A 57,250-nucleotide genomic window follows, 5' to 3' on the forward strand; every position below is an offset into this window, starting at 1 on the left:
AGGAGGCCGTGAACCGCCTGTCCGCGGACACCGGCGTCCTGTTCGTCGTCTCCGCGGGGAATGACGGGCCCCGGCCGGGCACGCTCGGTTCCCCCGGGACCGCCGACGCGGCGCTCACCGTCGGCTCGGTCGACGAGGACGACGCGCTGGCCACCTCCTCCTCCATCGGCCCGCGCCTGGGGGACTCGGCCGTGAAGCCCGATCTGACCGCCCCCGGCGTCGACATCGCCGCGGCGGCGGCCGAGGGCAGCTACCTCGCGGACGGGCAGGAGCCGGTCGCCGAGGGCTACATGAATCTGTCGGGCACCTCGATGGCGGCGCCGCATGTGGCGGGGGCCGCGGCGCTGCTGGCGCAGCAGCATCCGGACTGGTCGGGCGACCGGCTGAAGGCGGCGCTGGTGGCGTCGGCCGATCCCGTCGCGGGCTACGGCGCGTTCCAGCAGGGGGCCGGGCGCACCGACGTCTCCCGCGCCGTCGGGCAGACGGTCGTGGCCGAGCCGGTCTCCGTCGGTTTCGGCGAGCAGGAGTGGCCGCACGCGGACAACGAGCCGGTCACCAGGGAGCTGACCTACCGCAATCTCGGTACCGAGGACGTCACCCTCGACCTGTCCGTCGAGGCCGTCGGGCCGGACGGTTCGCCCGCGCCCGCGGACATGTTCCGCCTGGGCGCCGATACGGTGACCGTTCCCGCGGGCGGCACCGCCGCGGTCGAGGCCACGGCCCGCACCGCCCTGGACGAGACCGCCCCCATCGGCGGCTACAGCATGTACGTGACCGCGACCGGTGGCGGCCAGAGCGTGGGCGTCGCCGGCGGCATCGACCTGCTCCGGGAGTTCCACGAGGTGACGCTCGAAGGCATCGGGCTCGACGGCGGGATGCCGGAGAGCTGGTGGCTGAACGTGTACGACCTCACCACGGGCGAAATCCTGGAGGTCCCCGGCGATCCGGCCGACGGCACCTGGCGCCTCCGGCTGCCCGCCGACCACGACTATCTGCTGATCTCCACCATGGGCGGGGACGGTTACAGCAACCGGCAGACCGTGTCGCTGCCCGGGCTCGCCGAGGACACCGCGGTCCCCCTCGACGCCCGCGCGGCCGAGCCGATCGACCTCACGGTCCCCGACCCCGATGCCGAGCGGTTCTACACCTTCGCCAACATCGCCCTGCCGTCCTTCGGGACGAACCTGGGCTGGGAGGACTACGGCCCCGACACCTTGATACTCACCCAGCACATCGGGCCCGCGCTGCCACAGGACGAGCTGATCGCCGGTTTCCAGGCGTCGTGGACCGGTGGCGAGGACGCCGAGTACCACGCGGTGATCGAGCGGGCCGGCTCCCAGTTCACCGGCCACGAGCAGCACTTCACCCACGAGGACCTCGCCGAGCTGCGGCTCGTGCAGGGCGCGCCGACCGAGGGCGCCACGGGGCGGCTGGAGGTGTCGGGCAGCCGCCGCGGCGCTTTGGGGCCCAGCCGCGACCTGCCCGCCGACACGACGCTGTACCTGACCGGTGGCACCTGGTCCTACACCCTGACCCTGTCCGGTCCGGGCGAAGCGGGCTCGTTGAGCGTGTACGCACGGGAGGTCACGGCGGGCGAGACCTACGCGGACGTGCTGGGGGTCGGGGTCTTCGCGCCGGTCGTGCCGCCCGGTGGCGGGATTCGGCGCGCAGGCGACCGGCTCGACGTCGGCCTCACCACCGTGACGGACGGCGCGGGGCACCAGGCTTACCTGTCCGGCGGCCACGGCACCGCCACGCTCTCCTACGACGGCGAGGTGATCCACACACAGGACGACTTCATCCGCGGCTGGGCCGGCTTCGACGTGCCGTCCGCGGAGGGCCGTTACGAGCTGACCACGACGGCCGAGCGGCCTGATGCCGGGGTGAGCACGCGGATCTCCGCGACGTTCGGCTTCACCTCCGCCTCCGTGCCGGACGGCGAGGAGCAGGTGCTCCCGGTCTCGCTGGTACGCTTCGCACCGGCGCTGGCGCCGGACAGTTCCGCGCCGGCCGGGCAGGAGATGCGGGTGCCGGTGTCCGTCGAGGGCGCGGCGGCCGGGGACGGGCTCGCGTCGCTCACCGTCGAGGTGTCCTACGACGGCGGCGGCACATGGCAGGAGACGCCCGTCACCGACGGCGGCATATCCGTGACCAACCCCGCGGCGGGCGGTTCGGTGTCGTTCCGCGCCGAGGTGGCAGACCGTTCCGGCGGCACGACCGAGCTGACCCTCATCGACGCCTACCGGACCGTGTGAGCGCGCTTCGCGGGCGCGGGCTCCTCACGGCTGTCCGCGCCCGCGAAGCACCCCGTTCGCCCGGGGGAACAGGCGACCGGACCAGGCGATCGGGACGGCCGCGGAAAAGCCGTGCCCACAGCACGCGGGCCATATGCGCCGGGTGCCGCGAGCCCGTCACGACTGTGTATCCGAACCGGCCCCCGACTGGTCGCGCACTCGGCCGGTCCATAAGGATGGGCCTATGCCAAGTGACGGGATTCATGCCGACGACACCACCAGCTACTCCCTGCCGGCGCCGACGCAGCCGATGGACCGGAGCGGTGGGCGCGCGGCCGACGATGACCGGTTGCTGGGTGGGCGCTACCGGTTGATGAATCGGCTCGGCCACGGTGGCATGGGGACGGTATGGCGCGCGCACGACGAGTTGATGGACCGGGAGGTCGCGGTGAAGGAGCCGCGAATCCCGGACACCGTCCCCGAGCGGCAACGCGCGACGCTGCACGAGCGGATGCAACGTGAGGCACGGGCCGCGGCCCGCATCAGTCACGCCTCGGTCATCACCCTCCACGACGTGGTGGTCGTGGAGAACCAGCCGTGGCTGGTGATGGAGCTGGTGCGCGGCGAGTCCCTCGCCGACGTGCTGGAGACCGGGACGGTCGACGTGCGCGAGGCGGCCCGCATCGGGCTCGCGGTGCTCGACGGCCTGACGGCCGCGCACGACGTGGGCGTGACGCACCGGGACGTGAAGCCGGCGAACGTGCTGCTCAGCAAGGACGGCCGGGTGGTGCTGACGGATTTCGGCATCGCGCAGATGGAGGGCGAGCAGGGGCTGACCGACACCGGTTCGCTGATCGGCTCCCCCGAGTTCATGGCCCCGGAGCAGGCGCTGGGCCAGCGCCCCGGGCCGAAGTCCGACCTGTGGGCGCTCGGGGTACTGCTGTACGTCGCGGTCGAGGGGGTGTCGCCGTTCCGGCGGAACAACACCGCCGCCACGTTCCAGGCGGTGATGTCCGCGGAGCCGCAGCGCCCGGTGCGGGCCGCGGGCCCGCTGGGCGAGCTGATCGTGCGGCTGCTCGACAAGACTCCGGCCGCCCGCCCCGACGCCCCCGAGATCCGCGGCGTCCTGCGCGCCGTCGTCACCCCGCCGCCGCTGCCGCCCACCCGCACGGCCGTCATGCCCGCCGCCACCGGCCCGTGGCACGTCGGCCGGAAGATGCTGGTGGCGCTCGTCGCCGGCGGGCTCGCCGTGGTGCTCGCGGCAACGCTCCTGGTGGTGCTGCGCCCCTCGGGGGACGACGGCGAGGAGACAGTCTGGGAAACGCGGGAGGAGTCCGCTTTCCAAATGAACATCGCCGTTCCCGAGGGCTATACACGCAGCATCGACGAGGACGACGAGGACCACATCCTCTTCACCTCGCCGGACGGCATTTACCTCATCGAGGTGTGGCTGCGGCGCGACGAGACACGGGGCTCCCTCCAGGCCGCGGGTGCGCAGCTGGGGCATTTCCAGGAGCTGTCGACGTACGACGAGGTGGACGGCGACCACTCGGAAACGGAGTTCCAGGGCCGCGAGGCCGCGGAAATGACCGTGGTGACGCAGGAATCCGATTTCGACGGGCCGCTGCCGCGCCAGCAGCGGATGGCCCTGTTCTACGGCCTGGAGGACGAGACGCTGATGTGGCGCGTCCAGGTCTTCATGCCGGGTGAGGACGGTCCCGCCAAGACGTACGGCGAGGAGCTGTACGCGGAGGTCGTGGAGCGGCTGGAGCTGGACACCGACTGAGGGGCACGGCACCAGGCCGCAGTCGCACCGAGGCGTGCCGGCGGGCGGCGGTGGCCACGTCCGGTCCCGGGTCCCGGGTCCCGGGGGTGAACGCTTCGGCATCTCACGGTCGTTCCCGGTGGTGGCCGAGCCGTCGGACGCGGGCGCACCGACGCGTACCGCCGACCGGCCGCCCGTGCCCGGCCGTTCGACCGCGGACGGGCAGCAATCGAACGCGGGGCGGCGCGGCGTTCCGGCCCGGCAGGCAGGCAGGCGGACGTCGCTGCCGGGCCCGTGCGATCCTGGGATGCTGTGAGCGATCCCACTGCCGCCGAAGGCGCCCGGCGCAATCCGGAGTTGCGCCGCGTGGCGATGCGCAGGCAGGTGGCCGAGGCGGGTTTCGTCCGGGTGGACGCGCTGGCCCGGCACTACGGCGTGAGCATCATGACCGTGCACCGCGACCTGGACGAGCTGGAGCGGCGGGGGTTCCTGCACAAGGTGCGCGGGGGTGCGACCAGCGCGCCCACCACGACGTTCCACGGCGACCTCGAACACCGGATGCAGGCCCAGGTCGAGGCGAAGCAGGCGATCGCGCGCGAAGTGCTGGCGAGCGAGGTCGAGCCGGGCCGGATCGTCGCGCTGGACGACAGCACGACGTCGCTGATGCTGGCGCGGCTGCTGCCGGAGCGCGCGCCGCTGACGGTGGTCACGCACTTCCTCCCGGTGGTGCGGGCGCTCGCGGCGCAGCCCGGTATCGAACTGGTGGGTCTCGGCGGCCGTTACGACGCGGCGTACGACTCGTTCCTCGGCCGCGCGACCGCGGACGCGGCGGCGGCGCTGAGCCCCGACGTGCTGTTCCTGTCGACCACGGCGGTCGCGGACGGGGTCTGTTACCTCCAGTCGCTGAATACGACGATCACGCGGCGGGCGCTGGTCGCCTCGGCGGCGCGCACCGTCGCGATGATCGACCACACCAAGTTCGACCGCAGGGCTCCGCACCGGCTGGTGGGGATAGCGGAGCTCGACCGGGTGGTCGTCGACGGGGGGACGCCGTCCAGGACGGTGCTCGAACTGCGCGCGCGGGGTGCCCGGATCGACGTGGTCGACGGCGTCCGAGGCTGCGACGTCATGTGAAGTTCACCTGCGGAACGCGCCCCCCGTGGCGTGTGCCTGACACTCCTAGCTGCTGTTTCCGTTCCCGGCCCCGTCGGCGCCACCAAGATCAATGTTAAATGTTGCGAAATCCCGGCAGCCTGCGTGTAATACGCCTCACTTCGGACTCGGTCGGGGAAGAGGTGCGGCAGGTGGCGGTGAACGAACCCGTTGCGGTGTGCGTGGACGCCGGCACGACGATGATCAAGGCGGTCGTGTTCGGCGACGACGGACGTGAACTCGCGGTGTTCCGGCGGGAGACGGCGGTCGGCCACCCGCGCGGGGACCGGGCCGAGCAGGACATGGCCGCGGTGTGGGACGCGGTCGTCGCCGCGGCGGGCGAGGCGATCGCCCACGCCGCCAGGCCCGTACGGCTGCTCGCGGTCACCGCCCAGGGCGACGGCGCCTGGCTCGTGGACCGGGACCACCGGCCGGTGCGGCCCGCCGTGCTGTGGAACGACGCCCGCGCGGCCGGCATCGTCCGCGCGTGGCGTTCCGACGGCGTCCTCGAACGCGCCTTCCGCGACAACGCCTCGCTGACCAACGCCGGGCTGCCGAACGCGATCCTGCGGGTGCTCGCCGCGGAGGAGCCGGACGCGCTGGCCGCCGCGCACGCCGTACTGACCTGCGGCAGCTGGCTCTTCCTGCGGCTGACCGGGGTGCTGGGCATCGACGCCTCCGAGGCGTCCGCCCCCTGGCTCGACATCCGCACCCGCGGCTACTCCGACGCCCTGCTCGCCGCCTACGGGCTCACCGCGCACCGCGGGCTGCTGCCGCCGCTGCTCACCGGGGCCGACCAGGTCGGGGCGCTGACCGCGCGGGCCGCGGACGAACTGGGCCTCGCGCCCGGCACGCCCGTGGTGCTCGCGCCGTACGACATCGTCTCCACCGCGCTCGGCACCGGTGCCACCGCGGTCGGCCAGGCGGCCTGTGTGCTGGGCACCACGCTGTGCACCGAGGTCCTGATCGACGCGCCCGCACCGGACGGCGAACCCTCGGGGCTCACCCTCGACTTCGGCGTGCCAGGACTGCTGATGCGCGCCTTCCCCACTCTCGCCGGCACCGGCGTCCTCGACTGGACGGTCGGGCTGCTCGGCCTGCGCGACCACGACCAGCTGTCCGCGCTGGCCGCCGCGGTGCCGCCGGGCGCGGCGGGGCTGCGGGTGCTGCCCTACCTGTCGCCCGCGGGCGAACGGGCGCCGTTCCTCGACGCCGCGGCCAGCGGCCTGGTCACCGGCATGCTGTTCTCCCACGGGCGCGAACACCTCGCCCGCGCCGTGTTCGAAGGGCTGGCACACGTCATCAGGGACTGCCTCGACGCGGCCCCCGGCCGCCCCGCCGAGCTGCGCCTGTGCGGCGGCGGCACGGCAAGTGCCCTGTGGTGCCAGCTGATAGCGGACGTCACCGGCGTACCCACCACCGCAACCCAGGACTCGGAGGTCGGCGCGAAGGGCGCCCTGCTCTTCGCGCTGACCGCGCTGGGCGACTACCGGGACCTGACCGCGGCGGCCTCGGCACTGGTCCGCCCCGGGCGGCGCTTCGATCCCGAGCCGGCGCTGCGCGACCTCCACGAACGCGAGCACGCGGAGTTCCTCGCCAGCAGGGAGCTCGCCGCCACCCGCTGGACCGGCTGGCGCGCCCATGTCTGAGCCCGTGTGGATGGGGGTCGACCTGGGCACGCAGAGTGTCCGCGCGCTGGCGGTCGACGGCCGGGGCCGCACCGTCGCCGCCGCGTCCCGCCCGCTGCGCGGCCGCCGGGACGGGCCCCGGCACGAACAGGACCCGGCCGCCTGGTGGGACCTGGCCGCGGACGCGCTCGGCGAGTTGACGGCCGCGCTCGGCCGCCGCCCCATCGGCGCCCTCGCGGTGTGCGCGACCTCGGGAACCGTGCTGCTGACCGGCCCCGACGGCGGCCCGCGCACCCCCGGCCTGATGTACGACGACACCCGCGCCGGGGCGCTGGCCGCCGAGGCGCAGGACGCGGGCGCCGCGCGGTGGGGGCGCCTGGGGTACCGGATGCAGCCGACGTGGGCGCTGCCGAAGCTGCTGTGGTGGCGCGACCGCGGCCTGCTCGGCGGCGGCGTCCGCCTCGTTCACCAGCCGGACGTGGTGACCTCCGCGCTGGTCGGGCATCCGGTGCCGAGCGATTCCAGCCACGCGCTGAAGACCGGGTACGACCTGCTGGGGGAACGCTGGCCCGCGGAGGTGCTGGCGCGGCTGCGCGTCGACCCCGCGGTGCTGCCCGAGGTGGTCCGCCCGGGAACGGTGCTCGGCCACGTGTGCCGGACCGCCGCGGCGCGCACCGGGCTGCCGGCGGGCACCCCGGTGATCGCGGGCATGACCGATGGCTGCGCGGCGCAGCTGGCCGCCGGCGCGGTGGGCGTCGGCGAGTGGAACGCGGTGCTGGGAACCACCCTGACCCTCAAGGGAGTCAGCACCTCGCTCCCCCACGACCCGACCGGCGCCGTCTACTCCCACCGCGCCCCGCACGGCGATCTGTGGCTGCCGGGCGGCGCGTCGAGCACCGGCGCGGGCGCGGTCCGCGCGCTGTTCCCCGGTGCGGACCTCGACGCGCTGACGGCCGCGGCGGCGCGGGTGCGCGACGTGCCGCTCTGCTATCCGCTGGCCGGGCACGGGGAGCGGTTCCCCTTCGTGGCGCCGCAGGCGCGCGGATTCCTCGGCGACGGGCCGCTGGCCCGCCCGCATGACGCGGCGGACGCGGCGACGGCGTTCGCCGCGGTCTGCACCGGGGTCGCGCACATAGAACGGCTGTCCTTCCACGTGCTGGCACGGGCGGGCTCGGAAGTCGGCGGGCCCGTCACGTTCACCGGCGGCGCGGCCCGCAACGCGTGGTGGAACCAGCTCCGCTGCGACATGCTCGGCGTGCCGGTGCGGCTGCCCGCCAACCCGGAACCCGCCCTCGGCATGGCCGTGCTCGCCGCGGGGGCCCTCACCGGCGGCGTGCCCGCCGCGGCCCGGCGCCTGGTGCGGGTCCGGCGCACGCTCGAACCCGATCCGGCGCGCACCGCCGCGCTCACGCCCGCCTACCACGCGTTCGTCCGCCTGCTGGCCGAACGCGGCTGGCTCGACCCCCGGTTCGCCACCGGCGCCGGATGACTCAGGAAGGGAACCACCGTGCCAGAACCGATCCGGGTGCTCGTCGCCGGTGACGACTTCGTGCTGAACCGGCTCATGACCGACGCGCTGCACGCGGACAGCGGCCCCGCGCCGTGGGACGTGCGCGAACTGCACCTGCCCTGGCCGCACGTGCCGTTCGGCCGGGTCGCCGAGGTCGACGAGGCGTCGGGCTCCGAGGAGCAGCTCATCGAGGCCCTGCGCGGGGCCCGGGTGTGCCTGACGCAGATGGCGCCGCTGACCCGCCGGGTCCTGACCGCCTGCCCCGAGCTCGAACTGTTCGCCGTCTCCCGCGGCGGCCCGGTGAACGCCGACCTCGACGCCGCGACCCGGCACGGCGTCGCGGTCACGTTCGCCCCCGGGCGCAACGCCGAGTCGACCGCGGAGCACACGCTCGGCCTGATGCTCGCGGCGATGCGCCGCATCCCGCAGGCACACGCCGGGATGCTCGCCGGCCGCTGGGACAGCGGCCTGTTCGCCTACGAGGCCACCGGTCTCGAAATCGCGGGCAGCACGGTCGGCCTGGTCGGGGCGGGCGCGATCGGCGGCCGGGTGGCGGCGGCGCTGGTGGCGCTCGGCGCCGAGGTCCTGGTGACGGACCCGTATGTGGAACGTTCCGCGCTGCCGGCCGGAGTGCGGGCCGTCTCCCTGGACGAACTGCTGGCCCGCGCCACGGTGGTCTCCCTCCACGCGCGCCTCACCGACGAGACCGCGGGGCTCATCGGCGCGGACCAGATCCGCGCGATGCGGCCCGGCTCCGTGCTGATCAACTGCGCGCGCGGCGGCCTGCTCGACTACACCGCGCTGGCCGCCGCGCTGCGCGCGGGGCACCTGTTCGCCGCGGGCCTGGACGTCTACGACGTGGAGCCGCTGCCGGCCGGCCACCCGCTGCGCGACGCGCCCCACGTGGTGCTCACGCCGCACCTGGCGGGCGCCAGCCGGGCCGTCGCGGAGCGCGCGGCGCGCATGGTCGCGGCCGAAGCGGGCCGCTGGCTGCGCGGCGAACCGCTGCTGCACCGCGCCAACCCGGTGGCGGCGCACCCATGACCGGCCGGCTCCTGCTCGTGCGGCATGCGGAGACCGAGTGGCACCGCGACAACCGGTACGCGGGCGCGCGCAGCGACCCCGACCTCACCGCGCACGGGCTGCGCCAGGTCGACGCGCTGGCCGAGGGCGTGCTCGCCGAGCGGGTCGAGGCGGTGGCGAGTTCGCCGCTGCGCCGCGCGCTGCGCACCGCCACGCCCGCGGCCGACGCCCTGGGCGTGCCGGTGGACGTGGTGCCCGACCTGCGCGAGGCCGACTTCGGCGCGCTGGAGGGCCGTACGCGGGCCGAGGCCGACCCCGGGCTCGTACGCCGGTTCCTCGCCGACCCGGTGGCGCATCCCTTTCCCGGCGCGGAGCCGCCGCGCGACGCCGCGGCGCGCACCGCCGCGGCGCTGCGCGGCATCTCCGCCCGGCACGCCGGGCGGACCGTGCTGGTCGTCGGGCACAGCACGGCCCTGCGACTGGCCCTGTGCGCGCTGCTCGGCCTGCCGCTGGCCGCGTACCGGCAGGTGTTCCCCCGTCTTGACAATGTCGCGGCCACCGAGATCCGGCTGCCCGCGGAACCTGGCGGACCCGTGTCCCTTCTCTCGCTGAACCGTCCCTTCCCGCCGTCGAGAAAGGAAGTTCCGTGCGACGACTCCTCGCCTTCGCCGCGACCGCGCTGCTCGCCCTCTCCTCCGTGACCGCCTGCTCCGACGAGGGCAGCGGCACGGGGAACGGCGGGGACGCGGAAAACGCCAAGATCGCCTTTCTGATGCCGGACATCGCCTCGACCCGCTACGAGCTGTACGACCACCCGCTGTTCGAGGCGAGGATGGCGGAGCTCTGCCCGGACTGCGAGGTCATCTACAACAACGCGAACGCGGACGCCTCCCGCCAGCAGCAGCAGGCGGACTCCGCACTGGCCCAGGGCGTCAGCGCCATCGTCATCGACCCGGTCGACTCGACGGCGGCGGCCTCCATCGTCAACACCGCGCGCACCCAGGGCGTTCCCATCATCGCCTACGACCGGCCGGTCCTCGAAACCCCGCCGGACTACTACATCTCCTTCGACAACGAGGCGATCGGCGAGAGCATCGGGCAGTCCCTCGTGGACCACCTGGACGAAACCGGCGCGGAGGGCGGGCTGCTCCAGGTCAACGGCTCGCCGACGGACGCCGCGGCCGGGCTGATCAAACAGGGCATCCACAACGCGATCGACGACAGCGGGTACGAACTGCTCGCCGAGTACGACACCCCGGACTGGCAGCCGGCGGATGCGCAGGAGTGGGTGAGCGGCCAGATCAGCAGGTTCGGCGACGACATCGCGGGCGTGGTCGCGGCGAACGACGGCACGGGCGGCGGCGCCATCGCCGCGTTCAAGGCGGCCGGGATGCCGGTGCCGCCGGTGACCGGCAACGACTTCGAGGTGGCCGCCGCCCAGCGGATCGCGGCCGGCGACCAGTACAACACGATTTCCAAGCCCATCAAGATCGTGGCGGAGGCGGCGGCCGAGGTGGCCTACCAGTTCGTCACCGGCGAGGAACCCACCGCGGAGACCGAACTGTTCGACACGCCCGCGCAGCTCTTCGAGCCCACCGTGGTGACCGCGGAGAACCTGCCGGACGTCCTCGCCGAATCCGACCAGGTCGACGTGGCGGACGTGTGCACCGACGGGTACGCGGCAGCCTGCGCCGAAGCCGGCGTGTCCTGACCAGGGAGGGACGACCATGACAGCTGTGTCCACGACCGGTCCTGTCCTGTCGCTGCGCGGCGTCAGCAAGAACTTCGGCGCGGTGGCCGCGCTCACCGGGGTCCACCTGGACGTGGCGCCCCGCCAGGTGGTCGCCATCGTCGGCGACAACGGCGCGGGCAAGTCCACCCTCGTGAAAATCCTCTCCGGCGTGCACCGCCCCGACACCGGCTCCATCGTCTTCGGCGGCCGCGAGGTCACCATCTCCGGTCCCGCCGACGCGCACGCGCTCGGCATCGCGACCGTCTTCCAGGACCTCGCGCTGTGCGAAAACCTCGACGTCGTCGAAAACCTCTTCCTGGGACGCGAGTTGCGCCGCGGGCGGCTGGACGAGGTCACGATGGAGCTGAGGTCGTGGGAGCTGCTGCGGCAACTGTCCGCGAAGATCCCGTCCGTACGCATCCCGGTGGCCTCGCTGTCCGGCGGTCAGCGGCAGACCGTGGCCATCGCCCGCTCCCTGCTCGGCGACCCGGCCGTCATCATCCTGGACGAGCCGACCGCGGCGCTCGGCGTCGCCCAGACCGCCGAGGTGCTGCACCTGATCGAACGGCTCCGCGACCGCGGCCTCGGCGTCATCATGATCAGCCACAGCATGGAGGAAGTGCGCGCCGTGGCCGACGAGGTCGCCGTGCTGCGCCTGGGCCGCAACAACGGCGTCTTCAAGGCCGCGGAGGTGTCCTCGCAGGACATCATCGCGGCGATCGTCGGCGCGGACGCACTGCCGCACCACCCGCACCGCCCGCACCGAGGGGAGAACCGTGGCGATGAGTGAGCGCCCGCTCGCGGAACCGGCCGCCCCGCTCGACCTGCTCGACGAACGGCTGCGCCGCGGCGCCGGCCTGCGTTCGGCACTGACCGGAATCCTGGAGCGGATTCGCTCCGGCGATCTGGGCGCGCTGCCGATCATCGTCGGCCTCCTCGTCATCTGGACGGTCTTCCAGGCGCTGAACCCGGTCTTCCTCTCCAGTACCAACCTGGTGAACCTGCTGATGGAAAGCGTGTCCGTCGGCGTCATCGCGCTGGGCGTGGTGTGCGTGCTGCTCGTGGGCCAGATCGACCTCTCGGTCGGCTCGGTCAGCGGCCTGTCGGCGGCGCTGACCGCCGTCACGTTCGTCGAGGCCGGCTGGCCGCTGCCGGCGGCCATGGCCGCGGCGATCGGGGCCGGGGCCGCCATCGGCTGGATCTACGCACAGATGGTCACGCGCCTGGGCGTCCCCAGCTTCGTGGCGACGCTGGCCGGGCTGCTCAGCTTCCTCGGGGTGCAGCTGTGGCTGCTCGGCGACACCGGCGCTGTCAACCTGCCGTACGACTCGGACCTGGTGCACTTCGCGCAACTCGCGTTCGTGCCGGCCTGGCTGTCCTACGTGCTGGTGGTGCTCGCCGCCGGCTGGCTGTTCGCCACCGGCTACACGCTGGCCAGGAAGCGCCGCGCCGCGGGCCTTTCGGCCCGGTCGACCCGGCTGCTCGTGGTGCGCAGCGCCGGCCTGCTGGCCGCCCTCGGATTCGCGGTCTGGTACCTGAACCGGGCCCGGGGCATCGGCTGGATGTTCGTCTGCTTCGTCGGCCTGGTGCTGGCCCTCAACTACGCGCTGACGCGCACCGGCTGGGGCCGTTCGGTGTTCGCGGTCGGCGGCAACGCCGAGGCGGCACGCCGCGCGGGCATCAACGTCAGGCGCATCTACACGGGCGCCTTCGTCCTGTGCTCCTCGCTGGCCGCGCTCGGCGGGATGCTCGCCGCGGCCCGGCTGGCCGCCGCCAACCAGGCGAGCGGCGCGGGGGACGTCAACCTGAACGCCATCGCCGCCGCCGTCATCGGCGGCACCAGCCTCTTCGGCGGCCGGGGCAGCGCGTTCGCCGCCCTGCTCGGCATCCTCGTGATCCAGTCCATCTCCAGCGGCCTCACGCTGCTCGACCTGGACTCGTCCTTCCGGTTCATCGTGACCGGTCTGGTCCTCGCCCTGGCCGTGGCCCTGGACTCCGCGGCCCGCAGGTCGCGGGCCTCCCACGGCCGCGCCTGACGCCGCTCCCCCGGCGGTCCGCAGCCCCGGCCCCCGTGCACCACGGCGGGCCGGGGCCGGCGGGCCGGGCCGAGCGGTACGGGTCAGGTGTGCGGGTCAGGGGTGCGGGCGTGGTCCGGTACGGGAACGTGCACGCGGACCGTCTTGCCCGCGCCCGGCCTGACCGACACCGTGACCGCGCTGCCCAGTTGGCGCACCAGCCGCCAGCCGAATCCGCCGGCCCGCCCCGGCACGTGCTCGCCGGAAACGGGGCGCAGGGAGCTGGCGTCCGACACGAGCACCGCGACCCCGCGGGGCCCCGCCTCCAAGCAGAAGCCGGTCACGCCGCCGGCGTGCCGGACGGCGTTGGTGACCAGCTCCGACACCACCAGCAGGACCGCGTCGAGGTCGACATCGCGGGCGTCGGCTGCGGGGCCAGCCAGGTAGGCGCGGGTCAGATCCCGCGCGTGCCCGCTGGTCTGCGGGACATCCCGCCACTCCACCGCGCCGGGCCGCGGCCACGCCTGGCGCCGCCGCCCGGCGCACTGCCGCCGCGGCTGCCGTTCCGCCTTCGTCACCATGGGTGCCCCCACCGTCGTTCCTCCGCTCCGGCCGCCCCGGCCGGGGCGCGAGGGTGCTGTCTCAGCCCGTGGCGAGCATGCCCTTGCGCAGGCGGGCGAGCGTACGCGCCAGGAGCCGCGAGACGTGCATCTGGGACACCCCGAGGCGTTCGCCGATCTGCGTCTGGGTCAGCTCCTCCACGAAGCGCAGGTGAATGATCTCCCGGTCGCGCTCGCCGAGCTCCGCGATGAGCGGGCCCAGCGCGTGGAAGTCCTCCACCAGTTCCATGCCCGGGTCGTTCCGGCCGATGAAGTCGGCGAGGGCGGTCTCGCCCTCCTCCTCGTTCCCGATGGCGGCGTCCAGGGAGGAGGAGTGGTAGCCGTTGGACGCCACCCGCGCCTCGATGACCTCCTCCTCGGTGAGATTCATCAGGGCGGCCAGCTCCTTGACCTTCGGGGAGCGGCCCAGGCGCGTGGACAGCTCCTCGGTGGCACGCGCCAGTTCGAGACGGGCTTCCTGAAGGCGGCGCGGCACACGCACGGCCCAGGTGGTGTCGCGGAAGAACCGCTTGATCTCGCCGACGATGTACGGCACGGCGAACGTGGTGAACTCCACCTCCCGGGTCAGCTCGAACCGGTCGATGGCCTTGATCAGCCCGATCATGCCGACCTGGACGATGTCCTCCATGTCGTCGCCCCGGCTGCGGAACCGCCCGGCCGCGTACCGCACCAGCGACATGTTCATCTCGATGAGCGTGTTGCGGGCATCCTGGTACTCCTGGGTGCCCTCCTCCAGCTCGGTCAGGCGGTCGAAGTACAGTTTCGACAGACTGCGCGCGTCCTTGGGGGTCACCTTCCGAGGGTTCTCCACCTCGGGAAGCTGCGCCTCCCGGCCGTTCACCGTCGGCGTCGCGGACGTCGTCATCACCGTCATCGTCCCTCCCGCAGTCGCGCTGTTGATCGGGCGCCTACCCGCCTCGGAGCCGCCCAATCAGCGTTGCCAAAGCCACGGGGCCGCGCGACACTGCCCGGTGGCCCGCACGCACGGCGGGTACGCGTCGCGCGGAAGGGACCGTATGAGCAGCGGAACACTGCAGCCGGTGCTGACCGACGAGCAGGTCGCCCGGTTCCACCGGGACGGATACCTGCTGGTCGAGAACGTGCTCACCCCCGAGGAGACCGACCGCTACCGCAGGGCCGTGCTCGGCCTCCTGCCCGCGGACCTGACCCTGCCCGCGCACTGGGCGGTGTACAACGGCCGCATCAAGCCGCTGCACCCCGACGGGAACGACCGCTTCGACACCCCGGAACTGATCCCGCTGATGGGCAACGAAACGCTGTACCGGGTGATGGCCCAGTTGTTCGGCACGCCCAGGCTGCGCGTCTTCGACGGCTCGGTCGGCATCACCGTCCGCAACGACGGGCTGGCCGACCAGGTGCTCAGCCAGAATCTGCACATCGACGCCTCGGTGCCCGCGGACACCGACTTCCTGTTCACGCCGCAGGAGGTACAGCTCGGCGGCTGCTTCTACCTCACCGACGTGGAGCCCCGCGGCGGCGGCATTCACGTGGTGCCGCGGGGGCACACGATCGTCCGGGAGGAGGTCGAGGCCGCGCGGGCCGCGGGCGGGGACGGGCGGGCCCTGCACGACGGGTGGCGGCGGATCACCCACCTCGACAGTGTCGAGGTGACGGGCCCGGCGGGCTCGTTCGCGCTGCTGCACCACCTGATGCCGCACGGCGCCTCCCACAACCGGCGTCCCACGACCCGCGTCGCGCAGTTCACGCGCTACGTGCAGATCCCCCACCCGCACGGCGCGGACGTGCCGCCGCCGCCCGGCCACTGGGACGCGGCCGGGCTGGCGGCCATGACGCCGCTCACGCGGCGGCTGTTCGGCCTCGACCCCTGGCCGGCCCCGGCACCGTGAACGGTGCCGGTCCCCGCGGGGACGTTCAGGCGTGCCGGGCGGCGCCGATGCCGTAACGGTCCTTGAGGTGGCGCCAGAAGTCCCTGGCCATCCACGTGTCGAACTCGGTGACGTGGCTGGCCGCACCGGCCTTCATCAGGAACCCGCCGGCCCCGGTCGGCGTCCAGTCGTAGAAGTCGTCCAGACCCAGGGTGTGTCCCATCTCGTGCAGGAGAATGGTGATGTCCTCCTGGCCCAGCGCGCCGCTGAAGTACTCCTGGCCCATCCGCTGGCCCCAGTCACCGCCCGCGCCGCCCCCGAAGCCGTCGGTCAGCCACAGCGACTGGTCGTAGTGCCGCGCCTCGCCTCCCGGGCACTGCGAGTAGTCCCCGTCCTGGTTGAAGAACCGGCCGCACTCCGGCGCGCACTGCGGCGCGCCCGCCCCGTCGAGGATGCCGATGTAGCGGTCGACGGCGTCGTCGTCCCATTGCAGGACGCCGTCGTTGGCCGCGGCCCATCCGACGACCTCGACCGGGACCTGCTGGTAGGGGAAGCCGTCGAAGCCGCGCATGCCGTCGAACCACTTGGCCCACTGCTCCTGGAGCACCGTCTCGATCCGGTCGCGGGTGGCCGCGGTGACCGGGGTGGCGGACTCCCAGCGCACGCAGTAGGTGAACGTGCCCTCGTTCGCGATCAGCTGGTCCCAGCCGTAGTTGCGGAAGCCGTACAGGTCCGGGTAGGTGCTCTCCACGTGCTGCCAGACCTCGTCCAGGCCCTGCGCGTACTGGGCGGGCGGGTTCCACGGTTCCGCGGCCCGTGCGGACGGCCCGTCCGCGGCGGCGGCCGGCGGCCCGGACACCAGCGCCGCCGCAACGGCCAGTAGCACCGCGCCGACCAGACCCGGCAGCCGAACGGCACGGCGCAGACGTGACTTCACTCTCATCGCGGCTCCTGACTGGGTGGGGGAACGTGCCGAGCAAGTCGAGCACCTCCAGGTCGCCGCGGGACCGCGAAAAGTTGCCGCGCTCAGTCCGCCGGGCCGCCGCTTCGGAAGGTGCGCAGGTAGGCGCCGAATCCTTCCGCGCCGTCCACGATGCGCGGGCCGCTGATCGCCTCGTTGTAGTCGAGGATGTGGAAGTTGTCCTCGCGGATCGCCGTGACCTCGGAGAGCGCGGGGAAGGACTTCAGGAAGGCGATCTTCTCCTCGGCCGGCTGGTCGCCGTAGTCGAGAATGACGATGACCTCGGGGTCGGCCTCGACGACGGCCTCCCAGCCGACGGACGTCCAGCGGTCGGTCAGGCCGGAGAAGATGTTCTCGCCGCCGGCCACGTCGATGATCTCGTGGGGCGGGGCCTGGTTGCCGGACGTGAACGGCTGGTCGGTGCCGGAGTCGTAGAGGAACACGCGCGGCGGCGGCCCCTCGGGCGCCTGTTCCGCGACGGCCGCGACCCGTTCACGCAGCCCGTCGATCACCTCGGCGGCCCGTTCCTCGACGCCGAAGATCGCGCCCATCCGCTCCAGGTCGGTGTAGAGCCCTTCGAACGGTGCGACCTCCATCGGGTGCCCCGGGTAGTTGTAGCAGGTCTCGCTGTGCATGAAGCTCTGGATGCCGAGGCCGTCCAGGATCTCCGGGGTAATGCCCCGTTCATCGCTGAACCCGGACTGCCAGCCCGCCACCACGAGGTCCGCGCGGGCGTCGACGACCAGTTCGCGGTTGAGGAGGTCGTCGCTGAGCATCTCCACCCGGGCGTACTCCTCGGCCCACGGCGACTCCTCGACGGGCGGGTTGGCCGGGGGCATGACGTAGCCGTGCACCGCGTCGGTCAGCCCCAGGGCGAACATCTTGTCCGCGCTGCCCGCCTCGTAGACCACGGCCCGTTCCGGCCTGCGGTACTCCACCTCCTCGCCGCACCGGCCGACGGTCACCGTGTTTGCCGCGTCGCCGTCGTCGTCCGCCACGTCCGCGCCGCAGCCGGCGAGCAGCAGCGTGACCGCCGTCGCCGGCACGAGGACGCGGCGTGCGGCTCGGCGCGCGGCGTTCGTGGTGTCAGTTCTGGTCATGAGGCGGCTCCCGGTGCCGTTGCGGTGGTGGGGAAAGGGAGTAGAGCAATTGGACGTCGCCGGTCAGCGGGTGCGGCACCACGGTGGCGGTGACGCCGAAGACCTCGCGGACCAGCTCGGCGGTGAGCACCCGGCGCGGCGGTCCCGAGGCGACCAGCGAGCCGGCGGACAGCACGCCGATGCGGTCGCAGACGGCCGCGGCCAGGTTCAGGTCGTGCAGCACCACGACGACGGTCAGCTCCGAGGCACGCAGCATCGAGAGCAGCGCGATCTGGTGCTTGATGTCGAGGTGGTTCGTCGGCTCGTCGAGCACCAGCACGGCCGGCTCCTGCACCAGCGCCCGCGCCACCAGCACGCGTTGCCGCTCGCCGCCGGAGAGCGTGAGGATGCCGCGGTCGGCCAGGTGCAGCACGTCGAGGCGGCGCATCGCCGACCGGCACAGCTCGCGCTCACCGGCGCTGAGCGCCCGGTTGCCGCGCAGATGCGGGGTGCGGCCGAGGGCGACGACTTCGCCGACGGTGAAGTCCAGCTCCGCGCCGCCCTCCTGGGTCAGCGCGGCGACGGACCTGGCGCTTTCGGCGAGCGAGAGCCCGGACAGCTCCCGGCCGCCGAGCCGCACGGCGCCGCCCGTCGGCTTCACGGCACGGTAGATGCAGCGCAGCGCCGTCGACTTGCCGCTGCCGTTGGGCCCGACGAGCCCGACGATCCGGCCCTCGGGCACGTCCAGGGACAGCCGTTCCACCAGCGCCCTGCCGCCCATCTCGACCGATACGGCGTCCAGTTCCAGGTCCATGTCACCGGCCTCCGAACAGGTAGCCGCGGCGGCGCATCAGGGTGATGAAGACCGGAACGCCCACCAGGGCCGTGATCACGCCGAGCGGCAGCTCACGCGGGGCGACCAGGGTCCGCGCCAGCAGGTCGGCCCACACCATGAAGATGCCGCCGACCAGCGGCGCGAACAGCAGGACCCGGGCGTGCCCGGCGCCCGCCACGATGCGCACCAGGTGCGGGATGATCAGCCCGACGAAGCCGATGGCGCCGCTCACGGCCACCATGGCCCCCGTCACCAGCGAGGTCAGTACGAACAGCCCCTTGCGCAGGGCGGTGGCGTCGATGCCGAGGCTGGCCGCCGTCTCGTCGCCGAGGGCCATGACGTCGAGGGCCCGGCCGAACCGGTGCAGCACCGCGAGGCCGGCGGCCACCGCGACGGCCACGGCCGGCAGGGAGCCCCAGGTGGCCGCGCCGAAGCTGCCCATCGTCCAGAACAGCACGGTGTGGGTGGCCTCCCCGTCGGGGGCCAGGTACACGAGCACGCTCATCAGCGCCTGGAAGCCGTAGGCCATCGCGATGCCGGTCAGGACCAGCCGCAGCGGCGTCAGTCCGGCCCTGCTGTAGGAGGCGGCGTAGACCAGGACGGAGGCGCACAGCGCACCCGCGAACGCCCCGGCGGAGAGCGCGTAGACGCCGAGGGAGGTGAACGCGCCCACCGCGAGCACCGATACCGCACCGGCCGAGGCCCCCGAGGAGACACCCAGCACGAACGGGTCGGCCAGCGCGTTGCGCACCAGCGCCTGGACCGCGACACCCACCGCGCTCAGCCCCGCGCCGACGACCACGGCGAGCAGCACCCGCGGCGTGCGCACCTGCCAGACGATCTGGTAGGTCGTGACCTCATCCGGCGCGATCGTGCCGCCCGTCACCGCCGCCCACAGATAACGTGCCGTGTCCGCGGGGGAGATGACGGCCGGCCCCAGGCCGACCGCCACCACCACCGACACCAGCAGGACGACGCCGAGCGCGAGGGCCGGCAGCAACCGCGCGCTGCCGTTCACGCGGTCCCCCCGCTCGCCCGGCCGTGGGCGTCGTGCATGGTGGCGGCCCCTTCGTGATGGTGCGTCGTCCGGCAGACGCGGACACCCGAGGGACAGTATCGATAATCATTTTCATTGTCACTGTGTCCTGCCCCACAGCGCAGCGGACGCGCTGCGGGGCAGCGGGATTCCGACGCGCACGGCCGCGCGTCCCCGGCTCAGGGCGTGTCGGGGCCCTGGATGAGCTGCAGGTAGGTGCCCACCGGGTCGAGGACCGTGGAGAAGTACCAGCCCTCGCCCGCGTCCTCGACGGGCCGCACCCAGGTGACCCCCAGCGTGTTCAGATGTGCCTCGGCCGCCCGGATGTCGCGCACGGTGACGTTGACCAGATGGCGCCCCGGCTCCGCGGCCTTGTCCGCCACGTCGTCCCGCCGGTCGAATCCGATGACCGCCCCCGGCCCGACGATGAGCATGTGTTCCGCCCAGCGGGCCCCCAATGGCTCGAGCGCGGCCCGGTACCACTCGACGAGCCGCTCGGGCTCCGTGCTGCCGAGAATGACACCGAGTCCGGTGATGTTGTCCTGGGACGCCATGCGTTCCCACCTCCTGCACGTACGGGTTGTTGCCGTAGTGAGGACCGTGACCGCGCCCGGAACTCATCGGCCGGTCTCAGTCCGGCATGCGGTCACCGATCAGGGCCAGGTTCTGGATGGCCGCGAGGCCGTACTGGGCGGTGTTGTTGGTGGACGCGTTGTCGCACCAGTCGGTGGGGTTGAGCGTGCTCTCCACACGTTCCGTGCCCAGTTCCGTGTCCCGCCCGTACTCCCAGTCGGTGGACGGGTGGAAGAAGCCGGTCCAGGCGCGTTCGGCCTGGGTGTCGTCGTCCAGGCGGGCCGCGGCGTAGGCCGTGAGCCGGGTGTGGGCCTGCCTCAGATTGCGGTTGGCGGGCAGGGTGCCGCCCAGCTCCTCCTCGGCCTCGGCGTCCGTTCCGTTGTACAGGCGGCAGTACTGGAGCCAGGCGGCCTCGAACTCGGGCATGTCGATCTGCTGGATCAGCTCCGCGTTCACCTCCACCAGGCCGAAAACGGCCGAGAGGTGGGACACCGAGATCCGCGGCTCCTCCTGGACGGCGTAGCGGCCGGTCTCCATGTCGTACAGGCCCGGGCTCTGGAAGAAGCCGTTGGGCTGCGCGGCGATGGTCTCCATGGTGCCGAGCAGCTTGTCGCGGCACTCCTCCCACCGCGGCCCGCGCCGCTCCCACTCGGTCAGCCAGGCCGCGGCCAGCCCGCTCCAGTCGGTACCGAAGCCGATGGACAGCGCCCGCGGGTCCGGTTCGTAGGGCTCCTCCCTGATCTTGCGGATCGGGTCCAGGACGAGGAACGTCGCCTCGCTGCGGGCGAGTTCGCGCATCAGGTCGCCGGTGCGCTCGTCGGTGGTGAGGTAGTGGTAGAAGCGGCGGTAGGTGGCGGTGCTGATGCGCTGCTGCTTGGCGCTGTCGGCCCAGTGCTGCACGCCGTGCCGGGTGCCGAGGCCGGCCCACTCGCCGGCGTGGTAGACGTCCACCTCGCCGGTGTGGCGGGTCATGGCCTCGGCGAAGCGGAAGATGTCGGCGCGCCCGGAACGCACGAAGGCGTACCAGAGCCACAGGTCGGGCGACAGTTCGGAGTTGTCCCAGGCGTAGCCGCCGATGTCGTAGCGCCACACCTTGCGGTCGCCGTCCTGGCTGTGCATGACGTCGCCGTAGTTCCAGAAGCCGTACCAGTGCCGCTGCTCGCGTGCGGTCACGTAGTAGTCGAAGAGGAAGTCCAGATTGTCCTCGATGCGGCTGCGGGCCGGGGTCGAGCGGTCCACCGGCGAGAAGAGACCGCCGAACGCACCCGTCGCGATGAGGTGCTCGGTCGGGTTGACCAGCTGCGGAGCGGCGCGCACCGCGTCCGCGATGGCGCCGAGGCGTTCCGCGTCCGGCGTGCCGTCCAGCGCCCAGAACGTGAGTTCGCTGGTGCGGGCGACGCCGTACGGGGTGCCGAACTCCGGCTCGTAGTCCTCGTAGGTGACCTCAAGACCTTCCAGCTGTTCCTCGTAGGTGTCCTGGCCCAGGCCGTCGTGGTAAAAGCGGGTGTCCATGGCCGGGGCGTCCGGCGACCACAGCCACACCGTGACCTCGGCCTTGCGGGTGTGCGCGTCGCGGATGTCGAGCTGGGTGGGGTGCAGCTGCCAGAAGTCCTTCAGCCCGAACGCGAACCCGCCGCCGGGACCGCCGAGGTAGCCGACACCCGCCGCCCGGTGGCCCTCGTCGGCCTGGACCCAGCCCTGTCCCGGCTTGGTCCGCTTGCTCACGGTGAAGCCCTCGGAGCTGAGCTGGGACAGCTTGTAGTCGCCGAAGGCCGGGATGAGGTCGATCCGTCCTGAGACGCGGGTGTCCCAGGTCGAGAGGTCCGGGGTGCGCCGGCCGGCGACCTGGGCCTGCCGGACCGCCTCGCCCGGGTCGCGGCGCAGCCCGGTGACCGGTCGGACCGCCTCGGCCAGCGCGCCGTGCCCCTCCCCCACCAGCCGCACGTGCCGGTCGTGCAGTTCGTCGTCGAGCGGGACGGTGAAGCGCACGCCGAGGCCGGCGATGAAGTCGCGCTGCCCGTCGGAGTCGAAGACGAAACTGTGGACCATGCGGAAGCTCTCCGCCCCGGCGTGGAAGTACAGCCGGACCGTGAACGGCAGCCAGGAGCGGCCCCGCCGCTTGTGCTTCCCGCTGATCTTCACCACCGCGCGGACCGGTCCCGACTGTTCGACCGTCACCTCCTCGACGGCGCTGAGGAGTTCCTCCCGGCGCACGGTGCCGATGCCGTCGTCGGGGATGCCGTCCTGCTTCAGGTTGACCAGCCTGCCCTGTTCCGCGATGACGCGGTCCCCGCGCTTGACCCGCGCCACCAGGTCGGTGCCGCCGGTCGGCATGCGGGCGGTGATCACGCCCGTGTCCACGTCCACGTGCCCGCGCCGTTCCCGGACGGTGACCGCCGAGCGCGGCGCCGCCGGGTCGCCCGCGGTCAGGGTGTAGCCGTCGGCCGCGGCACCCGCGCCGGAGATGGCGTGCCCGCTCCACTTCAGCGAGCCGTCCGGCCAGTACGCCAGCGGCCAGGACTGCACCGGCACCGCCGCCCCGTCGGCCGCCGTGAGCGCGAACGACTGGTCGCCCGGCACCGCGCCCATCGGCCAGGGCGTGCCCCAACTGGCTCCGGCCAGTTCGGCGGGGCGGTCCTCCAGCCACCGGAGTGCCACGTCCGACGGGCCGGCGGACTCCGCCGGCCGGCCGGCGGCGGAGGCGGTGCCCGCGGAGAGGAACGACGACAGGGGCGCGGCCGTGCCGACGGCCGCGGCTCCGCGCAGGAAGGACCGTCTGCCGGGGCCGGACGAGGACGTCGGGGCGGTGGCGGAGGCCGGCTTGGGGAGTGTCATGCGAAAGAACCTCACAAAGAAACGCGGATGTCGGCACGACCGGGAGTGAATCGATTCACCCCGGCTTCGGCGTGCTCCGGGGGAAGGGGCGGGGAAGCGGGCATCGGGCAAGCAGTCCGCGGGCTCCCGGTGAGGGCCGCCGGCGGGTACTGTGCGCACGTTGTCACGGATCGCTACGGCTCGATCAGTTGCCGCTCATAATTACACCGAACTGCTCCAACGGACCAGAGTCGGGTGCCAGTTTTCCCCGGACCGACGCGCGGCCCGTCCGCCCGCGCCCAGGGCGTGCCACCGGCGAACGCCGCCGAACACCCCGTCCGATCAGGCTATTTGCCCCCGTGCACCGAACCGGCGGGAGCGGCCCGCCGCGGTCGACCACCGTCGGCCGGGAACGCGGCGCCGCTCACCGGACGCCCATGCCTGCACACTTATGCACATGCAGGGTCAGTGTTGCGCGCTTCCGCAGGACTGCCGTATCACCAGGCGCGGCTGCATGGTCACGCTGCGCACGGCGCCCCCGCCGGGCTCGCCGAGGCGGTCGACGAGGAGCTGGGCGGCGCACGCGCCGAGTTGCTCCTTCGGCGGCGCGACCGCGGTGAGCGGCACCTCGGCGAGCGCCGCCAACTCGTTGTCATAGGCGATCAGGGCCATGTCCTGAGGCGTGCGCAGCCCGCGGGCGCGCAGCCGCTGGAGCAGCACGATCGCGTCCTGGTCGGAGTGGACCAGGGCCGCCCTGGTGCCGCTGGCCAGGCAGTCCTCGATGAATGCGTCGTACTGGCGCGCCGCCGCCTGTGAGCCGGGCGGGTGCCTGCGCCCCTCACGCACCGGGGCCGCGGGGTCGAGCCGCAACTGCCGGACGGCGGCGGCGTGCCCGTCCCTGATCAGCGGCGCGGTGGGGCTGGGGTACGCATAGAGACCGACGCGGGGGTGGCCGAGCCGGTGCAGGTGACGCACGGCACCGAAGGCGCCCCTGCGGTGGTCGGAGACGACGGACTCGCAGGCTTCGTGGTGATCGTCGGTCCGGCGTTCCAGCAGGACGAACGGAACGCCCGTGGCGTGGAGCCGGTCGACCAGGGCGTCGGTCACGTGCGTGCCGCCCGCGGAGGCGATGAGCAGCCCGGAGGCGCCGGACGCGAGGAGTTCGTCGACCTGCTCCAGGTCGCGGGGGTCCGCGTAGCGGGAGAGGGAGATGACCACCCGGGCGCCGTGCCGCGTGGCGACCGACCGCACCCCGTCGATCACCGAGGGGTAGTAGTAGGTGGCCGAGGGCACCAGCAGCCCGAGTGTCCGCGGGTCCAGGCCCGCGGGGGCCGCGCCGGCGCCGCGCCCCGCGGACAGCGGCCGGCCCTCCGCGTCCCGCCGGGGCAGGACGGCCCCGCCGCGCGTCTTGATGACGTGGCCCTCACGGGCGAGTTCGGTCAGGTCCCGCCTGATCGTGCCCGGCGAGACGCCGTGCCGGGTGGCCAGCTCCGCGACGTGCACGGCGCCGGTGGCCCGCAGTTCGCGAAGGAGCAGCTCCCGGCGTTGCAGGACGAGCAAGTCGGCCATCCACCTGTCCTCTCATGATGCGTAATGCACCATCGTAGGACTCACTGAAGAAGTATGAATCTGCGCGTGCACTTGTATTGACTCATGTGCACTGCTGGGCCAAGGTGCAGTAGCGCAAGCCAGAGAAGGAGCCGCCGTGGTGTCCCACCGCAGAAACCTGACCGTTCGAGGTTCCCTGGCCGCAGGCGTGGCAGCCGCTCTGCTCGCCTCGTGCGGCATATCGGGCGCGGCCGAGGGAGGGCCGACCACCATCACGTTCTGGTCGTGGACGTCCGGCTCCCAGGAGGCAGTTGACCGCTTCAACGCCACGCACGACGACATCCACGTCGTCTTCGAGCAGGTACCGGCGGGGACCGGCGGCGGTTACTCCAAGATGTACAACGCGGTGCGCGCCGGCAAGAGCCCCGACGTGGTGACCGTCGAGTACCCGCAGGTCCCCGCTTTCGTGACGCACAACGTCGTCCAGCCCATCACGGACTACGGCGCCGGGGAACTGCGCGACGTGCTCCCGGAGTGGGCGTGGAATCAAGTGGCGCTGGGCGGCGACGTCTACGCCCTCCCCTACAACATCGCACCCCAGGTGTTCCTCTACCGGGCCGACCTGTTCGAGGAGTACGGGCTGGACCTCCCCACCACGTGGGAGGAGTTCCGCGACACGGCCGAGCAACTGCGTGGCGAGCGGCCGGACACCGTGCTGGCCACCCTGGGCAACACCGACGCCGCGCTCCTGGCGGGCCTGGCCTGGCAGGCCGGTGCCAACTGGTTCGACACCGCCGGCGGCAGCTGGGAGGTGAACGCCACCGACGAGGCGAGCCTTTCCGTCGCACGCTACTGGGACGACATGGTCGCCGACGATCTGGTCAACGCCGAGCCGCTGTTCGCCGAGAAGCACATCGCGGACCTGCAACAGGGGCGCTCGCTCGGCATGATCGCGGCGCCCTGGATGCTGGGCAACCTCTCGCGCTTCGTGCCCGAGCTGGCCGGCAGCTGGGCGGCGGCACCGCTGCCCGCGTGGGACGGCACCGCCGCGGGCAACTACGGCGGCTCCGGATTCGCGGTACCGGAAGGTGCCGACCACCCGGAGGAGGCCATGGAGTTCGCCCGCTGGGTCGCCACCTCCCCCGACGCCATCGCGGCGATGGTCCCCGCCAGCACGGCGATGCCGGCCAACAGCGACCTGTTCGACATCTGGGCGACCGAAGTCGAGGCCGCCAACCCCTACGTCGCGGGCATGGGTGTGCCGGCCGTGGCCACCGCCGCCGCGGAGAGCGTGCCCCCGGCCTGGGAGTGGGGTCCCGACATGACCGACGGCTTCGCCAGGCTCATGGACGAGATGACCGGATCGATGGGCCGTCCCGGGGGCCTGGAAGATGCGCTGCACCGCTGGGAGGACGACGTCGTCGACCAGCTGAGGCTGCGCGGCTTCGACGTGACCACCTGACCCGCACACCCGGTACGCACCCAGGGAAAGCCATGGCATCCACCACCTCACCCCCGCGGTCGCGGATACGCAGACAACGACGCAACGGTGTCCTGCTGCTCCTCGGGCCGTTCTTCCTGCTCTTCGCCCTCACCTACATTCTGCCCCTCTTCTACGCCGTCGGGCTCAGCTTCTTCCGCGAGCGGTTCAGCGGGCTCGGCTGGGGCGGTCCCGAACTCGTCTTCGCCTGGTTCGACAACTACACGCGGGCCCTGACCGACCCGGACTTCCTCAGCGGCGTCGGGCGCGTGCTGCTCTACGGCCTGATCTTCGTTCCGCTGCTCGTCGTGCTGGCGATCGTGCTCGCCCTGCTGCTGGACAACGCGCTCACCTACGGGCGGCGCTTCTTCCAGACCCTGCTCTTCCTGCCGCACATCGTCCCCGGCCTGATCGCCTCCCTCATCTGGCTGTACCTCTACACCCCGGAACTCAGCCCGATCGTCGACGCCTTCTCCGCCCTGGGCTGGGACATCGACTTCCTCGGCGGCAACAACGTCATGTTCTCGCTGGTCAACATCGCCGTCTGGGGGGCGCTCGGCTTCAACGTCGTCCTGATCTTCGTCGGCCTCCAGGCCGTGCCGCGCACGACCATCGACGCGGCCAGGATCGACGGTGCCGGCGAGTTCCGCATCGCCTTCAACGTGAAGCTGCCGCAGGTCCTCCCGACGGTCCTGGTGGCGACGCTGTTCACCATCATCGGCTCGCTCCAGCTCTACACCGAGCCGATGATCCTGCGTACCTCGGGCGAAAGCCCCATCAGCAACACCTGGACCCCGAACATGCTCGCCTACTCCTCGGCGTTCAACAGCAACGACTACCACTACGCCGCGACCGTCTCCGTGCTGATCGCCGTGCTGGCCGGCGTCCTCTCCTTCGCCGTCACCAGATTCGCCAATCGGAGGGCGCTGCGATGACCGACACCCTCGAAACCGAACGTCCTTCCGCCAGGTCCGGCGGGCCGGGCGGCGCGGGACCGTCCCGCGGCGCACGGGCGCCGGGCACCCCGCTGCCGTGGTGGCTGCGGCGCTCCGCGGTCACCAGCCTGTGCGCCATCGCGGGCATCTACACTCTGCTGCCGCTGCTCTGGCTGCTGTTCGCCGTCACCAAGACCCTCCCCGAGCTGTACAGCGGGAACGGCTTCTCGCCGTCGAGCGGCTTCCACGTCCTGGAGAACGTGCAGGACCTGTTCGCCGCGGACGGGGGCCGCTTCGGCCGCTGGATGCTCAACACGGCGGTGTACGCGGTCGGCGGCGCGTTGGCCGGCACCCTGCTGTCCGTGGCGGCCGGCTACGCCTTCGACAAGTTTCCGTTCCGCGGCAAGGAGAAGTGGTACGCCCTCGTCATCGCCGGCGTGCTCATCCCGAACACCGCCATCGTCATCCCCCTCTACCTGATGATGGCGAACCTCCAGCTCACGGACACCATGTGGTCCGTCTTCATCCCGCTCATCGTCAACCCGTTCGGCGTTTACCTGGCCAGGGCCTACTCCGCGGGCGCCATACCCGACGAACTGCTCGAGGCCGCCAGGATCGACGGTGCGGGCGAGGTACGGACCTTTTTCTCGGTCGGTCTGCGCATGATGGCGCCCGGGGCCCTGACGATCTTCCTCATCCAGTTCATCGGCATCTGGAACAACTTCTTCCTGCCGATGGTGATGCTCACCGACAACGACCTTTTCACTGTCGCCCAGGGCCTGTTCACCTGGAACTCGGCGGTGAGCCAGAACCCGGACTACACGCGCCTGGTCGTCATCGGCTCGGCGGTGACCACCATTCCGCTCCTGCTCCTCTTCATACCGCTGCAACGCCGGTGGCGGGCCGGTCTTGCGGAGGGTGGCGTCAAGTGACACGACGCACCAGACGAGCAGTCCTTGCCAGGTGAGTCCGCCGACCGAAGGTGTTCCTCGCGATGCACAAACGCTCCACCGCCCCGACCGCCCTGTTCGCCCTGGACGGCAGCAACCTGCCGTTCCTGTTCCCCGCGGACGTCGCCGCCGCGCTGGCGGTCCTGGTCGACATCGACCAGGACCATGCGGTCACGGACTTCGCGGACGCCGGCGTCCGGCCCCGGCTGCCGGACGTGGAAATCCTCATCACCGGCTGGGGCTGCCCGCTCATCACCCCGTCCGTCCTTGACACCCTGCCCCGCCTGCGCGCGATCCTGCACACGGGAGGCACCGTCAAGAAGCTGCTGACGCCCGAGGTCTGGGAGCGCGGCATCGCCGTCTCCACCGCCGCCGCGGCCAACGCGCTGCCCGTCGCCGAATACACCCTCGGCATGATCCTGCTGCTGGGCAAGGACGTCTTCGCCGCCCGCGAGGACTTCCGCACCAGCAGAACGTTCGCGCCACAAGCGCCGGGCGCGGACATCGGGAACGCCGGCCGCCGCGTCGGCATCATCGGCGCGTCGAGGACCGGCCGCCGCGTGATCGAGCTGCTGCGGCCCTTCGACTTCGACGTCCTCCTGCACGACCCCTACGTCGGCGCGGCCGAGGCCGAAGCCCTCGGCGTGCGCGCGGCCAGCCTCGAAGAACTGCTCGCGGCCAGCTCCCTCGTCTCCGTCCACGCGCCGGCCACCGCCGAGACGCACCACCTGCTCGACGCCGCGCGCCTGGCGCTGCTGCCCGACGGCGCCGCGCTGATCAACACCGCCCGCGGCAGCCTGGTGGACACCGACGCGCTGGTGAAGGAGCTGGTCACCGGCCGCATCCGGGCCGTGCTCGACGTCACGGAGCCCGAGCCGCTGCCCGCCGACTCGGCCCTGTACCGCCTGCCCAACGTCTTCCTCACCCCCCACATCGCCGGCTCGATGGGCAACGAGCTGCGCCGCCTCGGGCTCACGGCCGTGCGGGAGGTCGAACGGCTGCTGGCCGGACGTCCGTTGGCGCACCGCGTCGAGCACGCCCAGCTCGCCCGCACCGCCTGAACGGATTCGATGCGCCGTCATGCACGGACATGACGCAGACGAAGGAGCAGAACCTGTGCCTCCCCTCCGAGACCACGGGGCCGGCGCGCAGGCGTCGGCCACCACGGAGATCTCCCCGATCACCGGCTTCACCCGCACGGACTGGGAACGGACGGCGGACCGGCTGCTGGCCGGGGCCCTGCGGCACGCGGGGCCGGGCCACTCCCTGCTCAACCTGCCCGGGCCGGCCAGCGGTTCCGGCCGGCACAGCGACGGCCTGGAAGGCTACGCCCGCACCTTCCTCCTGGCGGCCTACCGTTCGGCGCACGCGGGCAGGAAACTCGCCGAGGACGTGCTCGCGCCCTACGCCGAGGGCCTTGAGACCGGCACCGACCCCGAGGCGCCGGGACGCTGGCCGCTGCCCTCGGTCCTGCCGCAGGCCAGGGTCGAGGCGGCCGCCGTCGCCATCGGCCTGTACGAATCCAGGCACTGGCTGTGGGACCGGCTGCCGGACCGGGTCAGGCAGCGCACCGTGGACTGGCTCGGCGGCATCTCCCGCGTCCAGGTGCCGGCCAACAACTGGCTGTGGTTCAGAGCCGTGGTCGCCGCGTTCCTCCGCTCCGTCGGCGCGCCGTACGCATCCGACGACATCGACCGCGCCGTGGAATCCACCGAGAGCTGGTACGCCGGCGGCGGCTGGTACACGGACGGGGCCAGGGGCCCCGGCCAGTTCCGGAACTTCGACCACTACAACGGCTGGGCGATGCACCTCTTCCCGCTGTGGTACTGCCGCATCTCCGGCGCCGAGGCCGAGGCGCGGCTCCTGCCGAGGTACCGCGACCGGCTGCGCACGTTCCTCCACGACGCGGTCCACCTGGTCGGCGGCAACGGGGCGCCCCTCTTCCAGGGGCGGTCCCTCGTCTACCGCTTCGGGACCGCCGCACCGTTCTTCGTCGGCGCCCTCTTCGACGCGACGGAGCTGCGGCCGGGGCTCACCCGCCGCGCGGGCAGCGGCATCCTGCGCTACTTCCTCGACCACGGCGCCCTCTCCCCGGACGGCACGCTGTCCCTGGGCTGGCACGGCCGTTTCGAACGGCTGCGGCAGATCTACTCGGGACCCGCCTCCCCGTACTGGGCCTGCCAGGCGTTCTCCGGCCTGCTGCTCCCGCCGCAACACCCGGTGTGGACCGAGCCGGAAGAACGACTGCCCGTCGAGCGGGCCGACTTCGTCCGTCCGATCGGCCCGCCCGGGTGGGTGTCCTGCGGCACCGCGGCCGACGGCGTCGTGCGGATCGTCAACCACGGCACCGACCACACGCCACCCGACCGGCCCGCCAGGGACGACCCCGCCTACGCCCGCGTGGCCTACTCCACCCACACCGGCCCCGACCTCGGCCCGCCGCTCGACCTCGCCGACGACCCCGAGGCCAAGCCTCGCGACGGCGACGCCCGCGACGTGCAGGGCCCGGACAACCAGGTCGCCCTCGTCCGCGACGGGCAGCCGTCCCACCGCAGCCCGCTGCGCAGCATCCGGGCCGCGGGCCGCGTCGCTGTCTCCGCGCACGTGCCCCACTGGCCGGTGGCGGGCGAGCGGAAGCGGGAACGCTGGCCGGCGGGGCCCGCCGTCCTCACCGCCTCGGTGGTCAACGGGCCCTGGGAGGTTCGCCTCGTCCGGGTCGCAGGGCCCGGGTACACCGTGCGGATCGGCGGCCACGCGCTGGCCGCCGACCGGCCGCCGTGGAGCCGGGCCACGGACGACCACCTCCTCGTCGTCCGCCCCGACGGGCTCACCAGCGGCCTGTTCGTGCTCGGGGCGCCCGGCCCCCCCGCCACCCTGCGGGTGCGGCGCGCGGTGGCGATGAACGCCTTCGGCACCTTCAGCTCGACCCCCGTGTACGAGGCGGCCGGGGACCTGCACGCGACGGCGGTCTTCCTCGGCGGCACCACCGACGCCGCCCTGCCGCCCGTGCCCCGGGCCCGGCTCACCCACGCCGGGGCGAGCGTCACCTGGGCCGACGGCTCCGCCGACACCCTCACCTGGCCGGAGTGGCCGGAGTCGCCGGCGTAGCCGCAGTGGCCGAAGTGGCCGTCAGCCGCGGAGGTCGAGCGCCGGCTCCGGCCGGTGGACGCCGCGGGGCCGGTAGCCGAGGGATTCGGCGATGCCGAGCAGGTCGGCGATGTACCACAGGGTGGCGAGCCACATCTCCGTGCCCTGGAGGCCCGGCCGGTGCGCCGGCCGGGCCGGGCCGCTCAGCGGGGGAAGGCAGAAGGGGAAGCCCTCGCCGTCCACCCACTGTTCGGTGAGGGTGCCGAGCTGCGCGTCGGCCCACTGCCTGATGTCCGCCTGCCGGTGGCCGGTCTGCCGGGAGAGCAGCCACAGCGGCTGGGCGACGTCCAGCACGTTGCAGGCCGTGGTGCGCCCGGGACCGAAGTGCCGTTCGTCGGCCGCGTGCCGCAGCACCGTGTCGACGGCCTGTTCCGGGTGGGGCACGGGCAGGCCGAACTGCGCGAACGTGCCGCGCACCGCGCGGTAGTACCCGTTGACCGCCTGGAGCAGGCCGTCGGCCGGCCGGCCGCCGGTCCACATTCCGCTCTCCGGGCGGCAGTTGGTGTGCAGCCAGCCGAAGAGGGTGTGGTACTGGGTGAGGGCCGCAGCCCTGTCCTCCGGCGGGTGCTTCAGGTTCCACATCAGTGCGGTCCCCAGCGTGTCGACCCCGGCGCCCGCGGCCCAGCCCGCGTGCCGCCAGGGCTGGCCCTCCAGGGTGGCCACGATGTCGTGGGGCGTCATCCGGGCGACGGCGGTGATCGGGTGCGCGAAGCGGGAGCCGAGCAGGTCGAGGGCGTAGCCGAGGCTGAGGATGTGGTAGTGGGTGTCGCTCTGTTCGTACCCCGTGGGCGCGGCGCCGTGCCGGCCGGTGTCGTCCAGCGGCGGAACGAGACCCGTGCCGGGGTCCTGGTTCTGCCGCAGGCGCCTGACGTGTTCCGCGGCGGGGAGTTGTTCCGGTGCGGACGCGTGCAGCAGGACGGAGATCTCGACGGCGTCGGCGTGGGCGCGCAGGGTGGGCGCGGCACCGGGCGCGTCGAGGTAGCGGCCGGTGGGGGTCCCGTCCGGTGCGGGGGCGTCCGGCTCCCAGCAGCGGGCGATGAGGTCCGGCGCCTGGTCCCCGGCGCGCGCGGCCAGTTCGGCCAGGCGCCCGGCCGGCCGGCGCCCGCGGTCGCCCGGCGAGGTGGCTTTCGGGGTACGCCGGTCGCGGATGACGCGCGCGGGATTGCCGGCGACCACGGCCCAGTCCGGTACGTCCTTCGTCACGACGGAACCGGCGCCGATGACGGCGTGGGAGCCGATGGTCACGCCGTCGACGATGACGGCGTTGGACCCGATCCAGACGTCGTCGCCGATGGTGATGCCGCGTTCGGTGCCAGCCTGCCGGAAGACGGGGCGGTCGGGCGCGAAGGAGTGGTTGAAGCCGAGGATGGAGGTGTGCGCGCCGATCCGGACGCCGTTGCCGAGCGTGACGGTGCCGCGCACCACGGAGAAGGCGTTGAGGGTGCAGTCGTCACCGGTGCGCACGGTGCCGGTGACGTAGGCGTGGGCGGCTATGTAGGAGTTGGCGCCGAGCGTCAGCGCGGTCGGGCTGACCATGGCGAGCTCGGAGATGAACGTGCGGGGGCCGAGGGTGGCGCCGCACCGCCGGCCGAGCGCCTCCTGCCGCGCACGCTGCGCCTGTTGCCGGCTTTCGTCGGCCCGTTCCCAGAAAAGCCAGGCGTTGTAGTCCAGCACTTTCGCGTCGTCGTCGGGTACGTCGTCCATGGGGGTGTTCCTCGCAGGTTCTGAGGTGGCTACGCACGGAGTCGGTGGGTGGCGGGGTCCACAAGGCGGGCGAGGGGCCGGCCCGCCGCGGCGCGGGCGACCTCGTCAAGGGCATTCTCGGCCAGCCTATCCAGCTCCGTTCCCACCGAACCGGCCAGGTGCGGCGTGAGAAGGGCGTTGGGCAGCCGGAAGAGAGGATCGTCGGCGCCGCGGATGTCCGGAACATCCAGGATCGCCGTGATGCGGCCGGTGGACAGCTCCCCGATCAGGGCCTGACGGTCGACGAGCGACGCCCGCGCCGTGTTGATCAACGTGGCGCCCGGCCGCATCAGGGCCAGCCGCCGCGCGTCGAGGAGATGGCGGGTCTCCGGAAGTGCGGGGGCGTGGACGGTGACGACGTCGCTCTCGGCCATCAGCGTGTCGAGATCGGCATGGCGAGCGCCGAGGGCAGCGGCCCCGGACGGGTCGAGGGTCGGATCGTGGAGGAGCACGCGCAGGTCGAAAGGGCGGAGCAGGCTCAGGAGCCGGCGGCCGATGGCGGAGGCGCCGATCACGCCGACGGTCTGTCCGTAGTTGCCGCGGGTGGCCAGGGTCTGCCGGATGTCGGGGGCGCGCCGGTCGTGCACGAAAGAACGCGCCATGCGGAAGACGTCCTTGTTGGCCAGCAGGATCATGGCCAGCGTGTATTCGGCGACCGGGACGGCGTTCGCCTCCGCCTGCGAGCTGACTTCGATGCCGCGGGCGAAGACCTCCTCGTCGGCGATGCCCCTGACGGAGCCCGCGGTGTGGATGACGTGGGTGAGGCGTGGCGCGGCGTCCAGCACTGCGGGCGTCAGGCGAGGTGCTCCCCAGCCCGTGATGAGAACGGCGGCCTCGGCCAGCACCCGCCGGGCCCGCTCGCTGTCGTACTCCTCCAGGACCGGGCCCGGAGGAACGCGCACGTGCTCGCGCAGCCCGGCCATGCGCGCGGGCGGGAAGAAGCGCTCCGCCAGGGCGGCCGGGGAGAAGACCAGGCCGGCCGCGGGCTTTCCGGTCATCCCTTCAGCCCGCCGCTGATCATGTCAAGACGCCAGAACCGCTGGAGGAACAGCAGCAGGCAGATGAGCGGGATGACGGAGACCGCGGTGCCGACGATCGCGAGGCCGTACAGCGACGGCTCCCCCGACCCCTTGGACATCAGCGTGTAGAGGCCCAGGTTGATCGGGTACTTGCTCTCGTCGGCCAGCATGATGAACGGGAGCAGGAAGTTGTTCCAGTTGCCGACGAACTGGAGCATGAAGATGGTGATCATGCCGGGGAACATCATCGGCAGCCCGATGGAGGTGAAGATCCGGTATTCGCTCGCGCCGTCGATCCGGGCGGATTCGATGGTGGAGTCGGGCACCGAGGCGTCCGCGTAGACGCGGGCGAGGTAGATGCCGAAGGGCGAGATCAGGCCGGGGAGCAGCACGGACCAGTAACTGCCCACCATGCCTATCTCGGCCATGATGATGTACTGCGGGATCGCCAGGGTCATGCCCGGCAGGAGGACGCCGGCCAGGATGAGGTAGAAGAGGGAAGTGCGCCCCCGGAAGCGGTACTTGGCGAAGGCGTAGCCGGCGCAGGTGGAGATCAGCGTGCACAGGACGGAGCCGGCTCCGGCGTAGAGCAGGCTGTTCCCGGCCCACTTCACGAACTGCCCGTCCTCGTAGGCGAAGAGATCGCGCACGTTGTCCAGGAGGCCGGTGCCTGGCTGGAAGGTGAACGTCGAGAACAGCTCGGCGTTCGACTTCGTCGAGGCGATCACGATCCAGGCCACGGGCACCAGCGAGTAGAACGCGCCGATCAGCAGGAGGACCGTGGGCACGATCTTGGCGCGCTGGTGGGGAAGCATGGCCGGCCGGCCGGTCGTCTCGTTGCTCACTGGATTCCTCCGAAGGCGCGCCGCTGGGTGATTTTGAGCAGCAGCAGGGAGACGAGCAGGGTGCCCACGGCGAGGATCACCGATCCGGCGGCGGCCAGCGGCAGGTCGTCGCGGATGAATCCGTCGCGGTAGACCTGCATGAGCGGCACCCAGGTCTGGGAGATCTCGGTGGTCATGGGGCTGAGCATGGTGGGCTCCCCGTACACCTGGAGGGTGCCGATGAGCGCGAACAGCCCGGTGAGCACCAGCGCCGGTGCGACGAGCGGGACCTTGATGCGCCAGGCGATCCGCCACTCCGTGCAGCCGTCGATCCTGGCGGCGTCGTACAGCTCGGGCGGGATGCCCCGCAGGGACGTGAAGATAATGATCATGTTGAATCCGACGCCGCCCCAGATGGCAATGTTCGCCATGGACGGGTAGATGACGCCGGCGTCCAGGAACGGGATGGTGCCGAGGCCGAGTTTTTCGGTGAGATAGCTGAACGGGCTGGTGGAGGGCAGGTACATGAAGCCCCACATCAGCGAGGCGACGACGCCGGGGATCGCGTAGGGCAGGAAGATCGCCACCCGGGAGAACCGCTTGGAGCGCGCGGCGCCGTGGTCCAGGAGCAGGGCGAAGAGCAGGGCGAGCCCGAGGGTGAGGGGCACGGCGATGATGCCGTAGAGGCCGAGCCGCCCGAAGCCCGCCCAGAAGCCGGAGTCGGTCAGCATCTGCCGGTAGTTGGCCAGGCCGACGAATACTTCGGTGCGGATGCCGAACACGCCCTCGTCGACGATCCGCAGGCCCTGGAGGCTGAGGTAGAGGGCGTAGCCGATGGGGATGGCCATGAAGGCCAAGAAGAAGAGGAGCGCGGGCGCGATGAACACGAACGGCGCCATCGTGGTGCGGCGTTTCCCGGTGGCCTTGCCTGCGGCCTTCCCCGGGGCCTTCCCGGCGGCGCCCGCCGGCGGTGTGGTCCTGGCGGTCATACGGAGCCTGTCTGGTGAGTCGTGACGGTGCGGGGCATCAGTTGGAGATGTCGAAGCCGACTCGATCCATGTCCTCGACCACCGTGTCGTGTACCTGCTGGAGCGCGTCGGGCAAGGGAGTTCCGTTGCGGATGGCCGCGGAGATCGCGTCCTGGTAGGCGTCGCTTGCCGTGCTGACGTTCGGTCCCCAGGTGACGCCCGGGACGGTGTGCGAGGCCGCTTCCGTGGCGATGTCCCAGTAGTCCTGCTGACGCCCCGTCAGGGGTGGCGGTGGGCCCTGGGCGGCCGCCTCCTGGCCGGCGATGCAGGCGGGGTACTGGCCGTCGGCGATCTGGAGGTCGTAGGCCGTCTCGTCGGTGTTCATCCACATGGCGAACTCCGCCGCCGCCTCCGGGTGGTCGGAGTTCTTCGTGACGGTCAGGGCGGTCCCGCCCTGGAGGGCGACGTCCCTGTCGTCGCTCTCCCACTGGGGCAGGGGCGCGATCCCCCAGTCGCCCGCCTGCCCTTCGGCCACGCCGTACAGCACGCCCGGCGCCCACAGGGCGGACGGCCAGGTGAGCACGTGCCCGTTGTTGACCCGGTTGTTCCACTCCGGGGTCAGCAGCGGCTCCGGCCTGACCAGGTCGCGGTCGATCAGGTCCTGCCAGTACTCGGCGACCCGCATGGTCGCCTCGTCGTCGATGCCGACGGTCCATTCCCGGTCCTCGACCGTCCACCAGTCGGCGCCCGCCTGCTGGGCTAGCCCCGCGAAGTTGCCGAACTCCGTGGGCGCGAACGTGGCCAGGTGGGAGGACGGATCGCGCTCGCGGACATCGGCCGCGACCTCCGCGAACTCCTCCCAGGTCGCCGGCACTTCGAGGCCCAGCTCGTCGAACCGCGCCTGGTTGTACAGCAGCACCATCGGACCCACGTCCTGGGGAATGCCGTACACCTCCTCCTCGAAGCGGGTCATCTCCCACACTTCATCGGAGAAGTCGTCCTCGACCTCGGCGGTGTACTCGGAGATGTCGGCCAGCACGTCGGAGACGACCATCGCCGGGATGGTCTGGTACTCGACGCACGAGATGTCCGGCGCGTTGCCCGCGCGGCTCGCCGTCAGCAGTTTCGTGGAGGAGTCCCCGCCGCCACCGGCGTCCGTGTGCCGTACCTGGATATCGGGATGCGCGGCGTTGAACGCGTCGACCTTTTCGCTCTGGGACTGGCTCCAGCACCAGTAGTCCAGGGTGATCACGCCGTCACCGGCCTCGCCGCCCGAGCAGGCCGCCACCAGGGAAGCGACCCCGGCGAGGGCGATTCCCCGGACGAAACCTCGTTCAGCCATACCCACTGCCTTCCTCGACCCGTCTCCCCCGGCCCACGGCGGATCGCCACGCGGCCCCGGAGGCGCGGCCCGGTGGGCCGCAACAGCGCGCACCGCCACCAGGTGACGCCCGTTCACAGCAGTTGGCTTTGCGACAGAGTCAAGCTAGGTCACCGCGCCCCGGCTGTCACTACCTCGTACGACAAAAATCCACAGCGATCGACAGCTCACCTGGGAGACAGTTTCGCAGAAGAGTTAACTTACCCCGGCAGACCGGCACCCCCGGCCCGGGGGTGCGGGCGGGGCACGGGCCGCCGCGGGCGTCCTGCGCCGCGGCGGCCGGGCCTCCGCGCGCCCCGGCACTCCCGGTCCCTACCTATATGCTGCGTGCGTGAATTCGGCACGCACGCAGGCCGGTCGCCGGTCTTCGATCCAGCAGTGGGCAGCGGTTTCACGCCCCGCCCGCCCCATAGTCAGGGAATTGCTGATCAACGGCCCGCAGACGCGGACTTCCCTGGCCAAAACCCTGGGCCTTTCGACCGGCAGCCTGACGCGCCTGACGAAACCCCTGGTCCAGTCCGGCCTTCTCGTGGAACGCGACGTCGTACACGATCCGGTCAACGGCCGCCCCACACGGCCGCTGGACATTGTCGCCGAGGACTTTCATTTCCTCGGCATCAAATTGACCTCCGACCACGTGCACGCGGCGGTCACCGATTTGCGGGCCCGCGTGGTGGCGGAGGCGGGCGAGCCGATCGGCGACAGGCGGCCGGAATCGGTTCTCGTGCAGGCCAGAAACTTGATGACGCGGCTGTCCCGGGAGGGAGCGGAGCCGGTCGCGGCCGGATTCGCACTCGGCGGCAATCCGCAGGCACCAGGTGAGACCGCGGCCGCCGAGGTCTTCGACGCACCATTCCTCGACTGGTGGGGTATCCCGCTCCAGCCCCTCCTCGACGAGCGGATGGGCATTCCCTGCGTGGTCAGCAACGATGTCTCGGCGCTCGCGCACAGCCAGCACTGGTTCGGCGCCGCCCGGGGCCTGTCCGACTTCGCCCTGGTGACCGCGGGGGCCGGAATCGGATATGCCCTCTTCATTCGCGATCACATGGTGACGGCCACGGAATCCGATCTCCGGGAATTCAGCCATCACATTCTCGACCCCGGCGGGCCCATGTGCCCGGAAGGGCACCGCGGCTGCGTGGCGTCCTATCTTTCGACGCACTCGATTCTGACCTCGGCGGCCCACGGATTGCGGCGACAGGTGACCATCGAGGAGATCACGCGCATGGCGCGCGAGGGCGACGCCGTCTGCCTACAGGTCACGCGCCAGGCGGGTTGGGCTCTCGGCGCCGTCATCGCGACGGTCGTCAACATCACCATGGTGAAGACGGTGGTCGTCGCGGGCGAGAGCGTCGAGGTCGCGCGAGCGGGGAAACGGCATATCGAGCGCGGGATGGGCCACCGCAGGCACCGCGACTACCGGTCCATCGACATTCCCATGCTGTCCGCCGACTTCACGGAATGGGCCAGGGGCGGCGCCGTGGCGGCCATCAGGACCTTCGTCGCCGGGACCTCCTGAGCAGCGCGACCCGCCCGGGACAACGGCCCGCCGCCCGCTGCCCGTTGCCGCACCGGACCGCGAACGGCGGCGGCGGGCACGGGAACCGGTCCGGACGGCGCGCCGTGGTGACCGGCGAACCGGCGGCGCCGCCGGTCGGCATGGCGCGGTTCGTGGTGTCCACCCACTCCTCGGAACGGCTCGGGCAGGCCGGGGCCGTCGCCGGGCTCGTGGGCGGCCGCCATGCCCGGCGGCCCCGGCACCCGGTCGTTCACACCCGGTGGCGGACGTCCTCCAGGTAACGGAGAACGGCGGCGACGCGCCGGTCCACGTGGTCGGTGGGTGCCAGGTCGAGCTTGGCGAAGATGTTGCGGATGTGCTTGTGCACGGCGCCGTGCGTGACGCAGAGCCGTTCCGCGATGGCCGCGTTGCCGAGCCCCTCGGCCATCAGGGCGAGCACGTCGCGCTCCCGCGGGCTGAGCCGTTCCAGCCGGACGTCGTGGCGGGTACGGGTGAACAGCTGGGCCACGACCTCCGGATCGATCGCCGTGCCCCCGGCCACCACGCGGTGCAGCGCGTCCAGGAACTCCTCGACCCGCCCGACCCGCTCCTTGAGGAGGTACCCGAGATGGGTGACGCCGCCCGTGAGCAGCTCGGTGGCGAAGGTCTGCTCCACGTAGGCGGACAGCACGAGGATGGCCAGGTCGGGCCGCCGGCGCCGGGCCTCGATGGCGGCGACGATCCCCTCGTCGGTGTGGGTCGGCGGCATCCGGACGTCGAGGATGGCCACGTCCGGCCGATGGGCGTCCAGCGCCGTCAGGAACTCCGCGGGCGTGCCCGCGGTGGCCACCACGTCGAGGGACTCCGCGCGCAGCAGCAGCGCCAGGCCCTCGCGCAGCAACGGGTCGTCCTCGGCTATCACGATCCGCATGGGAGTCTCACCTCAAGGGTTGTCGGGCCGCCGGGCGGGCTGGCCAGGTGCAGGGTGCCGTCGTGCGCCGCCACGCGGCGGCGGATGCCGGAGAGTCCGGACCCGCCGCTCTCGTCCGCGCCGCCCCGGCCGTCGTCGGTGACGTGCAGGTGCAGCCACCCGCCGCGGCTGACGACCGAGACGGCCGCCTTGTCGGCGTTGCTGTGCTTGGCGATGTTGGTCAGCGTCTCGGCCACCACGAAGTAGGCGGTCGCCTCCACGGATGCGGCGCACCGTTCGGGGGCGTCGACGTCAATCCGGCACGGCACCGGGCAGGACGCGGCAAGTCCGGTGAGCGCACCGGCCAGCCCGCGGTCGGCCAGGACGGGCGGCACGATGCCCCGGGCGACGGTGCGCAGTTCGGCCAGGGCCTGTTCGGCCGCGCGCTGGGCACGTTCGAGAAGCTCCTCGGCGGCGTGCGGGCCGGCCGGGCCCGAGGCCGGGGGAAGGTCGCGGGCGACCATGCGGCGGGCGGCACCCAGCAGCACGGTGACGGTGACGAGCCGGTTCTGGGTGCCGTCGTGGAGCGCGCGTTCGATGCGGCGCAGCTCGGTGGCGTGCGCGTCGAGCGCGGCGGCCCGCGTGGCGGTGAGCTGCGCGACGCGCAGGGACAGGTCCGCTTCCGGACCGGCCGCCAGAAGCCGCCGCCCCGGCCGCGCCTGCACCCGCGCCATGGCCGGGGTGAGACCGAAGATGATGGCGACCCAGCCCAGGCCCAGCAGAGCCACGGGCACGGCATCGCCCCAGGTGTACGCGATCCCGCCGATGCCCACGGACGTCGCGGTCACGCCCTCGGGCGTCAGGCTCCACCACAGCGGGAAGGTCACGTCGCGCAGCGCGAGGAACGGCAGCGCCACGCCGCTCAGGCCGAGGAACAGCCCCCGCGACGCGTGGGCGGTCAGCCAGCGCAGCTCCCGCCGGGTCGTGGGGTCGGTGAGGGCGAGCCGCAGCCCGGTCGGCGCGGGCCCGGGGCCGATGACCTCGGGGCCCCAGCGGCTGAGCCTGCCGCGTTCGCGATCGGCCAGGCCGTGCAGCGCGCGCAGCACCGCAGGCACCATGAGCAGTCCGACCCCGGCCAGGCTCAACACGGCGGTGACCGCCAGCCACATCAGGACGACGAACGCCAGCAGGGCGGTGCCGAGCCCGCCCGCGAGCTGTTCGATCGCGGAGATGGCGGCGCCGGTGGCACGGACCACGGTGTTCCTGGTGCCGGCGTTCTCACCGCCGGACTCGCCGGACTCGCCGGACCCCCGCCGGCCCGCCGCCCGGCCGTCGGCCGCCTCGTCCCGCTGGGCCGGCATCCGTCCCTCCCTCGTCGGCGCCCCCACCTGCCCCGGGCCGCCGCCCCGTTGACCATGAGCGCAGGAACGCAGGGTACAGCCTGCTGCACCGCGGTTCCGGCGGCTGGCTGGCTCGGCCGCACGGGCCCGCGCGGCCTAGCGTTCGGACTTCCAAGCACCTTCGAAGAGGAAGCACATGGTGAAGGACACGGACCCCTACCGCCTCACCGGCGATGTCGAGGGCATGCGCGGGGCATCGCCCGGCACCGGCGGTACCGACGTTCTGCGCGGCCTGCTGTGGGTGGTGCTGGTCATCAGCATGGCCGGCAACATGGTGGCCTCGTACGCCGCCGCCGCGCTGCCGGTGCACCTCGCCTTCGGCGTGGTCACCGCCCTGTGCGTGACGGCGCTCGTCGTCCAGCGCCTGCGGAGGCGCCGATGAGCGCGGTCGCCATGGGAGCGGGCCGGACCACGCGCCACACGCCCGCCATCGCGCTGGCGAACGTCAGCAAGGCGTACGCCGGCGGGGTCCGGGCCCTCGACGGCGTGTCCCTGGTCGTGGAGCATGGCACCTTCCTCGCCGTGATGGGGCCCTCGGGGTCGGGCAAGAGCACCCTGATGCACTGCGCCGCGGGCCTCGACACCCCGACGGCCGGGAGCATCGCGATCGACGGCCACGACATCGGCGGGCTGAACGAGACCCGCAGGACCGAACTGCGCCGCGAACGCATCGGGTTCGTCTTCCAGGCGTACAACCTGGTGCCCTCGCTCAGCATCGCCGACAACATCACCCTGCCGCTGCGGCTGGCCGGGCGCGCCCCGGACAAGGAGTGGCTGCGCACCCTCGTCGACCGTGTCGGTCTTGCCGACCGGCTGACGCACCGGCCGGCCGAACTCTCCGGCGGCCAGCAGCAACGGGCCACCATCGTCCGGGCCCTGGTGGCCAAACCCGCGGTCGTGTTCGCCGACGAGCCGACCGGCGCGCTGGACCTGCGCAGCGCCCAGGAGGTGCTGCGCCTCCTGCGCGACCTCGTCGACGAGCTGCGCCAGACGGTGGTGATGGTCACCCACGATCCGGCCGCCGCCGCGCACGCGGACCGGGCGCTGGTCATGGCCGACGGCCGGGTGGTGGAGACCGTGGAGGCGCCCACCGCCCCGGCGCTGGCCGACCGCCTCGTCGCGCTGGGGAAGGGCTGAACATGCTGCATCTCGCGGTGCGCATGGCCATGCACCGGATCACCGCGCTGCTGGCCGTCGCGTGTGCGGTACTGGGCGGCGCGGCACTGATCACCGGCACCGGGGTACTGGCCGAGTCCGGGTTGCGCTCCCAGCTGCCGAGCGGTCGCCTCGGCGCGGTGGACGTCGTCGTCGCGGCGGATCAGGAGTACGACCCGGGCGCGGACCTGCCGATCGCACTCCCCGAACGCGGCGCCGTTCCGGCCGAGTTGGTCGAGCGGCTGGCCGGACTGCCCGGCGTCGCCTCGGTGGTCGGCGACATCGGCTTCCCGGCCGCCCTCGTCGACGCCGAAGGGCGGGTCGTGCCGGCCGAGGCCCCGGGGACGGCCGGGCACGGCTGGTCCTCGACCGGCCTGTCGGCGGACCCGCGGATCGACGGCGCGGAGCCGGCCGGACCCGGCGAGATCGGCGTGGACCGTTCCCTGGCCGCCGCGGCCGGGGTGGGCCCCGGCGACCGGGTCGAGGTCGTCGCGGCGGGCCGGCCCGCCGCCGAGTACCGCGTCTCCGCGGTGGTCGACGCCCCGGAGGCCGGGATCTTCTTCGCCGACGCCCACGCCGCGGACCTCTCCCCGCGGGGCCGGGCCGCGGACTTCGAGGCCGTCGACCTGATCGCGCTCACCGCCGAGCCGGGCGAGCGCGACGCGGTCGCCGACGCGGCCCGTGACGAGGTCGAGGGCACGGGCCTCGTGGTGTCCACCGGTGCCGACCGGGGCGATGTCGCCGAACCCGGCGCGGGCTCGGCACGTTCCCTCCTGATCCTGCTCACCAGCTCCCTGGCCGGGATCGTGCTGCTGATCATCGGGTTCGTCATGGCGAGCGCGCTGGCCGTCTCGTTTGCCGGGCAGCGGCGCGACCTGGCCCTGATGCGGGCCGTGGGCGCGACCCCGAAGCAGATCCGCCGCATCGCCGCGGGTCAGGCGAGCGTCATCGCGGCCGCGGCGGCGGTGCCAGGCGTGGCGCTCGGCTACCTGCTGGCCGGGCGGTTCCGGCGGCTGTTGGTGGACCGCGACGTCATCCCTGCCGAACTGCCGCTGACCATCAGCCCGTTGCCCGCCATCGCCACGCTCGCCCTCCTGGCCGCCGCCGTCCAGGTATCGGCCCGGGGCGCCGCCTGGCGGACGTCCCGCATACCCGCGACCGAGGCGGTCGCGGAATCGCGCACCGAACCCCGCACCCCGTCGGGAATCCGCACCGGCGCCGGGCTGCTGATCATCGTCGGCGCGACCGCCCTGTCGGTCGTGCCGCTGCTGGCGAGGACCCAGATCGGCGCGGCGGCCACCTCCCTCGCCGGCATCCTCGCCGCGATCGGCCTGGCCATGGCCGGCCCCGCCCTCGTCCGGAGCGTCAGCAACGCGCTGGCGCGGCGCATGCGGCCCGGCGTCTCCGCGCCGACCTGGCTGGCGATGGCCAATGTCCGCGGCTACTCCCTGCGGCTCGCTGGCGTCGTCTCCACCCTCGCCATGGCCGTGGTCTTCGTCCTGACCTACGTCTTCGCGCAGACCACCGTGATGGCCGCCACCTCGGACGACACCCGTGAGGGCACCCTCGCCCAGTACCGCGTGGGCGCTCCGGAGCTGGGCGGGCTGCCCGCGGACACGCTCGACGCCGTGCGGACCAGCCCGGGCGTTGCGGCGGCGGCCCCCGTCAGCACCACCACCGTGGTGTGGCGCTACGAGATGTTCGGCGAGGAGGAGGTGGAGTCCAGCTCCGCGCTGGTCCTCACCCCGGACGCGCCGGCCGTTCTCGACCTGGACGTGCGTTCCGGCGACCTCGCGCGCCTGACCGGCGCCACCGTCGCCGTCAGCAGCGACGTCGCCCGGTCGCGCGACGCGGAGGTGGGCGGCCGGGTGGATCTGATCCTGGGCGACGGCACCGCCGTCGAGGCCGAGGTCGTCGCCGTCTACGACCGCGGCCTCGGCTTCGGCCCGGTCGTGATCTCCCATCAGCTCGCGGAGGGCCACACCACCACGGGCCTCGACCAGGAGATCTTCGTCCGCACCGACGGCACCGCCGAGGCGGAACGCGGCCTCGCCGCGTTCACCGCGTCCCGCCCGGGCCTGGCCCTCGACGAGGCGTACGTCGAATCCGGCGGCCTGGCCGACGCGCCGCCCGAGGTGTGGATCAACCTGGCCACGATCGCGGTGCTGCTGGCCTACCTCCTCCTCAGTATCGCCAACAAGATCGTCGCCACCACCGCCCAGCGCCGCGGCGAACTCGCCACGCTCCGCATCAACGGCACGACGCCGGGCCAGGTCCGCGCGATGATGCGGCGGGAGGCGCTGGTGATCGGCGTCGCCGCGCTCGCCGCCGGGCTGGTGCTTTCCGTCGTCCCGCTGGCGCTCCTCGGGATGGGATTCCTGGACCGGCCCTGGCCCGCGGGCCCGGTCTGGCTGCTGCCCGCCACCGCACTCGTGGTCCTCGCCACGGCCTTCCTCACCGTGGAGATCCCCACCCGGCAGGCGCTGCGCACCGCCCCCGCCGACGCCCTCGCGCACCACGAGTAACACCACCGGTAGCTCCCCGGGCACCCGAGAACGGCCGGGCCCGTCGCGGGCCCGGCCGTGGGCACCACCGTCAGGCGGTCCCGTCGAGCAGGCGGCGGTGTTCCGCGGGCAGTTCGAGGCGCACCCCGGCGAGGGCCTCGGCCAGCTGGTCCTGGGTGCTCACGCCGACGATCGGGGTGACGGCCGGTTCGCCCCCGGCCAGCCACGCCAGGACGACCTGGTTGCGGCTGACCCCGAGGTCCTGCGCGACCCGGCCCAGGGCGGCGAGCCGCCGGTCGTTCCCGACGTGCTCGTACGCCTCCGGCAGGGGCCGGTCGGCGCGGGTGTAGGCGCCCTCGAGCAGCACGGTGTACGCCCACAGGCTCAGTTCCGGGTCGGCCCGCACGTAGTCGAGCGTCTCGTCGGTGACCCAGCCGAACCGGTGGTTCTGACCGGGCACGGGCGCGCCCGGCCGCGGCCGCAGGTACGAATGGCGCAGCTGGAGCGCCGTGTACGCGCTCCAGCCGTGCCCGCGGGCGATCTGACGGGCCCTCTCCACGCGCCACAGCGGGTGATTGGAGCAGCCGAGCCGGGCGGCCGTGCCCGCCTCGACCAGCTCGGCGAGGGCGCCCGCCGTCTCCTCAAGGCCGACCGTGCGGTCCTCCATATGCGCCCAGTACAGGTCGATCCGCTCGGTGCCGAGCCGCCGGAGGCTGCCCGCCACGGCCGTCTTGACGGCGCTGGCCGACAGACCCTGCCGGTTGGCGGGCCACTCACCGCTCCCGCCCGGCTCCGCACCGAGCTTTGAGCTGAGGAACACGCGGTCGCGCAGTCCTGGACGCCGGGCGAGCCACTGCCCGATCACCTCCTCGCTCCGCCCGCCGTGCCCGCTGGGGTCGGCCCAGAAGGCGTAGCAGTCGGCGGTGTCGATCAGCGTCCCCCCGGCGTCCACGAACCGGTCCAGCAGGTCGAACGAAACCGGCGCGTCGAGCTTCGTGCCGAAGTGCATGGTGCCGAGTGCGAGGTTGACGGCGCTCATGGGTGTCCCTTTCCTGGTCGGGCTCCCCGCGGCGGGCGGGGACCGGAGCATCGCAGCTGGAGCGCGCTTCAACGCAAGCTCCCCGTGAGGCACGTTCACGCGCCCTACGGGGAGATGCGGAGTCCGGCGGCTTCGGGAGGTTCCGGTTCGTCCGGGGACGGCGCCGGCCGGACCGGCTCAGGGCACCGCCGGCCCGGCCAGGTAGTCGCCGTTCTCGTCATAGGGCCAGGCGTTGGCCACGCAGCCGTCCAGACCCTTGATCTGCTGCATCATCGCGGGCGCCGGTGCCCCGGGAGCCGGGCAGCCCTCGTGCCCGTGCCCCAGGAAGTGACCCACCTCGTGGTTGATGATCAGCGCCCGGTACTCCTCGACCGGCCCGGGGAACTGCGGCGAACCGGTCTCCCAGCGCCGGAGGTTGACCATGACGGATTCGCCCACCCGGCAGTTCACCTCACCCCCGGTGTCCAGCCCGTACTCCCCGCAGATGGCGTCGACGGTGGCCGGGGTCGCGATCCGCACCAGGAAGTCGGCGGCCTCGTCCCCGCCCACGAGCCGGAAGCCGGTGCGGCCGTCCCTGGTCCAGCCGCGTTCGTGGCCGAGGACCGCGTGCACCTCGGCCGCCGTGTCGTCGGGGTCGAGGGCGATGCCGTCCTCGATCTGCACCTGGTAGCGGAAGACGGTGCCCCGGCCCACCGGCTCCCCACCGCCCGAAGCCACCCGGAAGGTTCCGGGGCCGGACTCCGGTCCCGGGTCGGGCTCGGGCTCGGGGGCCGCGGCCGGCTCCTCCGATTCCGTGGCGGCCGGCTCCTCCGGGGCCGTGGGCGGCGGCTCGGCGACGGGCGCGTCGTTCCGCCCCGGCGTGCTGTCCTGCGCGGTGAACCACGCGGCGCACGACACGAGCAGCAGAACGCCGGTGACCGCGACGAGTGGCAGCCGGACGCGCCGTATCCGTGCCGCGGACCCGGAGCGCCGACCGCGGCCGTCCCGCGGCCCGCGGGACGCGGTGTGACGGCGTCGGGAGTCCATGGTGATTCCTTCCGGTGCTGGTGTTTCTGATGGTGCTGATGGTGCTGATGGGACTGGTAGGGCTGGTGTGGTCCGGCGGACCCGCCGGACCGCGGGGATGCGGAGCACGGGAACGGCAGCCGGGGCGGGCGGTCACCCGCCGTCCGGCAGCGTGGCCAGCGGCCGGATTCTGGGATCTGCGACAACATCCAGCAGGTGGGCGGTCGTCACCGGCGCGGACGTCCGGGAGCCGGCGTCGGGCCGGACTTCCACGAGCAGCTCCTCGCCGCCGAACCGGAGGAGCGCGGCGATCCGGGACAGGCCATCGCTCTGGCCGGTGTAGACGGCGACGGGCGTGCCGTCCGCCAGCATGTGGCTCGCACAGGCACCGAGGTCGCTGTCCGCCCGCTCGCAGGGGCTCGCTTCCGGGCCGTCACCCGCCGGACGCACCGAGAAGGTGATGGGGAACACCTCGCCGCCCTGGCCCTCGCCGTCGTAGCGGAAGTCCTCCCCCTCGACGGGCGTCACGTCCGCGACGGCCGGGGCGAGCAGCTCCCGGAGGGTGACGGCGATCTGCCACCGGTGGTCCTCGTCCCACCGGGACGCGAAGTCGGCCGAATCGGGCGTGCGGGAGGCCGAGGGGACGGCGGAAGGCGCGGGCGGAGCGGCGGGCGGCGTGGCCGGGGGCCCGGCCGCGCCGCCGGGCCCTGCGGTCAGCGCGAGTGCCGCGGTCGCCGCCGCGGCCGCCACGCACAGCCCGGCGCCAAGACCCGCGGCCCGCGCCCGCTTCCGCCGGCGGCGCGCCAGCTCGATCGCACCGTGCACCAGGCCGGCCGGTGGCGCCAGACCGTCCATCGCCCGCACCATGGCCCCCCTGACCAGTGACTCGTCCCGAGGCAGTTCCCTCATGCCGCTCCCCCTCGTCCCTGTCTCCCGTGGCAAGGCGCTCAGCTCCCCTGACCCGTGAACAGCTCGGCGTCCTTCAGCCGCGTGCGCAGCCGGGCCAGAGAACGCGAGCACTGGCTCTTGACCGTGCTCTCACTGCAACGCATGAGGCTCGCCACCTCGGCCACGCTGAGGTCCTCCCAGTAGCGCAGGATGACCATGGCCCGGGCCTTGGGCGGCAGTTCGGCCAGCGCGGCGAGCAGCGTCAGCCGCAGCTCCGGATCGTCGGCGGCAGGCGCGGGGTCCTCGATCGCATGGGCCCGCCTGCTGAGCAGGCCGCGCCGCTGCTCCGCGAGGAACGTGCGGGTCAGGACGGTGCGGGCATAGGCGTCGACGCTGTCCGCCCGCGCCGCCCTTGACCAGTGCCGCAGCAGCTTGACCAGGGTCGTCTGGACGAGGTCCGGCGCGCGGTGCGGATCACCGCAGAGCAGTACGGCGGTGTGGTAGAGCCAGCGCTGACGGGCGAGCGCGTACTCCTCGAACTCTCCGTAACTGCGCATCCACTCTCCTGCCTTGCTTGCCGGCCCGTCACCAGTCTTTGAGTCGCCGACCCCGCCCGGAGGTTGAGTAACAACTCGATAACGGCCACCCACCGGCCGGGGGCGCGCACGGGTGACCACCCGTTCGATGTCGATGCTTTCTGTCGATTATCGCGCGGGAGCTGACACCTTCAGGCCTGACGCCGCGAGCCGGGCGACGGCCGCATCGCGACGAACAGGGTTGACAGGCAACGCGAGTTCGGCTCAGGTGTGAGGCGCACAGGATCGAACACGATGCCGTCATGATCGCGACAACAGCGGCGTGTCACGGCCCCCGGCGCCGGACAGCGCCCGTTCCCGCGGCAGCGGAAACCGGCGCCGGGGGCCCCGGTTATCAAAAAATCAAAAGGTAACGGAGGACCGGCCTGGCCACAGGTCGTGGCAAGCGCCTGGCCGTGGCAGCGCTCGCGGCGGGTGCGCTCGTGGTCCCCGGGGCGGCGGCCCAAGCCGCCGCCACGCAGGCCGATCAGGCACCGCGGGAGCAGGTCGCCGCGGCGAGCATTTCCTGGACGCCGGTCAGGGCGGACAACCCGACCCAGGACCAGCGGGAGGCGTACGCCCTCATCACCGACGCCATGAACGCGGCGGTGGCCCGGTACAACGGGCTGAGCGACCTGGGCAAGACCATCACCGTGCGCTACGACCCGAGCGTGCCGACCGCCGACGGCCACCTCGACGGAACGATCCGGTTCGGCGGTCGCGGTTACATGACCGAGCGCACCGCCCTGCACGAGATCTCCCACACCCTGGGCGTGGGGCAGAGCGCGGGCTGGTCGTCGCTGGCCGGCGGCGGCACGTGGCGCGGAGCCGGGGCCACGGCTCTGGTCAGGCAGTACGACGGCGCATCCGCCACCATCTCCACCGGCGGCGGCCACTTCTGGCCCTACGGCCCGAACTGCGGACACGAGTTCTCGCAGACCAGCGCGGACCGCCACGTGCATATCGTCGAGGCCATGGTCGGGGACGGCATGTGACACCCGCCGCCCGGTGGAGCACCGCGTCCGCTCCACCGGGCGCCGGGCCCCCGGGGTGCCGGTATGTGTGCGGGGCGGGGCCGGTCAGAGGCGGATCATCACGGTCTTGGTCTCGGTGTAGGCATCCAGGACCTCGGTGCCGTGCTCGCGGCCGATCCCCGACTGCTTGAAGCCGCCGAAGGGAACGGTGCCCGAGCTCATCTCGGCGTAGGTGTTGACCCACACCGTGCCGGCCCGCAGGCCCCGTGCCACGCGGTGCGCACGCTCCAGGTCGGTGGTCCACACCGAGCCGGCCAGCCCGTAGACGGTGTCGTTGCCCTGCCGGATGGCGTCGTCGGTGTCGGTGAACGTCATCAGGGCCGCGACCGGGCCGAAGATCTCCTCCCGCACCACACGGGCGTCCGCGCCGACGTTCTCGATCAGGGTCGGCGGCATGTAGAGGTCCCGCGCGTCGCCCGCGGTGACGAGGGTGCCGCCCTCTTCGCGGGCGAGGTCGAGGTAGGAGGCGACCCGCTCGAAGTGCTGCGCCGAGGCCAGCGGCCCCATCATGGTGTCGGGGTGGAAAGGATCGCCCAGGGCGTATGCCTGCATCTCCCTCAGCAGCAGCGCGCGGAACCGCTCGTGTACCGACTCCTGGACGAAGATGCGGGTGCCGGCGACGCAGCCCTCACCGCTGCCCTGGGCGAATCCGGCGACCGCCCCCTTGGCCGCGGCCTCCAGATCGGCGTCGTCGAACACGATCGTCGGGGACTTCCCGCCCAGTTCCAGGGTCACGCGCTTCAGATCGCGGCTGGAGACCTCCAGGATGCGCTTGCCCACGGCGAGCGAGCCGGTGAAGGAGATCTTGTCCACGCCCGGGTGGCGGGTAAGGGCCTCGCCGGTGGTGGCGCCGCCGGTGAGGATGTTGACCACCCCGGGCGGCAGATCGGTCGCGCTCAGCAGTTCGCCGATCCGCAACGCGGACAGCGGTGACCAGGCGGCGGGCTTGGCGACCACGGTGTTGCCGGTGGCCAGCGCCGGCCCCAGCTTCCAGGCCAGCTGCAGCACCGGGCCGTTCCACGCGGTGATCGCGGCGACGACGCCGAGGGGCTGGCGCAGGGTGAAGTGGAACGCGCCGGGGTCCGCGGGGGCGGTCCTGCCGTAGATCTTCGTCGGCCAGCCAGCGTAGTGCCGGAAGACCTCGACCGAGTGGTCGACCAGCCAGCGGGTCATCCACAGCGGGCCGCCCATGTCGAGCGAGTCCAGCACGGCCAGTTCCTCGGCGTGCTCCTCGACCACGTCGGCGATCTGGAGCAGGACGCGGCTGCGCAGGTACGGCGTGAGATCCGCCCAGGAGGGGTCCTCGAAGGCCCGCCGGGCAGCTGCCACCGCCAGGTCGACGTCCCGCTCACCGGCCGCCGCCGCCCGGGCGAGCACCTGCCCCGTCGCGGGGTCGAGCGTCTCGAACGTGCGGCCGTCGGCCGGCGGTGCCCAGTCGCCGCCGATCAGCAGCCGCTTGGCCGGACCGGCCAGGAACGCCGGAGCCGGACGCGTGCCCGGCTCGACGGTAAGGGGAGTGCTCACGACGCTTCCTTCCGTACAAACGAACTGGTTCGTTCGTCTCGGCCACAGTAGCCATCCCCGGCACCCTTGGCAAACGAACCAGTTCGTTCACGCGATCGGCGGGGAGAGGGCCGGGTTCAGTGGTCGGCGGTGAGCTGTCCCGCGAGTCTTTCGTGCATGGCGGCGCTGGGTGCGTTGAGCCCGATGATGGTGACCTTTTTGCCGCGAGTGGCGTATTTGTTCTCGATGGCGTCCAGGGCCGCGACCGTGGAGGCGTCCCAGATGTGCGCGTCGGTGAGGTCGATGACGATGTCGTCGGGGTCTTCGGCGTAGTCGAACTGGGAGACGAGGTCGTTGGACGAGGCGAAGAACAGTTCGCCGGTGACCGCGTAGACCGCCTGCCGGCGGTCGGGGTCCACGACGCCGGTCACCTCCGCGAGGTGCGCGACGCTGCGGGCGAAGATCACCATGGCGGTGATCGATCCGACGACGACCCCGATGGCCAGGTTGTGGGTGGCGACGACGCAGGCGACGGTCACGGCCATCACCAGGGTCTCGCCCACCGGCATCCGCCGCAGCGTTCCGGGCCGGACGGAGTGCCAGTCGAAGGTGGCGACGGACACCAGGACCATGACGGCGACCAGGGCGGCCATCGGAATGCCGGAGACGACGGGGCCGAAGACGATGCACAGGACCATGAGGAAGACACCCGCGAGGAAGGTGGACAGGCGGGTGCGGGCGCCGGAGGTCTTCACGTTGATCATGGTCTGGCCGATCATCGCGCAGCCGCCCATGCCGCCGAAGAAGCCGGTGACGATGTTGGCGAGGCCCTGCCCGATGGATTCGCGGGTCTTGCCGGAGTGGGTGTCGGTGATGTCGTCCACGAGCTTGGCGGTCATCAGCGACTCCATCAGGCCGACCAGCGCGAACGCGAAGGCGTAGGGGGCGATGGTCGTGAGGGTGTCGAAGGTGAAGGGGATGTCCGGCAGGCCGGGAGTCGGCAGGGCCGAGGGCAGTTCGCCCTTGTCGCCCACCGTGGGCACCGCGATCCCGGCGGCCACGGTGATCACGGTGAGGATCACGATGGACACCAGGGGCGCCGGGACCACCTTGCTGACCTTGGGGAAGAGCACCATCAGCGCCAGGCCGCCGGCGATGAGCGGATAGACGGCCCAGGGCACGTCCGTCATCTCCGGCACCTGCGCCATGAAAATCAGGATCGCCAGGGCATTGACGAAGCCGACCATCACGCTGCGCGGGACGAACCGCATCAGCTTGGCCACGCCGAGCGCGCCCAGGACGATCTGGAAGATGCCGCCCAGGATGACGGCGGCGATGAGATAGCTCAGGCCGTACTCGTGGTTCAGCGGCGCGATGACCAGGGCGATGGCGCCGGTCGCGGCGGAGATCATCGCCTTGCGTCCGCCGACGAAGGAGATCACCACGGCCATCGTGAACGAGGCGAACAGCCCGACGCTCGGGTCGACGCCGGCGATGATCGAGAACGAGATCGCCTCGGGAATCAGCGCCAGGGCGACGACGAGACCGGCCAGCACCTCGGTGCGCAGGACCTTGCCGGAGGCGAGGAAGTCGGGACGGGACGGACGGGGCAGACGGGACAGACGCGGCCTTCCGGCCGCGGACAGCGCTGGGGACATGCAACCGTTTCTGTTTCGGGCGCGCCCCGGGGGCGTGCGCCGTTGAGGCCGGGCGCCATGCGCGAGCGGGGGTGGAGCCCGGGCCCTGCCGAAGTGGTCCGGCGCCCGTGGCGGGGCGCCGTTCGGGCATCATTGCCCGGGAGTCCGCGGGGCGCCCGGGGCCGCCACGGCCCGGGAGCCCGGCCCGCGTCATGGCGCGGGCCCGGCCGCTCCGACTGTACGGCCGGAGCGGATACGCCAAGACTCTACCCTGACGTGACGGCAGGGTGCGGCGCGGTGGTGATGAAATGCTCACGTGCGGGCCGGGGCGGGGGTGCGGCGAAGGTGACGGCGAGAAGGAGCGGCGCGGCGATGACCGAGCGGCACATGCAGATCGGCGAGGTGGCCGAGCGGACCGGGCTGTCCCTGCGCACGATCCGCCACTACGAGGAGGTCGGCCTGGTCATCCCCTCGGCCCGCAGCAAGGGCGGTTTCCGCCTCTACACCGGGACCGACGTCGAGCGGCTCATGGTGATCCGCCGGATGAAGCCGCTCGGTTTCTCCCTTGAGGAGATGCGCGACCTGCTGGAGATCACCGACCGCATCGCCGCCACCGACGACCCGCCGGCCGCGGAGGAGAAGGAACGGCTCCGCGAACGTCTGGACGCCTACCGCAAGATCTCCGAGGCCCGCTGCGAAACCCTGCGCGCCCGCCTGGAGATGGCAGAGGACTTCGCCGCCACCCTGCGCAGGCGACTGCACGCAACGGACTGAGCCGGGCCTCTCCGGGACGGCCCACGCGGCGCCACGGCTCAGGCAGGCGGACAGGCAGGTGCCCCGGGTATGCAGCCGTTCACAATCTACCTTCACGTTAAGGTAGATTCCCGCGAGGTCCTTACGGCAGCGGGAACGACGTCATCGGGCCGGCCGGAGCCTGGCTGGTGCGGGGCGCGTCGATCATCCTCGGCGCGGTCGTCGCCGTGCGCTTCGTCCATGTGGTCCCGCGCCGCCGGATACCCGTGATCACCTATCTCGGCGCGGGCGGCATGTACATCTGTCTCCTCCACATCTCCTTCGTCCGCGCCGCCCGCCACCACGGACTGCACGAGCACGTCGACCAGTGGCACGACCAGCTGGCGGTCATCACCGGCGCCGTGCTCCTCGCCGCGTTCCTGGCCTCCCCGCCGGTGCGCGCACTCACCCGGCCCCTGGTAAAGCCCCGCATCGCGCGCTTCACCGGCGGCAGGTGACAGGAGCGGAACTCCCCGGCCGCGCGGGCGGCGCGCCACCCGGAGTCCGGGCGCCTGCCCACCGGGCGTACGGCAAGGGCCGCACTCGAACGGACGGCTCCCGGGGGGCGTTCACGGTATCCGGCGCGGCGCCGCCTCGGCACGGGCGCCCGTTCCGGCGGTGGGGTGGCCGTGCGGGTCGCGGGCGTGCCAGGCGGCGATGGCGAACGCGGCGAACGCGGAGCCGAGCAGGGCGCCGGCCAGGGTGTCGGTGAGCCAGTGCACGCCGAGGAACACCCGCGTGAAACAGGCGGCGGCAACGGCGAGAACGGCCACCGCCACACCGGCACGCACCAGGCCGGCGGGTGCGCCGGCCCGTCGCGCGAGCCACAGCAGCAGCACGCAGGTGGCGGCCGCGGTCATGGCATGGCCGGAGGGCAGCGAGGCGAACTGGGCGGAGTCGACGGGGCGTTCCCACTCGGGACGTTCGCGTCCGATGATCCCGCGCAGCACCCCGCGGACGCCCCATTCCGCCGCGGACGTGCAGGCCGTCCAGAGGGCGACGAGCCGCTGCCGCGTGTACCACAGCCACACCACCGCTCCGACGATCAGCAGGCGCATGGTCCACGGGTCGACGATCCAGTCGGTGACGATCCGGCTGGCGTGGGTGAGGTCCGGGCTCTCCAGGGCCGCCGTGTGCAGATGGTCCGCCACGGCCCGGTCCGCGCGGAGGACGGGCCGCGCCTCGACGACGGCCAGGGCGATGACCAGGGCCGCGGCCGCGATGAGCAGCAGGGCGGCTTTCCCTGCCGGGTCGGCGAGAAAGGCGGCCACCTGTTTCCTGACCGGCCGTGGGTGTATACCGGGTTCGCCGCGGGGCATCTCGGGCGCCTCCTTCGGGGGACGGGGATGTGTGGTCGCGGGGCGGGGTGCCGTGGCCGGGCCGGGCAGAAGGGCGGGACCGAAGCGTAAACTCGGTACCCGATATCGGTTGCGTCACTGCCCGGTGGGCGGGGAGGTGGGTCGGCGTGCGGGAGTTCCAGCGGGGCGCGGTGCGGCTGCACATCCTGCACCACGCGGCCGAGGAGGAGATCCACGGCGCCTGGATGACCGAGGAACTGGCCCGGCACGGTTACCGGATCAGTCCCGGCACTCTCTACCCGACGCTGCACCGGCTGGAGACCGACGGGCTGCTGATCTCCGAGCAGCGGGTGGTCGAGGGACGCACCCGCCGGGTGTACCGGGCCACCGCGGCCGGGAAGCGGGCCCTCGCGGAGGACCGCAGGGCCCTGGCGGAGCTGGCCCGCGAGGTCCTCGGCGGCGACGGGGCCACCTGAGGGGCCCGGGGGGCCGGACGCCGTCACCGGCGCGACGCCGCCCAGGCGCGCCGCGCCCCGTAGGCGGCGACGCCGGCGGCCAGCACCACCGCGCCGGAAAGCACCGAGGAGATCGGCAGCGCGAAAGCCAGGACGACGCAGCCCGCCAGGCCCACGACGGGAACCAGCCGAGGCGGGCGCCCTTCGGCCGGGGTGAGCGTCCACGCGGCGGCGTTGGCGATGGCGTAGTAGGCCAGCACCCCGAAGGAGGAAAAGCCGATCGCTCCGCGAACGTCCGCCGTCGCCGCAACCACCGCCACCACGGCGCCGACCGCGAGCTCGGCCCGGTGGGGGACCCCGAACCGCGGGTGCACCGCGGCCAGGACGTGCGGCAGGTGCCGGTCCCTGGCCATCGCCAGGGTGGTGCGCGAAACGCCGAGGATCAGCGCGAGCAGCGAGCCGAGCGCGGCCACCGCGGCGCCGACGCGTACCACGGGCGCCAGGCCGGGCAGCCCGGCGGCCCGGACCGCGTCCGCCAGCGGGGCGTCCGCCTCGCCCAGACCGCCGCTGCCGAGCACGGCCAGTACCGAGACCGCGACTGCCGCGTACACCACCAGCGTGATGCCCAGCGCCATGGGGACGGCCCGGGGGATCGTCCGGGCCGGATCGCGCACCTCCTCCCCCAGCGTGGCGATGCGCGCGTACCCGGCGAAGGCGAAGAACAGCAGGCCCGCGGCTTCGAGCACCCCGCCGAACGTGGCATCCGCACCGAGGTCCAGCCGTCCGGCCCGCGCGTGTCCTGAGGTCAGGGTGGCGGCCACCACGGCGGCCAGCACCGCCAGGACGACGGCGACGATCACGCGGGTGAGCCAGGCGGCCTTCCGCACCCCGGCGTAGTCGACGGCGGTCAGCGCCACCACTGCCCCGACCGCGACCGCGTGGGACTGGCCGGGCCACACGTAGGAACCGACCGTGAGGGCCATGGCCGCGCAGGACGCGGTCTTGCCGACGATGAACGCCCAGCCCGCCAGGTAGCCCCAGAAGTCGCCCAGCCGCTCCCGGCCGTACACGTAGGTACCGCCGGAGGCCGGGTACCGCGCGGCCAGCCGGGCGGAGGAGGTCGCGTTGCAGTAGGCGACCACGGCGGCCAGGGCGAGGCCCAGCAGCAGTCCGGAGCCGGCCGCGTGCGCGGCCGGTGCGAGGGCGGCGAAGATCCCCGCGCCGATCATCGATCCCAGACCGATCACCACCGCGTCGAACGTGCCGAGCCGCCGGCGCAGCGCCTCGGGAGGGCCGGGCGCGGACGATGACTTGGGCATGAGGTCACTCCTCGGCGGTACGGCGGCTCATCTTACGGCTTCCGATATCGGCAGACGATATCCCGGGCCGGGTCCCGTCGTTCCGGCCGGGTGGCGGGGCTGCGCCCGTGAGTCGTCCCGCCGGCTGATGAGCCCGGCCGCGGGCCCCGGGATGTGCGGCGGCGTCCGTCCCTTCACGGCGTTCCCAGGGCCTGAACCTCCGCGTAGGAAAGGCTCGCGAGGTCCGCCGGCCGGCCGTCGCGGACGGCGGCCGCGGTGGTCACGGCCGCCGCCAGGGCCCTGCGGTAGAGCAGCGAGCCGAGGCTGACCCGGCGCACGCCCAGCGCGGCCAGCTCGGCGAGGGTGGGGCCGGTCGGCGTGTACAGGACGTTCAGCGGCACGACGAGGCTTGCCGCCAGGGCGGCGATCCCGTCCGGCTCCGCCAGGCCGGGCACGAACACCCCGTCCGCGCCTGCCTGTTCGTAGACCGCGAGGCGGGCCGCGGTCTCCTCCCGCCGGCATCCGAGCCAGTGGGTGTCCGTGCGGGCGTTCACGAACAGTCCGGGCACCGCGGTCCTGACGGCGGCGATCTTCGCGGCGTGCAGCTCCACGGCGGCCAGGGTGCCGTCCGGGCGGCCGTCTTCGAGGTTGATCCCCGCGGCGCCCGCGTCATGCAGCCTACGGGCCAGCTCGGCCACTTCCTCCGGGTCGTCGCTGAAGCCGCCTTCGGCGTCGACGGTGAACAGGAAGGAGCCCTGCCCGAGCCGGCGGGCCAGCGCCAGGGTCGCCTCGGCGGTGGCGGCTGCCCCGTCCGGCAGCCCGGCGGCCGCGGCCACGCCCAGGCTCGTGGTGCCGATGGCCCGGAAGCCCTGCGCCGCCAGCGCAGCGGCGGAGGCGTGGTCCCAGGCGTTGGGCAGCAGCAGGGGGACGGTCTGGTGGTGCAGCCGGGCGAAGGCGGTCAGCGGACGTCCGAGCAGGCCGTCGGCCAGGGCGAGGGCGTGGGCGCGGCCGGGGCAGACCCGGGGCGGCGCGCCGAACGTGAGGGGCACGGGGTGCGCGCGCTGGGCGGCCACCAGGTCCAGGAGCACCACATCGCCCTCGGCGATCTCCCGGCCGGCGACCCGGGTGGCGCGCGCGGCGACCCGGCGCATGGTCCGCACCGGCGGAGCGTCCCGGAGCACGCGGGCCAGCGGCGCGTCACCGCCGGCCGCGGCCGCCACCAGCGCGGCCGTCGCGGCGCACGCCTGCACCAGCAGTCCGATGCGGTTGGCGGCGGCCTCAAGACCGGCTTCATCCGCCCGTCCGGGCGCCAGTTGCGCCACCAGCCGGGCCACCGCCTCGTCGGCGGCCGGGTCCACGCCCCCGAAGTACGCCCCGGCCACCACGGTCACCGCCTCCGCAACCGCCGCCGGCTCCGGCATTCCCAGGGCCTCGGCGAGC

The 57,250-nt window shown here is 72.8% G+C and carries 49 protein-coding genes (1 of these 49 running past the window's edge); 24 read left to right on the top strand and 25 right to left on the bottom strand.

Features of this window, described 5'->3' with window-relative positions; genetic code table 11:
* The 10 genes from STBA_RS06000 to STBA_RS06045 all read left to right on the top strand — a co-directional run.
* Positions 1 to 2,255 (top strand): S8 family serine peptidase (locus STBA_RS06000; RefSeq protein WP_079252357.1); only part of this gene is annotated, 2,255 nt, incomplete at its 5' end.
* A 223-nt stretch (positions 2,256 to 2,478) separates the two neighbouring features.
* The gene (locus STBA_RS06005; RefSeq protein WP_077058248.1) at positions 2,479 to 4,020 is read left to right on the top strand and encodes a serine/threonine-protein kinase; all 1,542 of its coding nucleotides are present in this window, start codon (positions 2,479 to 2,481) and stop codon (positions 4,018 to 4,020) included.
* A 291-nt stretch (positions 4,021 to 4,311) separates the two neighbouring features.
* Complete coding sequence (locus STBA_RS06010) at positions 4,312 to 5,133, top strand: DeoR/GlpR family DNA-binding transcription regulator (protein WP_216355913.1); 822 nt, start codon at positions 4,312 to 4,314, stop codon at positions 5,131 to 5,133.
* A 176-nt stretch (positions 5,134 to 5,309) separates the two neighbouring features.
* Entirely contained in the window at positions 5,310 to 6,800 is a 1,491-nt protein-coding gene (locus tag STBA_RS06015; RefSeq protein WP_253194559.1) for an FGGY-family carbohydrate kinase, read from the top strand.
* Positions 6,793 to 8,268, top strand: a complete 1,476-nt coding sequence (locus tag STBA_RS06020) for an FGGY family carbohydrate kinase (RefSeq protein ID WP_077058249.1) — start codon at positions 6,793 to 6,795, stop codon at positions 8,266 to 8,268. The genes STBA_RS06015 and STBA_RS06020 overlap by 8 nt, the downstream gene beginning before the upstream one ends.
* An 18-nt stretch (positions 8,269 to 8,286) precedes the next feature.
* Positions 8,287 to 9,333 carry a 2-hydroxyacid dehydrogenase gene (locus STBA_RS06025; RefSeq protein ID WP_253194560.1) on the top strand — a complete coding sequence of 349 codons (1,047 nt, stop codon included), beginning with the start codon at positions 8,287 to 8,289 and terminating at the stop codon, positions 9,331 to 9,333.
* Positions 9,330 to 10,013: a histidine phosphatase family protein gene (locus STBA_RS06030; protein ID WP_077058250.1), complete on the top strand. Its 684-nt coding sequence runs from the start codon at positions 9,330 to 9,332 to the stop codon at positions 10,011 to 10,013. The genes STBA_RS06025 and STBA_RS06030 overlap by 4 nt, the downstream gene beginning before the upstream one ends.
* Positions 9,959 to 11,023: a substrate-binding domain-containing protein gene (locus STBA_RS06035; protein WP_077058251.1), complete on the top strand. Its 1,065-nt coding sequence runs from the start codon at positions 9,959 to 9,961 to the stop codon at positions 11,021 to 11,023. Before STBA_RS06030 ends, STBA_RS06035 begins: the two co-directional genes overlap by 55 nt.
* A gap of 16 nt (positions 11,024 to 11,039) precedes the next feature.
* A complete protein-coding gene (locus STBA_RS06040; protein WP_077058252.1) occupies positions 11,040 to 11,834 on the top strand; it encodes an ATP-binding cassette domain-containing protein in 795 nt (264 codons plus the stop codon).
* Complete coding sequence (locus STBA_RS06045; RefSeq protein WP_077058253.1) at positions 11,827 to 13,080, top strand: ABC transporter permease; 1,254 nt, start codon at positions 11,827 to 11,829, stop codon at positions 13,078 to 13,080. Before STBA_RS06040 ends, STBA_RS06045 begins: the two co-directional genes overlap by 8 nt.
* 83 nt (positions 13,081 to 13,163) lie before the next feature.
* Here STBA_RS06045 and STBA_RS06050 read toward each other — a convergent pair whose 3' ends face one another.
* Together STBA_RS06050 and STBA_RS06055 are read right to left on the bottom strand one after the other, a co-directional pair.
* The gene (locus STBA_RS06050; RefSeq protein ID WP_143659440.1) at positions 13,164 to 13,652 is read right to left on the bottom strand and encodes an ATP-binding protein; all 489 of its coding nucleotides are present in this window, start codon (positions 13,650 to 13,652) and stop codon (positions 13,164 to 13,166) included.
* 49 nt (positions 13,653 to 13,701) lie between these two features.
* A complete protein-coding gene (locus STBA_RS06055; protein WP_077058254.1) occupies positions 13,702 to 14,553 on the bottom strand; it encodes an RNA polymerase sigma factor SigF in 852 nt (283 codons plus the stop codon).
* Positions 14,554 to 14,695: 142 nt separating this feature from the next.
* Here STBA_RS06055 and STBA_RS06060 point away from each other — a divergent pair, with 142 nt between their 5' ends.
* Complete coding sequence (locus STBA_RS06060; protein WP_077058255.1) at positions 14,696 to 15,547, top strand: phytanoyl-CoA dioxygenase family protein; 852 nt, start codon at positions 14,696 to 14,698, stop codon at positions 15,545 to 15,547.
* A gap of 25 nt (positions 15,548 to 15,572) precedes the next feature.
* On the opposite strand, the gene STBA_RS06065 is transcribed toward STBA_RS06060, so the two are convergent.
* From STBA_RS06065 to STBA_RS06095, 7 genes are all read right to left on the bottom strand, one after another.
* Positions 15,573 to 16,469, bottom strand: coding sequence for a hypothetical protein (locus STBA_RS06065; protein ID WP_077058256.1), 897 nt, complete (start codon positions 16,467 to 16,469; stop codon positions 15,573 to 15,575).
* Positions 16,470 to 16,552: 83 nt separating this feature from the next.
* The gene (locus tag STBA_RS06070) at positions 16,553 to 17,587 is read right to left on the bottom strand and encodes an ABC transporter substrate-binding protein (protein ID WP_077058257.1); all 1,035 of its coding nucleotides are present in this window, start codon (positions 17,585 to 17,587) and stop codon (positions 16,553 to 16,555) included.
* Positions 17,574 to 18,380 carry an ABC transporter ATP-binding protein gene (locus STBA_RS06075; protein WP_077058258.1) on the bottom strand — a complete coding sequence of 269 codons (807 nt, stop codon included), beginning with the start codon at positions 18,378 to 18,380 and terminating at the stop codon, positions 17,574 to 17,576. The genes STBA_RS06070 and STBA_RS06075 overlap by 14 nt, the downstream gene beginning before the upstream one ends.
* Position 18,381: 1 nt before the next feature.
* Complete coding sequence (locus STBA_RS06080; protein WP_253194561.1) at positions 18,382 to 19,419, bottom strand: iron ABC transporter permease; 1,038 nt, start codon at positions 19,417 to 19,419, stop codon at positions 18,382 to 18,384.
* A 197-nt stretch (positions 19,420 to 19,616) separates the two neighbouring features.
* Positions 19,617 to 19,991: a VOC family protein gene (locus STBA_RS06085; protein ID WP_077058260.1), complete on the bottom strand. Its 375-nt coding sequence runs from the start codon at positions 19,989 to 19,991 to the stop codon at positions 19,617 to 19,619.
* A 76-nt stretch (positions 19,992 to 20,067) separates the two neighbouring features.
* The gene (locus tag STBA_RS06090) at positions 20,068 to 22,845 is read right to left on the bottom strand and encodes a Tat pathway signal sequence domain protein (protein WP_077058261.1); all 2,778 of its coding nucleotides are present in this window, start codon (positions 22,843 to 22,845) and stop codon (positions 20,068 to 20,070) included.
* Positions 22,846 to 23,289: 444 nt separating this feature from the next.
* Positions 23,290 to 24,393, bottom strand: coding sequence for a substrate-binding domain-containing protein (locus tag STBA_RS06095; protein WP_077058262.1), 1,104 nt, complete (start codon positions 24,391 to 24,393; stop codon positions 23,290 to 23,292).
* A gap of 139 nt (positions 24,394 to 24,532) precedes the next feature.
* On the opposite strand from STBA_RS06095, the gene STBA_RS06100 reads away from it, so the two are divergent.
* The 5 genes from STBA_RS06100 to STBA_RS06120 all read left to right on the top strand — a co-directional run bounded on the left by STBA_RS06100 (position 24,533) and on the right by STBA_RS06120 (position 30,845).
* Complete coding sequence (locus tag STBA_RS06100) at positions 24,533 to 25,834, top strand: sugar ABC transporter substrate-binding protein (protein WP_077063132.1); 1,302 nt, start codon at positions 24,533 to 24,535, stop codon at positions 25,832 to 25,834.
* 32 nt (positions 25,835 to 25,866) lie between these two features.
* The gene (locus STBA_RS06105) at positions 25,867 to 26,787 is read left to right on the top strand and encodes a sugar ABC transporter permease (RefSeq protein ID WP_077058263.1); all 921 of its coding nucleotides are present in this window, start codon (positions 25,867 to 25,869) and stop codon (positions 26,785 to 26,787) included.
* Positions 26,784 to 27,719, top strand: a complete 936-nt coding sequence (locus STBA_RS06110) for a carbohydrate ABC transporter permease (RefSeq protein WP_079251750.1) — start codon at positions 26,784 to 26,786, stop codon at positions 27,717 to 27,719. The genes STBA_RS06105 and STBA_RS06110 overlap by 4 nt, the downstream gene beginning before the upstream one ends.
* Before the next feature lie 62 nt (positions 27,720 to 27,781).
* Positions 27,782 to 28,798 (top strand): hydroxyacid dehydrogenase, encoded by a 1,017-nt coding sequence (locus STBA_RS06115; protein ID WP_077058264.1) that lies wholly within the window; start codon positions 27,782 to 27,784, stop codon positions 28,796 to 28,798.
* A 55-nt stretch (positions 28,799 to 28,853) separates the two neighbouring features.
* Positions 28,854 to 30,845: a DUF2264 domain-containing protein gene (locus STBA_RS06120; RefSeq protein ID WP_253194563.1), complete on the top strand. Its 1,992-nt coding sequence runs from the start codon at positions 28,854 to 28,856 to the stop codon at positions 30,843 to 30,845.
* A 21-nt stretch (positions 30,846 to 30,866) separates the two neighbouring features.
* On the opposite strand, the gene STBA_RS39235 is transcribed toward STBA_RS06120, so the two are convergent.
* The 5 genes from STBA_RS39235 to STBA_RS06145 are packed head-to-tail and all read right to left on the bottom strand — an operon-like array spanning position 30,867 to position 36,780.
* Positions 30,867 to 32,588: an acyltransferase gene (locus tag STBA_RS39235; RefSeq protein WP_077058265.1), complete on the bottom strand. Its 1,722-nt coding sequence runs from the start codon at positions 32,586 to 32,588 to the stop codon at positions 30,867 to 30,869.
* 29 nt (positions 32,589 to 32,617) lie between these two features.
* Positions 32,618 to 33,625 carry a hydroxyacid dehydrogenase gene (locus STBA_RS06130; RefSeq protein ID WP_077058266.1) on the bottom strand — a complete coding sequence of 336 codons (1,008 nt, stop codon included), beginning with the start codon at positions 33,623 to 33,625 and terminating at the stop codon, positions 32,618 to 32,620.
* On the bottom strand, positions 33,622 to 34,491 hold the full coding sequence (locus STBA_RS06135) for a carbohydrate ABC transporter permease (RefSeq protein WP_253194565.1): 870 nt from the start codon (positions 34,489 to 34,491) through the stop codon (positions 33,622 to 33,624). Before STBA_RS06135 ends, STBA_RS06130 begins: the two co-directional genes overlap by 4 nt.
* Positions 34,488 to 35,459: a sugar ABC transporter permease gene (locus tag STBA_RS06140; protein ID WP_366510743.1), complete on the bottom strand. Its 972-nt coding sequence runs from the start codon at positions 35,457 to 35,459 to the stop codon at positions 34,488 to 34,490. Before STBA_RS06140 ends, STBA_RS06135 begins: the two co-directional genes overlap by 4 nt.
* Positions 35,460 to 35,496: 37 nt before the next feature.
* Entirely contained in the window at positions 35,497 to 36,780 is a 1,284-nt protein-coding gene (locus STBA_RS06145; RefSeq protein ID WP_077058267.1) for a sugar ABC transporter substrate-binding protein, read from the bottom strand.
* A gap of 460 nt (positions 36,781 to 37,240) precedes the next feature.
* On the opposite strand from STBA_RS06145, the gene STBA_RS06150 reads away from it, so the two are divergent.
* Positions 37,241 to 38,338, top strand: coding sequence for an ROK family transcriptional regulator (locus tag STBA_RS06150; protein WP_079251752.1), 1,098 nt, complete (start codon positions 37,241 to 37,243; stop codon positions 38,336 to 38,338).
* A gap of 250 nt (positions 38,339 to 38,588) precedes the next feature.
* Here STBA_RS06150 and STBA_RS06160 read toward each other — a convergent pair whose 3' ends face one another.
* Positions 38,589 to 39,248, bottom strand: a complete 660-nt coding sequence (locus STBA_RS06160) for a response regulator transcription factor (RefSeq protein ID WP_077058269.1) — start codon at positions 39,246 to 39,248, stop codon at positions 38,589 to 38,591.
* Positions 39,236 to 40,588: a sensor histidine kinase gene (locus tag STBA_RS06165; RefSeq protein ID WP_079251753.1), complete on the bottom strand. Its 1,353-nt coding sequence runs from the start codon at positions 40,586 to 40,588 to the stop codon at positions 39,236 to 39,238. Before STBA_RS06165 ends, STBA_RS06160 begins: the two co-directional genes overlap by 13 nt.
* 175 nt (positions 40,589 to 40,763) lie before the next feature.
* On the opposite strand from STBA_RS06165, the gene STBA_RS06170 reads away from it, so the two are divergent.
* Genes STBA_RS06170 through STBA_RS06180 form a run of 3 tightly spaced genes read left to right on the top strand, consistent with a single transcriptional unit; the run spans position 40,764 to position 44,307 of the window.
* Complete coding sequence (locus STBA_RS06170; protein ID WP_107484984.1) at positions 40,764 to 41,009, top strand: hypothetical protein; 246 nt, start codon at positions 40,764 to 40,766, stop codon at positions 41,007 to 41,009.
* Positions 41,006 to 41,764, top strand: a complete 759-nt coding sequence (locus STBA_RS06175) for an ABC transporter ATP-binding protein (protein WP_077058270.1) — start codon at positions 41,006 to 41,008, stop codon at positions 41,762 to 41,764. Before STBA_RS06170 ends, STBA_RS06175 begins: the two co-directional genes overlap by 4 nt.
* A 2-nt stretch (positions 41,765 to 41,766) precedes the next feature.
* Complete coding sequence (locus STBA_RS06180) at positions 41,767 to 44,307, top strand: FtsX-like permease family protein (RefSeq protein ID WP_077058271.1); 2,541 nt, start codon at positions 41,767 to 41,769, stop codon at positions 44,305 to 44,307.
* Between the two features lie 70 nt (positions 44,308 to 44,377).
* Here STBA_RS06180 and STBA_RS06185 read toward each other — a convergent pair whose 3' ends face one another.
* From STBA_RS06185 to STBA_RS06200, 4 genes are all read right to left on the bottom strand, one after another.
* A complete protein-coding gene (locus tag STBA_RS06185) occupies positions 44,378 to 45,325 on the bottom strand; it encodes an aldo/keto reductase (RefSeq protein ID WP_079251754.1) in 948 nt (315 codons plus the stop codon).
* A gap of 177 nt (positions 45,326 to 45,502) precedes the next feature.
* Positions 45,503 to 46,351 carry a DUF3152 domain-containing protein gene (locus tag STBA_RS06190; protein ID WP_077058273.1) on the bottom strand — a complete coding sequence of 283 codons (849 nt, stop codon included), beginning with the start codon at positions 46,349 to 46,351 and terminating at the stop codon, positions 45,503 to 45,505.
* Positions 46,352 to 46,483: 132 nt separating this feature from the next.
* The gene (locus STBA_RS06195; protein ID WP_143659441.1) at positions 46,484 to 47,239 is read right to left on the bottom strand and encodes a hypothetical protein; all 756 of its coding nucleotides are present in this window, start codon (positions 47,237 to 47,239) and stop codon (positions 46,484 to 46,486) included.
* Positions 47,240 to 47,277: 38 nt separating this feature from the next.
* Positions 47,278 to 47,775 (bottom strand): SigE family RNA polymerase sigma factor, encoded by a 498-nt coding sequence (locus STBA_RS06200; protein ID WP_077058275.1) that lies wholly within the window; start codon positions 47,773 to 47,775, stop codon positions 47,278 to 47,280.
* 434 nt (positions 47,776 to 48,209) lie between these two features.
* Between STBA_RS06200 and STBA_RS06205 the strand changes: the two genes are divergently transcribed.
* Entirely contained in the window at positions 48,210 to 48,788 is a 579-nt protein-coding gene (locus STBA_RS06205; protein WP_253194567.1) for a hypothetical protein, read from the top strand.
* A gap of 84 nt (positions 48,789 to 48,872) precedes the next feature.
* Here the strand turns inward: STBA_RS06205 and STBA_RS06210 are convergent, their stop codons facing one another.
* Positions 48,873 to 50,351: an aldehyde dehydrogenase family protein gene (locus tag STBA_RS06210; RefSeq protein WP_077058277.1), complete on the bottom strand. Its 1,479-nt coding sequence runs from the start codon at positions 50,349 to 50,351 to the stop codon at positions 48,873 to 48,875.
* Positions 50,352 to 50,467: 116 nt separating this feature from the next.
* Positions 50,468 to 51,988 (bottom strand): SulP family inorganic anion transporter, encoded by a 1,521-nt coding sequence (locus tag STBA_RS06215; protein ID WP_077058278.1) that lies wholly within the window; start codon positions 51,986 to 51,988, stop codon positions 50,468 to 50,470.
* 351 nt (positions 51,989 to 52,339) lie between these two features.
* Here STBA_RS06215 and STBA_RS06220 point away from each other — a divergent pair, with 351 nt between their 5' ends.
* Both STBA_RS06220 and STBA_RS06225 read left to right on the top strand, forming a co-directional pair.
* Positions 52,340 to 52,741 (top strand): MerR family transcriptional regulator, encoded by a 402-nt coding sequence (locus tag STBA_RS06220; protein WP_077058279.1) that lies wholly within the window; start codon positions 52,340 to 52,342, stop codon positions 52,739 to 52,741.
* 167 nt (positions 52,742 to 52,908) lie between these two features.
* On the top strand, positions 52,909 to 53,217 hold the full coding sequence (locus STBA_RS06225; RefSeq protein ID WP_077058280.1) for a hypothetical protein: 309 nt from the start codon (positions 52,909 to 52,911) through the stop codon (positions 53,215 to 53,217).
* 111 nt (positions 53,218 to 53,328) lie between these two features.
* Here STBA_RS06225 and STBA_RS06230 read toward each other — a convergent pair whose 3' ends face one another.
* Complete coding sequence (locus STBA_RS06230; protein WP_077058281.1) at positions 53,329 to 54,030, bottom strand: phosphatase PAP2 family protein; 702 nt, start codon at positions 54,028 to 54,030, stop codon at positions 53,329 to 53,331.
* 194 nt (positions 54,031 to 54,224) lie between these two features.
* Between STBA_RS06230 and STBA_RS06235 the strand changes: the two genes are divergently transcribed.
* A complete protein-coding gene (locus tag STBA_RS06235) occupies positions 54,225 to 54,533 on the top strand; it encodes a PadR family transcriptional regulator (protein ID WP_077058282.1) in 309 nt (102 codons plus the stop codon).
* A gap of 23 nt (positions 54,534 to 54,556) precedes the next feature.
* On the opposite strand, the gene STBA_RS06240 is transcribed toward STBA_RS06235, so the two are convergent.
* Together STBA_RS06240 and STBA_RS06245 are read right to left on the bottom strand one after the other, a co-directional pair.
* On the bottom strand, positions 54,557 to 55,831 hold the full coding sequence (locus STBA_RS06240; RefSeq protein WP_077058283.1) for an APC family permease: 1,275 nt from the start codon (positions 55,829 to 55,831) through the stop codon (positions 54,557 to 54,559).
* Positions 55,832 to 56,004: 173 nt separating this feature from the next.
* Positions 56,005 to 57,250: the 3' portion of an isocitrate lyase/phosphoenolpyruvate mutase family protein gene (locus STBA_RS06245; protein ID WP_077058284.1), read on the bottom strand. It continues 284 nt past the right edge of the window; only the last 1,246 of its 1,530 coding nucleotides appear in the window; its start codon lies off the right edge, out of view; its stop codon occupies positions 56,005 to 56,007.

The organism is Streptomyces sp. MP131-18 (genome assembly GCF_001984575.1).
GTDB classification, from domain to species: Bacteria; Actinomycetota; Actinomycetes; order Streptomycetales; family Streptomycetaceae; genus Streptomyces; species Streptomyces johnsoniae.

What these genes read in the sequence shown, in the direction of transcription:
- STBA_RS06005 (WP_077058248.1), top strand. Translation starts at nt 2,479, where the DNA reads ATGCCAAGTGACGGGATTCATGCCGACGACACCACCAGCTACTCCCTG.
- STBA_RS06020 (WP_077058249.1), top strand. Translation starts at nt 6,793, where the DNA reads ATGTCTGAGCCCGTGTGGATGGGGGTCGACCTGGGCACGCAGAGTGTC.
- STBA_RS06030 (WP_077058250.1), top strand. Translation starts at nt 9,330, where the DNA reads ATGACCGGCCGGCTCCTGCTCGTGCGGCATGCGGAGACCGAGTGGCAC.
- STBA_RS06040 (WP_077058252.1), top strand. Translation starts at nt 11,040, where the DNA reads ATGACAGCTGTGTCCACGACCGGTCCTGTCCTGTCGCTGCGCGGCGTC.
- STBA_RS06045 (WP_077058253.1), top strand. Translation starts at nt 11,827, where the DNA reads ATGAGTGAGCGCCCGCTCGCGGAACCGGCCGCCCCGCTCGACCTGCTC.
- STBA_RS06055 (WP_077058254.1), bottom strand. Translation starts at nt 14,553, where the DNA reads ATGACGGTGATGACGACGTCCGCGACGCCGACGGTGAACGGCCGGGAG.
- STBA_RS06060 (WP_077058255.1), top strand. Translation starts at nt 14,696, where the DNA reads ATGAGCAGCGGAACACTGCAGCCGGTGCTGACCGACGAGCAGGTCGCC.
- STBA_RS06065 (WP_077058256.1), bottom strand. Translation starts at nt 16,469, where the DNA reads ATGAGAGTGAAGTCACGTCTGCGCCGTGCCGTTCGGCTGCCGGGTCTG.
- STBA_RS06070 (WP_077058257.1), bottom strand. Translation starts at nt 17,587, where the DNA reads ATGACCAGAACTGACACCACGAACGCCGCGCGCCGAGCCGCACGCCGC.
- STBA_RS06075 (WP_077058258.1), bottom strand. Translation starts at nt 18,380, where the DNA reads ATGGACCTGGAACTGGACGCCGTATCGGTCGAGATGGGCGGCAGGGCG.
- STBA_RS06085 (WP_077058260.1), bottom strand. Translation starts at nt 19,991, where the DNA reads ATGGCGTCCCAGGACAACATCACCGGACTCGGTGTCATTCTCGGCAGC.
- STBA_RS06090 (WP_077058261.1), bottom strand. Translation starts at nt 22,845, where the DNA reads ATGACACTCCCCAAGCCGGCCTCCGCCACCGCCCCGACGTCCTCGTCC.
- STBA_RS06095 (WP_077058262.1), bottom strand. Translation starts at nt 24,393, where the DNA reads ATGGCCGACTTGCTCGTCCTGCAACGCCGGGAGCTGCTCCTTCGCGAA.
- STBA_RS06105 (WP_077058263.1), top strand. Translation starts at nt 25,867, where the DNA reads ATGGCATCCACCACCTCACCCCCGCGGTCGCGGATACGCAGACAACGA.
- STBA_RS06110 (WP_079251750.1), top strand. Translation starts at nt 26,784, where the DNA reads ATGACCGACACCCTCGAAACCGAACGTCCTTCCGCCAGGTCCGGCGGG.
- STBA_RS06115 (WP_077058264.1), top strand. Translation starts at nt 27,782, where the DNA reads ATGCACAAACGCTCCACCGCCCCGACCGCCCTGTTCGCCCTGGACGGC.
- STBA_RS39235 (WP_077058265.1), bottom strand. Translation starts at nt 32,588, where the DNA reads ATGGACGACGTACCCGACGACGACGCGAAAGTGCTGGACTACAACGCC.
- STBA_RS06130 (WP_077058266.1), bottom strand. Translation starts at nt 33,625, where the DNA reads ATGACCGGAAAGCCCGCGGCCGGCCTGGTCTTCTCCCCGGCCGCCCTG.
- STBA_RS06140 (WP_366510743.1), bottom strand. Translation starts at nt 35,459, where the DNA reads ATGACCGCCAGGACCACACCGCCGGCGGGCGCCGCCGGGAAGGCCCCG.
- STBA_RS06145 (WP_077058267.1), bottom strand. Translation starts at nt 36,780, where the DNA reads ATGGCTGAACGAGGTTTCGTCCGGGGAATCGCCCTCGCCGGGGTCGCT.
- STBA_RS06160 (WP_077058269.1), bottom strand. Translation starts at nt 39,248, where the DNA reads ATGCGGATCGTGATAGCCGAGGACGACCCGTTGCTGCGCGAGGGCCTG.
- STBA_RS06165 (WP_079251753.1), bottom strand. Translation starts at nt 40,588, where the DNA reads ATGCCGGCCCAGCGGGACGAGGCGGCCGACGGCCGGGCGGCGGGCCGG.
- STBA_RS06170 (WP_107484984.1), top strand. Translation starts at nt 40,764, where the DNA reads ATGGTGAAGGACACGGACCCCTACCGCCTCACCGGCGATGTCGAGGGC.
- STBA_RS06175 (WP_077058270.1), top strand. Translation starts at nt 41,006, where the DNA reads ATGAGCGCGGTCGCCATGGGAGCGGGCCGGACCACGCGCCACACGCCC.
- STBA_RS06180 (WP_077058271.1), top strand. Translation starts at nt 41,767, where the DNA reads ATGCTGCATCTCGCGGTGCGCATGGCCATGCACCGGATCACCGCGCTG.
- STBA_RS06185 (WP_079251754.1), bottom strand. Translation starts at nt 45,325, where the DNA reads ATGAGCGCCGTCAACCTCGCACTCGGCACCATGCACTTCGGCACGAAG.
- STBA_RS06190 (WP_077058273.1), bottom strand. Translation starts at nt 46,351, where the DNA reads ATGGACTCCCGACGCCGTCACACCGCGTCCCGCGGGCCGCGGGACGGC.
- STBA_RS06195 (WP_143659441.1), bottom strand. Translation starts at nt 47,239, where the DNA reads ATGAGGGAACTGCCTCGGGACGAGTCACTGGTCAGGGGGGCCATGGTG.
- STBA_RS06200 (WP_077058275.1), bottom strand. Translation starts at nt 47,775, where the DNA reads ATGCGCAGTTACGGAGAGTTCGAGGAGTACGCGCTCGCCCGTCAGCGC.
- STBA_RS06215 (WP_077058278.1), bottom strand. Translation starts at nt 51,988, where the DNA reads ATGTCCCCAGCGCTGTCCGCGGCCGGAAGGCCGCGTCTGTCCCGTCTG.
- STBA_RS06220 (WP_077058279.1), top strand. Translation starts at nt 52,340, where the DNA reads ATGACCGAGCGGCACATGCAGATCGGCGAGGTGGCCGAGCGGACCGGG.
- STBA_RS06240 (WP_077058283.1), bottom strand. Translation starts at nt 55,831, where the DNA reads ATGCCCAAGTCATCGTCCGCGCCCGGCCCTCCCGAGGCGCTGCGCCGG.